Here is a 57671-nt window from a genome sequence, read left to right on the forward strand (position 1 = left end):
CCTGTTTAAAGAATCCTTCTATGATGCATATTGGATCTATAGAGTGCTACAATGGTAAGAACAACTGACAGATCAGGCAGGAGTGACACAATGCCAAAATTAAGAAGACTTATTTTACTGCTCCTTCTAGCAGGGGGTATGTGGTATATATACGGAGATACGTTTGAAGAGGCTGGTATTCAGGGTGTGTATGAAGAGATCAAAACAGACATCAATGAGATCAGAGAAGATCCGGAAGTACGTCGAGCGATCAACGCCATTTCCTTAGAAGTGGAGTCCTTGTTCGACAAGCTCACCGGTGAAGATGAGAACGGGATTGATACCAAAGAACAAACAACGGTAGAGAAACCAGAGCTTAACGCCCCCTCTGATCAATCCTTTTCTGTCTACAACATTGAAATCGGAGACTCCCGGGCTAGTGTCGAAGAACAAGCAGGCAGTCCAAAGAGATCTTCACTCAATGAATACGGCGTGAACTGGGTCACCTATCACGAAAACTATCACAATTTCTTCATGGTAGCCTATAATGACAAGGATCAAGTTGCCGGGCTGTACACGAACCAGGATTTGGTGTCTTCTAAATCTTCCATCACAATTGGAAGCCAACAAGATGCCGTTCGATCCGCAATGCCTGAGCAAGAAACAAGCATCCGAAAAGGGTTGACCCGCTATCAGGTTCAAAATAAAGGCGAATATGATTTATTCAAGATCGATGGAAGCTACGTAACCGTCTTCTACGATCAACACGAAGATAACACAGTAACCGCTGTCCAGATTATTAGTGAAGACTTAGAAGAAGAGAAGAAAGGATTCTTCGGAGAACCAAGCGCTTCTCTTAAAGAAGGATTTGAAGCACAACTTTTTGATTTAACCAATGCCGCGCGAGTCGAACATGGCCTCGGTGTCCTTTCCTTTGACAAAGCTGTTCAAGCAACGGCTCGAGATCACAGTAAAGACATGGCTGTAAATAACTACTTCAGTCACACGAATAAAGAGGGACAATCTCCTTTTGACCGGATGACAGAAGACGGGATTGCCTACAGAACGGCTGGCGAGAACTTGGCTGCAGGCCAATCGAGCAGCATCTTTGCTCATGAGGGATTAATGAATTCGCTTGGCCACCGGGAAAACATCCTGCATCCCGCTTTTGAATCCCTGGCAGTTGGCGTTGCCTTTAACGACGATGCACAACCGTATTATACAGAGAACTTTCTAGCTAAATAATGTAAAAAACAGGGCTGCCCGGAAAAGAGGCAGCCCTGTTTTTTTGATAGGATCTTATTCACTTAATGTTAACGGACGTAACTTCCGCTCGATCTCTTCTCGCTGATGCTCCATAAACGGTGGCAGGGATAAGTTCTGACCTAGAGAATCGACGGACTCATCGACGTCAAACCCTGGTGTGTCTGTTGAGAGCTCAAACAGAATGCCGTTCTGTTCACGGAAATACAATGCCTTAAAGTAAAAGCGATCCACTTTCCCTGAGTTCATTAATCCAGCTCTTTGGATTAACTCTGCCCATTTATCGTACTCTTCTTCATTCGGGATACGGAAGGCCACATGGTGCACCCCACCTCTTCCGATCCGTTCTTTCGGTAAATCTTTGCGCTCTTGGATATGGACCTCTGCTCCAACTCCGCCTTCACCTGTTGAGAACACGTCGACATCCGGCAACCCTTCCCCATCAACAGAAGGGTACGAACCAACATGTTCAAAACCTAAGATATTTGTTAAAACATGAGCTGTCGGCTGCTGGTCACGGACACGTAGAAGAACAGCACCAAGTCCTACAATCCCGTGTTCTACAGGAATATCTGTTTCACTCCAGGCTTCACCTGGCGCTACCCCTTCCTCATTGTCATCTGCGACCAGGATCAACTTTGTTCCTTCGAAATCTTCAAAAGCCAACGTGCTACGGTTCGCCCGCTTCTTAATCTCTTCATGCTCCACTCCGAATTGCTGGAAACGCTCCTTCCAATACTCCAGGGAAGCTGAGCTTTTCACCCTTAGCGAAGTACTTGTAATGCTTGATACTCCTGGATGAGTCTTTGCGAGCATCGGGATATCAAAGAAGGTCAGCTCCGTGCCTGGGTTCCCTTTTGCATCCCCGTAAAATAAGTGATACGAAGTCGTATCGTCCTGATTGACGCCTTTTTTCACAAGGCGCATACCTAAGATTTTCGTGTAAAATTCAAAGTTCTTCTCCGCTTTCCCCGTTAATATCGAAACGTGATGAATACCTAATAAATTCATATTCGAACCACCTTTTTATAGAATAGATTGATTAATTATCTCGAATTCAAGATAATTATATAACAGATTCAGGAAGAGGTCAACAAAATAGAAAAAGCCTGAGGCTCACCTCAGGCTTTTCTCATCTTAATCCGCAATATATTCAACGTACCCATCAAACGGGTAGAATTTACGCTTGAACGTTTCTTTATCTGTCTTCACTTCAAACACATAATAAGTACGATCGTGGCGTTTCTCTGTATACGGATCGTATTTCTCTTCTGTTCCTTCAGCTAAAAACGTTACATCGACGCTTTCAAATCCATAATGAGGATCGCTTAAGTAATCCTCTTTAAGATAGGCACTGGCTTCCTCTTTGCTAACGTCTAGCCCCTTACCACTAAACCTCTCTCTCTGGTAATCATCTAGCAACCAAGTATCCTTTTGTTTGGTAAACGTATAGGTTACAAGACTTCCCATTGAGAGGTCATTTGAAAGCTCTGCCGTTTGAAACACTCGTTCATCCTCTGTATCTTTCATCACTTCAAAATGAAGTTCTGGTGCGATCTGAAACGGAAACATGGATGAATCACATGGATGACACATGGTCTCTTCAAAGTAAGGTTTTAATGTATTTTGAACAAATGAATCAGTAGCAACCTTCTTCAGGTCTTCTTCTATGTTTTTGAAATCACCTGGCTTAAACGCCTCTTCATCCCATCCACTTACAAGCAGATCACGAATCTCAGGGTTAATCGATCTCACGAGCTCTTGGTAAGAAGATGGATCTTGCTTCACCGGCTCAGCAATTGTAAATTTCATCGTAATGCCATCTTTCATCATGACTTTACGGTTTGAAGCAATCTCTCCAACTCGTAACGCATAAGATTCTCCAACTTTATATCCTTCTTGCGGCGGAAGAACCTTTAACATTTGATCATTCACTTTCTCAACAGTCACTTTTACTTTTTCACCACTTTGATCTTTTACAGTGATACTTTCACTTAGTTCATCATATTCAACAGATGTATTAAATGTAATCGTCCACTCTTTATCGGCTGGCACCTCTTTGCCACTGCCTGTCCATTCTTTCTCAGCTGCTGTTGCTACTTGAGTTCCAATTAGCAGAAGAAAGAATGCCGTTATACTAATAAGACTCTTTAGTCCTTTCCACTTCGTCGTTCTCCTCATTCGTACCCCTCCCCAAAATTTAAGCAAGCACAATAAGTGTATGCTTCTATGACTACCAATATGAATACGGTTTAATGAAACCTCTATTGTTCTCTCATAAACTTACTGACAACCGTGAGGCAAAGCCCAAAGGCAAACACGAATAAGAAGCTAACCAATATGACAAGTCCGTCTCCCAAAGTAGGCTCACCATTCCCTTTGAAAAGCGGTATGCCAATAAAGAATGCGAGTAAACCAATGACCATGGCAACAATACCGCCAACTCGCAACTTCTTCTTCATACCCTCACTCCTTTGCCAATTGTTTCTATATAAACCATTTTCCATTTCAGAGCAAGATGAAACCTATTTGTAAACGGAATCGTGGGAAATGAGCGTCTGGCGCCTTGTTCTTACCTGTTAAAAAAATAATCCTCTCTATAAGTTATTAAGACAAATAACAAGGAAGCCGTTATAATAAGGACAAACATCATTGCTATATCAAGAAAATTAGTTGGCACTTCTTTGGAGCCTTAGTTTCTTTATACACTTATAAGGGTAAAGATTTTCTCAGGGGGATTGATAGTGGAGCTTTTACAACAATTAAAAGAAGAACGTTTTACTAAAATAAGTTTCTACAATGAACACAACGAATGGGAGTTCTCTGACCTGGTAGCTTTCACATCTAATGATCAGTTATTAAAATTTATGAGAATCAATCCAGTAAAATTAGAATATTACCCATTTGAGATTAAGCCGCACATCATTTGTTATGATGAAAACCATTCGAGAAAGTTCTTTCTATTTCGTTAGTCATAACATAGTAAGGCTAACTGAGTACGTATCATGATTTAGACTCCTTTTATGAAGGAATTTATAAAAGGAGTCTAATCCTCCCTTATTTCTTAAGAAAGGAAGAAGTGATATTCAAATGACCCTTACCAATAAAGTTGTATTAGTAACAGGAAGTTCAAAAGGATTAGGGAAATGTATAGCCCAGAAGTTTGCTAAGATGGGCGGAAAAGTGATTGTAAATTATGCGAATAACGCTGAAAATGCTAACCGTGTTGTGGAAGAAATTAAGAATGAAGGCGGAGAAGCTATTAAGCTTCAAGCGGATGTAACGGACGAAGCTGACGTACAGAAACTTGTGAGGAATGCTGAGCATGCCTTTTCACAACCCATTGATATACTAGTCAACAACGCGACTGGGCCTCAGCCTGAATTATCCTTAGAAGAAGTGACATGGGAGGATTACCTTGATCAATTGCACTTCTCGGTCAAATCCCCTCTTCTATTAACAAAAGAAGTGATGGGCAGTATGAAGGAGAATCAGTGGGGACGCATTATTAATATTGGCAGTGAAGTCGTCGGATTAGGAAACAGTCATTTTTCGAACTACGTAACGGCCAAATCTTCCGTCATTGGAATGACCCGTTCATGGGCAAATGAACTCGGGGAATACGGGATTACAGTCAATGCTGTTCACCCTGGCTTCACACCTGTTGAACGGCATGGTGAGGTTACAGAAGAAAGCGCCCGTGACTATGTAGACCAGGTACCTATGAAGCGATTAGGGAAACCAGAAGATATTGCAAGCATGGTTGCCTATCTTGCCAGTGAAGAAGCTTCCTTTATTACCGGGCAGAACATGAATGTGAATGGAGGCAATACGTTTGGAAGTTAGGATGAGACGTCCTCTGAATCACGGGCGGTTATCGTGATTCAGAGATTACTATCTCTTTTACTTTATACTTTTTCAACGTACAAATTTTGAAGTCTATTCACCACACTTGTGTGAATCTGTCTCACTCTTTCTCTGGATATCCCAAAAACCTTCCCTACTTCGCTCAAACTTCTACTCCTACCGTCTTCAAATCCGTATATCAAACCCATTATTGTTTGTTCTCTATACGAAAAATTTCTTTTGAGCCGGATTTTCACATCCTCTAATAAACTTTTAGTCATTACACATTCTTCTATATCCAACGAAGACAAATCACAAAAAGTTTCTTGTTGTTCTAAGGAAAAATCACTTAATGATTGGTACTGACTAGTATAATAAAGGTGAAGTTCCCGATTAGGCATCGATTGACGAAACGCGTCTTCAACAGAAGAATACCCCCCATCTTCATACAAACGATTTCCTTTAGCTAATACGGCCAGGGAGTCAGAAGGGATTGTAAAAGGAGATATGTAGAATGCGATTTTCCTTCTTACCACCCTACGAATCCTCCATATAGCATGAGAGGAAAATCTGTAACCTTTTCTGTAATCGAAACTGTCTATCGCATCCATTAGTGCTAGGTTTCCTTCTTGTATTAAATCTTCTAAGCGTAAACAATCATCCGCATAATATCTGACTACAGAAGGAACGAGTGGTAAAAATTTTAGAAAAATTAATTTCTTTATCTCCTCATCACCTTTTTCCACCTGTTTAAATGCTTCAATTTCTGTATCAGTTTCCCAGTCTCGAATTGGACTTTCCCTTCGCAATCTTCTAATGTCCCTTAAATACGTTTGGATGCCTGGCTTATCTTTTGGATATGTATGTTTGTGGGTTGATCCATCAAAATCCGGAAGGCTAGGAAAGATTGTAAAGCTTTTCTTTTCTTCAATAGAAGCTGAGCAATAATTCATTTATTTCCCCCTTTTCCTTGAGCCATTTCGTCTTATTTATAAGGAAGTAAAACTAAATGCACTTCATTAAGTATAGGTATTAAGACTTATATTGTAGCACAAATAACCCCTTTTTTGGTTAAATAAGAATTTTACAACAATGCACTTCCCAGCATATAAAAAAGGAGAGAATATTACATCCTCTCCTTTACCATTTATAAAAATCGCTTCCGAATTTCCTTAGATGGCAGCATACAGCTGTCTTTCTTCCCAAACCACTTATAGCGATTCTTGGCAATCACATCATACACCCGATCTCGTACAAACTTTGGAACAAGGGTGAAGATTCTAAGCCCTTTCCATGCCCCTTTTAAATGCTTGCACACGTTTAATGCGGCTGAAGATTTCGTATAGGCCTGGTTGTCTTCGATTAATATAAAGCTATCTGTATGGGTAGGGATCTGATGTTTATGAAGCAGTTCCTGGCCGATTTCACTTTGTAGAGATGCGAAGGAGAAATATCCTTCTGGATCGCGTTTTATGATGAATTGAACGCTTTGGTCACAGAAGTTACATTCTCCGTCAAATAAGACAATTCCACTCACGCTACCACCTCCTGCTATTAGTGCCATCATAACATATTTAGGAAACTGGTTGAACGACAAGCTAGGAGAATGTTTACGTAGCTTAAAGGAGCGTGGCCGTTAGCGAAAATCCGGCCAGGGGTGGCTGGGGAACGGGGAGACTCCTACAGGAGAAAGAGGTCGACGAGACCCCGCAGGGTGGTTTTCCCGAGGAGGCTCGACAGCTCGCCTGTGGAAAGCGAGTCGTTCCCCAGCCACCCCTAGCATACTTCTAAAGTAACGGCCCCTTTATCAGCACATACAAAAAAGCCCCCTTACCTGTTTGCTAGGTAAGAGGGCCTTCGATTATTCGCTTTTCTCTACAGCGTGGCCGCCGAATTCGTGGCGTAGGGCTGCTACGACTTTTCCTGTGAAGGTGTCCGTTTCTTGAGAACGGTAGCGCATCATTAGAGATAGGGCGATGACGGGTGCTGCTGTTTCGAAGTCTAAGGCAGATTCGACCGTCCATTTGCCTTCTCCAGAGGAGTTCATCACACCGCGGATGTCGTCTAGCTTGGCGTCTTTGCTAAATGCATTTTCCATCAGTTCCATTAACCAACCGCGGATAACAGAGCCGTTGTTAAATACTTTGGCTACTCCTTCATAGTCATAATCGAATGGACTCTTCTCTAGTAAGTCAAATCCTTCACCGATTGCGGCCATCATGCCGTATTCGATTCCGTTGTGAATCATTTTAAGGAAGTGACCTGCTCCTCCTTTACCAGCGAAATGATAGCCATCTGTCACAGCTAGGTCATCAAATAGCGGCTGGATGACAGGGAATACTTCGCTATTTCCGCCGATCATGAAGCATGCTCCGTTACGGGCTCCGGATACGCCACCACTTGTTCCTACGTCAAAGAACTCGATTCCTTTTTCTTGTAGCGTTTCGAAGTGATGAAGCGTCTTCTTGTAGTTTGAGTTTCCTGCGTCAATTAAGATGTCGCCTTTGTCTAGAAGAGGGGTTACTTCCTCGATCACCTGGTCTGTGATTTCACCAGCTGGGACCATCATCCAGATGACACGTGGTCCTTCGTTCAGGCTGCTAACCATGTCTTTGATGGAAGAGAAGCCTTCTCCGCCTTCTCCGCGGAATTTCTCAACAGCTTCCTGGTTCACATCGTAAGCGTGTACCTTATAGTCTTTATCTAGCATATGAGCCCCGATATTGTATCCCATTTTCCCTAGTCCAATTAAACCTATATTCATAATGAATCCTCTTTTCTGTTAATAGTTTTCTTTATACGAATAAGCTAATGATTAGCGCTACAGCAAATCCGGTAAGGCCAATGATTGTTTCCATGACGGTCCAAGATTGTAGCGTTTGCTTCTCTGTTAAACCAAAGTAACGGTTCACAAGCCAGAAACCAGAGTCGTTTACGTGAGACACGACTGTTGCACCTGATGCGATGGCGATTACAAGTAAACCTAGCATTGGTTCGCTTACATCAAACGTTTCAAGTAGCGGCGAAACAAGGCCAGCTGCTGTAATCATGGATACGGTTGCAGAACCTTGTGCGACACGGACAACTGTTGCGGTTACAAAGGCAAAGACAATGAGTGGCATTTGCATCGTTTGCATCGCATCTGCAAGGATATCACCAATACCAGATTGGATCAGCATCTCACCAAACACACCACCAGCACCTGTTACAAGAATAATAATACCAGCTGGTTCAAGGGCTTTCGTTGTAATCTCTTGTACTTGCTCTTTCGTATACCCTTTCTTAATACCGAAGATATAGAATGTCAGTAATGCCGCAATTGTTAATGCTACGAACGGGTGTCCAACAAAGGTTAATACAGCACGCAGTCCATTACCTTCATCTAATATAAGGTCAGCCAGTGTATTAACAAGAATTAATACAAGTGGCAACGTGATAATTCCAACAACACTGAAGAAACTTGGCAGATTCTCCTCATCAAATTCTTTGTCTTTCATTTGTTCTAGCATGTAATCGGGTACGCCGACGTCAATCTTTTTAGAAATGTATTTCGCAAATACTGGTCCTGCCAGAATCATAGATGGAATTCCGGCTAGTACACCAAATAGGATAACCCAACCTAAGTCTGCATCAAGAATCGATGCCACGGAAATTGGTCCTGGTGTCGGTGGGATGAAGCTGTGTGTAACAGCTAAACCAGCAAGAAGTGGAATACCAAAGTATAATAATGATTTCTTCGTTCTCTGAGATAAGCTATAAATAATCGGAATTAGAATAACAAGTGCTACATCAAGGAATACCGGGATCGATACGATAAATCCTGTTAAACCTAGTGCCCAGCTTACGTTTTTCTCTCCGAATTTGTCCATAAGCGTTAAAGCAAGTCGTTCCGCTCCGCCTGATACCCGGAGCATTTCCCCAAACATAGCACCTAGGCCGATAATAACGGCGACATATCCTAAGGTGCCTCCCATTCCTTTTTCAATGGTTGTCAATATGTCAGCTAGCGGCATTTGAACGGCTAGTCCAACTAATATACTGACAGCCAGTAACGCGATAAATGCCTGAAGCTTTGTCTTCATTACTAAGAATAGTAAGGCAAGTACCGCTAAGATTGCAATAATAATCAGTCCTGCTGTTGATTCCATCATACGTAACGCTCCCCTTTGTCTTTCATTCCCATACTTTTTTTATTTCTATAGATTTGCCAGGTCTCGCTGCACTTCCGAAATCGCTTTAAATTCACTCGGAAGTGTTCGTGCCAGTCGTAAATAAACCGGTTTCAACTTGCGATAGATTGTAACGTGCTCTGGAATCGGCACGTGTTTCACTCTTGTGCTGATTACATCTTGTACACTCTCTAAATCATCAATCATATCAAGCGCTTTCATCGTTAACCAGGCTGCCCCCAGACAAGAGCCTTGGTGACTCTCTGGAATCACGATTTCTGTTTCAAAGATGTCCGCCATAATCTGACGCCATAAACTAGATTTGGCGAAGCCACCACCTGCTCGATATTCCGTAGGTTCAACCCCAGCTTCAATTAATGCAATCGCGACGGAGTACATTTGATACATCACACCTTCTAGGGCGCTTCGGATCATATGGTCACGATTATGGTCTAACGTTAAGCCGAAGAATACTCCTTTTGTATCCGCATCCCAAAACGGCGCCCGCTCCCCTGTTAGATAAGGTAAGAATAACAAGCCGTTTGAACCTGGTTTTACGTTTGAAGCCCTGGCCGTCAGTTCTTCATAAGCACTGATGCCTTTTTCTTTTGCCTTTTCATTAAGATCTGGGAAGAGGTTATCTCGAACCCAGCGGAACGAAATCCCGCCATTGTTAATCGGTCCGCCAATGACCCATTTGTCTTCTGTTAACGCATAACAGAAAATGCGTCCCTTCGGATCGACGGTCGGTTTGTCTACAACAGTTCGGATCGCCCCACTTGTTCCGATCGTACACGCTATTGAACCTGGCTTCAGCGCGCCAACACCAATGTTCGCTAGCACCCCATCACTTGCACCGAGTACAAACGGTGTGTCCGGATCAAGGTTTAAAGAAGCAGCCTTCTCTTCAGATAATCCTCTTACAACGTGCGTCGTTGGCACAGGCTCTGGAAGCTTGTCTTCTGTAATGCCGGCCACTTCCAGGGCTTCTTGATCCCAGGCAAGGTTTTCAAGATTGAATAACCCTGTTGCTGATGCCATGGAATAATCGACGATATAGCGGTTAAATAATGTATAGAAAACGTAGTCTTTTAAAGAAATCCATTTATGTGCTTGTTCGAACGTTTCAGGATCATGCTTTTTCATCCACATTAACTTAGGAAGCGGAGACATTGGGTGAAGCGGTGTTCCGGTTCGTAAGTAAATGTCGTGTCCATTTCCTTCTTTTAATTCCTCAACTTCTTCCACACAGCGTTGGTCCGCCCAGGTTAAAGCATTTGTTAAAGGATTTCCGGCTTGGTCAACGGCAAGCAGGCTATGCATCGCCGCACTGAAACCGATTCCAGATACCGTTCCGCCCTTTTGCTGAACTTCTTTCGCCACAGCCGCCAGTGTGTGCATAACGGCTTGGTTAATTTCTTCTGGGTCTTGTTCTTTCCTCACTGGATCCGGAGAATAAAGGGGATATTCCTTCTCCACCTCAGACCAGATTTGTCCATTACGGTCATAAGCCAATGTTTTCGTACTTGTTGTTCCGATATCAATTCCTATTATGATGTCTGTCATCGCTTTTTCCCTCCAAAGAACGTGCTAACAGTGGTAACCGCTTTCAACTCTATCAAAAAAATAGAATCGCAAACACTTTGTGCGAAATATTTTTTCTTGCAACTATGATTATACATGAAATTTTCTTCAGATCAACCGCTTTCATGAAATTTATTTTCTTACATTTCCTTTTACATGAAAAAAATTTTGTTTACACTAGAGAGTAGAAAGAAACGGAGGGGAACGACATGGCTGAAGCTTCTACTCAAGTCATCAACCGAATAAAGTCGTACTATCGTAACATGAGTGATAAAGAGAAACGGATCGCTGACTACATATTGAAAGATCCGAATAAGATTATTCACACGACCATTAACCAGGTCTCAGAGGATCTTGGGGTTGCCGATGCGACGGTCTTTCGGTTTTGTAAGACATTAGGATACAAAGGGTACCAGGCATTAAAGATCTCCCTGGCCTCTGAGATTGTTAGCCCGATTCAGGATATTCATGAGAAGATTACAGAAGAAGATAGTGAAATGGATATCTTACAGAAGGTATTCCAAGCGAATATGAATGCTGTTCAATATACGAAAGACATTCAGCAGGAGGCAACGTTCTCAAAAGCACTTGACTACATTGTGAATGCACGTCAAATTCACTTCTATGGTAACGGGGGGTCAGGGGTAACGGCACTTGATGGGCAGCATAAATTTATGCGAAGTGGTCTTCCGAGCCATGCGTATACAGATACCCACCTGCAATTAATGGCGGCTTCTCAGCTGACGTCTGAAGATGTGGCGTTATTTATTTCTCATACCGGCTCGAATAAGGATATTCTTGAAGTCATTGAAGTGGCAAAGGAAAACGGGGTACCAACAATCGGTATTACCAACTTCGCCAAATCGCCGTTCAGCAAACTTGTGGACGTCTGTCTGTTTACTACTTCTCAAGAAACCGATTATCGTTCAGAGGCCCTTGCTTCAAGAATTGCAGAGCTATCAATTATCGATGCCTTATACGTCAATTACAGCCTGAAGCATCAGGAACAAGCACAACACGCCCAAACGAAGATGCGCGATGCGATATCAAGACGGAGATTATAGACCATAAAAAAACGCTCAGAAAAAAATTCTGAGCGTTTTCTCATGTTCGATTACTTTTCACTTTGAAGAGCTGTCCTATAAGAGAAAACTTCCGCTGTCATAATTCCATGTTTCACAGCAGGATCTTCCTTCATAAATTCTTCTGCCTTATCATCACTCTCTTCTTTAAACACCACAATCCCAAAGCCTTTATCATCTTCTCTATCTGTCTTACCAGCAGTGATGACTTTCCCTTCATGACAGTACTCCTTCAGCCTAACAAAATGTTCACTTATGAGAGCCTCATCCGCTTCCGTCCAATTTTTCTCTTCATGTAAACGAGGAATAAGCTTCAATACGTATATGTATTCCCTCATTTAACCACCCCTCCCCTTTCAATCATTTTCTAATAGATAGCTGTAGAGTTTTTTTCAATTTCTAATTCTTGTCAAGGTGTACTATTTGCTCTATCAGTGGGGTCCACATTATATATTATCGACTCCGCCACAAGTTATGGCAACATTTTGTTTAGTCTAACTCAGGCAAAGGAGGGCCGGGGAAAATGCGAGACTCCCGTGGAAAAACGGGCTTCCGAGATCCCGCAGAGAGCGTAGCGAACGAGGAGCTCGGGAGTTCGTCCACAGGAAAGCGAGTGTTTTCCCCGGCCCTCCTTCCTCTCATCTTTAGTAAACAAAACGTTAAACTTATCCGATAACCTACAACAGCCATCGTCTACTCTCTATAAATAAAAAAGGGATACAAATCCGTTTAGATTTGTATCCCTACCCCTTACCACTCTGCAATACTATTATCTTGATGACGCCATACCGGATTGCGCCAGTTGTGACCTTCTTCTGCCCGTTCTTTTACATACTCTTCGTCAATTTCAATCCCAAGACCCGGTCCTTGCGGGATCTGAACGAAGCCATCTTTATAATCAAATACACTACGGTCTTTAATGTAATCTAGTAGATCATTCTCTTTGTTGTAATGAATACCAAGACTTTGCTCTTGAATGAAGGCATTGTGCGCTGTGGCATCTACCTGAAGGCAAGAAGCAAGGGCGATTGGACCTAATGGACAATGCGGCGCCATAGCGACATCATACGCTTCAGCCATGGAAGCAATTTTCTTCACTTCTGTGATCCCGCCCGCGTGAGAAAGGTCCGGTTGGATAATATCTGCATGCCCTGATTCCAGTAGCGGCTTGAAGTCCCAGCGAGAATACATGCGCTCTCCTGTTGCAATTGGAATGTGGGTATGGCGTGTAATTTCTCTTAACGCTTCATTGTTTTCAGCTAGTACAGGCTCTTCAATGAACATCGGGCGGAATGGTTCAAGTTCCTTAGCGAGCACCTTCGCCATTGGTTTATGCACACGGCCGTGAAAGTCAATGCCTATGCCGACTCCATTTCCGACAGCTTCACGTACCGCTTGAACCCGTTCAACGGCTGCATCGACTTTGTCGTAGGAATCGATATAGTGCATTTCTTCTGTTCCGTTCATTTTAATGGCATGGAATCCAGTGCTGACGGCTTCCTTCGCCGCTTCCCCAACATCAGAAGGACGATCTCCGCCAATCCACGAATACACTTTAATGGAATCACGACACGCTCCTCCTAGCAGTTGATAGACAGGCGCATTGTAGTACTTCCCTTTAATATCCCATAAGGCCTGATCAATACCAGCGAGTGCACTCATTAGAATTGGACCTCCCCGGTAGAAACCAGAACGATACAGCATGTTCCAGTGATCTTCAATACGAAGAGGATCTTTACCCATTAGGTATTCCATCAGCTCCTCTACAGCCGCTTTCACCGTATGAGCTCTTCCTTCAATGACCGGTTCTCCCCAGCCTTTAATCCCTTCATCTGTTTCAATCTTTAGGAATAACCATCTAGGTGGTACTTGGTATAGTTCGTAATTTGTGATTTTCATTGTGATGCCTCCTGTTTGTTCCATTCTTCTATAATCGTTAAAGCACCTTCGAGCGTAGCCCGTTCACTTTCTGATTCATCCGCTTCGAGAATCGGAATCCCTTCAGAAACAACGTTAGGCAGAAGATGCGTAAACACACTTCGAAGGGGGTTAGACCCCCCTACCATGATCCATTCGACCTTCTCCATTTTTTCGATGACTCTTACATCCTCAGAGACAACCGCCCCCGCTAAATAGTTCGCACGCTGATTGGCTGTAGCCTGTCCCTCAAGGTGAAGAAGGCGAATGTGAAAGAGAGATCGAAGCAAGCCCACATCCCGAGCTGCACGGAACCCAGCTTCCAAATAGGACTGATCCACCTCTTCAATTAACGTATCATCAATTGAATTAGCAAGGATCGTTTCTTTCTCTACAGCTCTCATCATTTCTCCTCCAAGAGTTGTGTAGCTATAATTAATCGTTCCCTCTGTTACACCTACATATTTCGTATGAGAACCTGGAAGGATCATAAGACCCGCCCCATCTAACGGTCTCTGCTGAATCAATCCGAGCGTTTCTACTTCCTCTCCCCGCATAACATCTTTCTGATCTAACTCTTCCCCTTCTGTTCGGACACCAGGGATCCACATAAACGGCACATCCCCGAATCCTTCCCACTTTGTGATTACCGTTCCTTTAGCCAACGATTCATTCGTAACGGGAGCTATTAGATGAGGAACTTCATAGATTCCGAGATTCGACGTTAACATGCCCGAAGACACTACAGCGCTTACATCAGAAACAGAGAAATCGTTCTTCTCAAGAAACGCCTTCATCTCTTTTTCTAATTCGTGGATGAAACGCTTCTTTGTTCCTTCTATGGCTACATCCCGTATACCAAGGGAGAGCTTCTTCTCATCGATCAGCTTCCGGTTTTTCCGGATCAGTCGCATGCGTGTATGGGTCGTCCCCCCATCAAGAACCAAGTACACTTCTCCCACCCCTTATATTTCTTTGACTTTCGTGATGATCTTCCTGGCTTGTTCTTCGATTTTGTCGAAATCTTTTTGTTCAATCCAATTTGGATGAACAAGTGAACTTCCTAAACCAACAGAACTCCATCCGTTTGCTAAGTAGTCTTGTATATTCTCATCAGACACTCCGCCAACGGCCATCCCTTGTATAAATGGTAGTGGCCCTTGAATGTCTTTCAAATAGTTTGTTCCAACATGTCGTACCGGAAATACTTTCACCATTTCAGCACCAGCTTCATACGCCTCTAACGCCTCTGTTGGCGTGAAGACACCTGGAATGACAGGAATCCCGTTTCGATTCCCCACTTCTATGGTCTCTTTTCTATAAGTGGGCGCTAATAGAAAATCTGCACCAGCCATAATGGACTGACTTGCCTGGTGTTCATCAAGAACCGTCCCTGCTCCCACCACCATGTCCGGGTGACTCTGTTTAATGGCCTGAATATGTTCAAGCGCCCCCGGGGTGTTTAGAGTAACTTCAATAATTCGTACCCCGCCGTTATATAAAGACGTCGCCACATCCAGAATCGATTCTGGATTCTCTAAGCGAAGAATCGCAACGACTTTTTCTTTCGCAATCTGTTGTAATGTCGACATTGAACCCCTCCGTTCCGTATTAAGGAACACTGTTCCATTATTCGTTGTAAAAAAAAGCCCTTACAAAAAGAGCCTAGCTTATTGGATTGGAAATTGTCAACTATAAATCCTGACCGGTATATCCTAGCTGGCGGGAAATTTCAAGGGCTGAATGACGAACTTCCTGCTTACATCGACCTAATTTCTCTTCTGTCATCCGGTTACTCGCTCCCGCCACACTGACAGCAGCCACCACTTCTCCCCTGTGGTTATAGATCGGTGCAGCAACACAGCGAACCCCTTCTTCATGCTCTTCCCAGTCCAAAGAAAGCTGGTTTTCACGGATACTCCTTACATGCTTAACGAGATCATCCACATCTGTAATGGTATGAGAGGTGTAGGCTTTTAGATCGCTTTTTGCATACATCTTCCGAATCTCTTCTTCTGTTTCATAGGCCAGAAGTAATTTCCCTATCCCTGTACAATACAAAGGCGCGCGCTTCCCGATCGCTGAGTACATGCGGATGGTAGCATACTTCTCCACCTTATCAATATAAACCACTTCCTCATGATCCCGAACTCCAATATGTACCGTCTCCCCCGTTCGTTCTGCAAGAGCATGAATAGAAGAAGAAGCAACTTGCCTAATGTCCAGATCCTCAGCCACACTTTCTCCAAGCTCAAGCAACTTCAAGCCAAGACGATAGTACTCAGAAGTCTCATCCTGTTGAACAAACCCTTGCATCTTTAAAGAAGACAGCAAGCGATGAGCCGTGCTCTTTGACACATCAAGGCGGTGCGAAATTTCTGTCACCCCAAGCCCCGCTGATTCTGATTGCAGTATGGATAATATCTGTAATGCCCGGTTTACGGACTGAATGGTTGTGCCTTCTTGTTTCATCCCAATTCTCCTTATCTTGTTCAACTCGTTCTTTCATTTAAATGTATCATGAATCGAAATGAGGTGCACACTGCTTCCTCGAAGTTTGTGTGCTTGGGCTTGCTCGGGGACAACTCGCTTTCCTGCGGGGAGCTGGGAAGCCTCCTCATTCGCTACGCTCATTCCGGGGTCTTCCCTAGGCTCCTTCCCCCGCGGGAGTCTCGCAGTCCCCGAGCAAGCCCTGGCATTTGGTAGTGAACAGAATGGATCCCATTCTTCTAACACCTATATTTCGCGTTTCTGTTTCTACCAATATAGAAAAGGAGGGCCTGGAAACTGCGAGACTCCCGTGGGCAGAAGAGCCTAGGTGAGACCCCGCAGTCCGGCTTTGCCGGATGAGGAGGCTCACCAGCTCCCCACAGGAAAGCGAGTGGTTTCCAGGCCCTCCTTACTCTCAACCAAAATAACAGAAACTTTTCCGAAACGGATCCTAACTACCTAACTCAAAAGAATAAGTTGCCCTAAGGAAACAAAATGAGTTACAATCAAAATATATAACTTCGGTAAAATCACATATATATAAATAACACATAGTATAGAGCACCTAAAATTTTTTACCCTATTTCTTTACCTGGTGCAACTTTTTATACCTAGATCAAAAGAGGAGCGGTTAGATGGATCAGGCTAAACCGATTAATCAATTTAACATTGGAGACCATGTTGAAATTACATCCATTGCATTAAAAGACGTTATGAGAAGGCGCCTTCTGGACTTAGGATTTGTACCCGGCGCTCGGGTGGAGGTCGTTCAAAAGAGTCCATTAGGAGACCCGATTGCATTTAGAGTGAGCGGAACGCAAATTGCTTTACGGAAAGAAGAAAGTTCTCTTATTTACGGTAAGGGAACCAGAGTTTAAGGAGGTCACAAGATGAGTCATACGATTGCACTCGCAGGAAATCCGAATACAGGGAAAAGTACGCTTTTTAACCTTCTAACCGGGTTGAGACAGCACACCGGAAACTGGCCAGGAAAAACGGTATTGCGCGCTGAAGGAGAGCTTCAAACCGATCGTCATTCTTATAAGATCATTGATTTACCAGGCACTTATTCTCTTTACTCCAATTCATCCGATGAAGAAGTCGCAAGAGACTATATTATTTTTGAAAAGCCTGATATTACGTTGGTGGTTGTGGACGCTACGTCATTGGAGCGAAACTTAAACTTAGCCCTACAAGTGTTAGAGATGACAGACCGGGCTATTGTTTGCGTGAACTTAATTGATGAAGCAAGACGAAAAGGAGTTACGGTTGATAAAGATAAATTATCGAAGTATCTTGGCGTGCCAGTTGTTCTTATTTCAGCACGGGAGAAAATAGGCGTGATTCAATTGCTAAAGACGATTGATCAGATGGCAGAAGGGCTAATTGAAACGAAACCTTACCAAATTCAATACTCTCTAGAAGTCGAATCCCAGATCCAGGAGATGGAACCTAAAATCAAACAGATTTTCGGGAATAGTCTTCCTTCTCGTTGGATTGCCTTACGGATACTAGATCGTGATGAACATCTCTTAGATGCTTTGAAGCGTCATGTTAAACACCCGAACGAACCAAAAGTAGATAGCGAGGTTGCGCAAGGAGGATGTTGTCATGGAGCTTAACACCGATCAAAAGCTAGCAGAGTTAGATGCGATCTTTAACGAACACGCACACCGATCAACAGATGAAGTTCGCGACCACATCGTATCTCGCATCTATAAATCATCGCAAAATGTAACAGATGCTACCGTTGAGAAGTCGGGTAAAAAAATGTCATGGATTGATCAAAATTTGGATAATGTTTTAACGTCTAGAACATTCGGTTTCCCGATTATGTTCCTCATGTTAGGTGTTGTCATCTACTTAACGATTGCTGGGGCTAACATTCCTGGCGTTTATATTGCCGCTCTTTTCGCTCAGGTCGAAGATTGGCTTACCGTTCTCTTTCAGTGGATGAACTCACCAGATTGGTTATACGGCATTGTCGTCGAAGGACTTTACAGAGGAACGTCTTGGGTCGTGAGCGTGATGTTGCCTCCAATGGCGATCTTCTTCCCTTTATTTGCGTTACTTGAGAACTTCGGCTACCTGCCACGGGTCGCCTTCAATATGGACCGCTTCTTTAAGAAAGCTGGCGCCCACGGGAAACAATCTCTTACGATGGCGATGGGCTTTGGCTGTAATGCGGCAGCGGTTATGTCTTCTCGTATCGTTGAATCACCAAGAGAGCGCATGCTTGCGATTTTAACGAACAACTTCGTTCCTTGTAACGGACGCTGGCCTCTATTAATCTTGCTGGCTGGATTGTTTATGGCAGCTGGTTTTTCTGGCGGAATGAACACGTTCGTTTCGGCTGGCGTCGTCGTTGGTATTGTCTTATTCGGGGTTGCTATGACTCTACTTGTTTCCTGGGGCTTATCTAAGACACTATTAAAAGGGGTTCCGACCCACTATACATTAGAACTCCCCCCTTACCGGAAACCGAAAGTATGGAACACCATTGTTCGTGCAACACTTGATAAATCATTATTTGTACTGAAAAGGGCTGTTCTCATTGCGGCTCCTGCCTCCCTCGTGACATGGATTTTAGCCAATATTTTTGTTGGAGATTTAAGCATTCTAGAGCATGTGGCTTTATTCTTAGATCCGTTCGCTCAGGCGATTGGATTAGATGGGTTTATCTTACTTGCCTTCATCCTAGGCTTACCGGCTAACGAAATTGTGCTGCCGATCTTACTCATGAGTTACCTTTCAACAGGTTCCATGGTGGAAGTCACGAATCTAACCGAGTTAAAGCAAATCTTCTTAGATCATGGATGGACCTGGTTAACCGCGTTAAACATGATGCTGTTCTCCTTGCTTCACTACCCATGTGGCACAACTATGATTAACATTTATAAAGAAACGAAAAGCCCGAAATGGACCTTTGTCGCCTTTGCTTTACCGACTGCCATTGCGCTAATTGTTACGTTTATAATTGCACAGGTTGTTCGAGGGTTTGGATTGGTTTAACAGCAAAAAACTCACTTGCCGAATTGGGAAGTGAGTTTTTTATTATTTAAAACCATTCAATAAAAATGGAAAGCACATTGCCCTACCATATCATCTATTTCAGTCGTGCGAAGTAAAAATGTCATTGACTATATGATCAAAAAGGGGTATAAATATATTATACATAACTTATACAAAGGAAGGGAGAGAATGGGTCATGTTTAGGTTAATCAGAAGTATTAATGGTACAAAGCAGGTACTGAAAGACCCTATTACCCAACAGGAGAAGTTGTTTCATCACGTTGAAGATGCCGTTCCTTTAAAGGGCAAGCTGAATAGCGTATTACTTGATGGGGAAAACTTTTGGGATATCGAACCCATCGACGTACCCACGGTTCATACATAAAATAAGCCTTCAGCTGAACAATACACCAACGCCCCCTCCTCACCTTTTTAAAAATATTTTCAAAAAACACGTTTAATATGATTTCACCAAGGGGTACAAGACCAATAGATATTTTCTAAATTTTGGTTAATGACCGGAGGATAAAGGGTGGAAGCAACTTTTATGAATACGATTGAATGTCTGGAACATAAGATTGAAAAGATTAGAGAAAAAATGTATGTGGCTTTTAATAATTCAGTCGAATATAGCGAACTTGTGAAGATCTCTCAGGATTTAGATGAACTTCTCAATCAGCTAGACGACCTAAATAAAAGGAACGCGAACATTTCGAGTCATTAGGATGACTCGATTTTTTATTTACCTTTTCACTTTACTCTTCTTTTAATAGGGTACATATGATAGACGATCTTTAAAACAGGGGATGTTAACATGAAAAGTAGATATATCCTTTCAACACTCATCTTAGGGACGATGATCATTTCAGGATGCAATGACAAAGAACAGACTGAAACGGATTCCACGAACTCAGAAGTAACCCAGTCCGATTCAGAAGAGCAAGATCAAGGTGACACCAATCCGGAACAATCATCCTCAACTAACGAGAATAAAGAAGAGAAAAGCTCAGACGCTGAAAAGGATACTAACACTAGTGAAGGTGCGGATGAATCTACTCAAAAACAGTCGTCAGACCAAGCTAGTCCATCTTCTCTACCTGAGAACGTAAAAATGAAAGAATTCGAAACGAAAGAAGCAGCTTCAGCGTATATCGATGGATACCAAAAGGTGACACAAACGAATTTAGACCTTGGCCATGATATAGAAGCCTTACAAGATGCCGGGGCAGGCCATCAGTACCTATCATGGAATGAAGGAAACTGGTGGATCGGACTCGATTATCCTACAGATTCAACGTATGCCGTAGAGCAAAATTCTGATGAAAAAGAGCTAGCGAAAAAGATTGTTACCTATTTAGACACTCACTATCTTCCTGCACCAAAAGAAATTGGCGCTATACAAGTAAATGGATTTAGGGACTCTTCTCAGACAAAAATACAATGGCAAAATGAGAATGTCGTCTATGAAATCACTTCTAATAAGAATAATCCTTTGGAAACAATTGAAATGGCTGTGGACGCCGGGAAGACGATCAGAGGTGAGTAAAGAGGCAGAATGATTGCCTCTTTTTTTATTAGAAAGATCACCGCATTGTTTGTTAACATTTAGTATAGTTTCTACTGACACATTGAAGCAGCTTGTCTCTTAAAGGAATTCTACTATTATATTGTTGGTCTAGGTAGTGCTTAATACAGAAACAGGGCTACCACGGACATTATAGGAGGAAGAGATACGATGAGGCACTTCACAAAAGTGTTAGTCTTTTCAATGATGACATCTATATAGAGCAGACATAGTAAACCAATCGCATATCTACACCAATAAAATAAAACTGCCATAGTCATAAAAGTAAATCTATCTAAATAGACATTTGCAACTACAAATAAAAGGAATACATTCATCCACATAGGCCATCTAGTATAAAGCTGACGAATACCTATATAGGTTAATGCATTAAGGATGATAAAGATTAAATATGAACGCAGATTAAAAAACATGCCAAACAGCCCTCCTTCAAAATTTGCTTCACCTGAAGGAAACCCACCCGTAACAAGCAATGTCACATGGAATAAACCATGGTTTATGATAAATACGATCGCAGCTCCTAATAAGCTTTTTTTAAAGAGTAACTCCATATTTTCACCGCCGATTAAGATATGAATGATTCAGATAGCATCTAAAGGGTTCAGGATTAGTAGATTCTAAGAAATTAATCACCTACTAAATTACTTTCTGGTTATACAAGAACTCTGCTATCATCACGTTCGCTAATCAATCTCATAAAACCTTTTGGATATAAAAAACAAATCAAAGGGCTCAGAGAAAAAGGAGAGCATTTTATGAAAAATAGAAGAAAACTTTTATACATTAGCCTATTTTTGGTTTTGTTAACTATTTATATGCCCTTAACCAAAAAACCTGGGGCCTTCTACTATGAGCTTGGCTACCCTTTTCATTACATAACCTACCTATCCACTAGCGAGATCCCACAAAATAAACTGCTAATCTTTTGGCCGACTAATTGGCTGAATCTTTCCATAGAAGTTATTCCATTATTCATAAATATGTTGATCATATATTGGGTCCTGCGAATGTTCATTAAACTGTTTAGAAGGATAATCGATGGAACCAACTTTAATGCTTCTTCCAAATAACTCTCCCCCTTTAGGATATGCAGGGGTTTTTACATTGCCATCCCCTTGTGCTAGTCTTATCGCAAACCCACACTTACTAAATTTAGAGGAGGATGTAAGGTGAAGAAGTTGTTTTTCTCTATTGTCCTTATTCTTTTGTTTGGTGGAACCTTTACTTCTGTTACGTTCGCCTCGGGATTCTCTGATGTACATAAAGAAGATCGCTTCTATAAGGAAATTATGTACTTAACGAATGAGTCGATCATTTACGGCTTTCCAAACGGAACCTTCCAACCTGAAGGAGACATCAACCGGGCCCAGGCCGCCATCATGATTGGCAGAGCTTTAGGTTATGATGGAGCCCAGCAGGAGACTGAATTCCCCGATGTCCATGGTAGAGCTAGTGGCTATGTTGCTTCGCTCGCATCAGATGGCATCATTAATGGCTTTCCTGATGGTACTTTCCGTCCGGATGAGGTTATCACTCGTGCTGATATGGCCATCTTTCTAGATCGAGCATTTGTTTCAAGTGAAGTGGATGGCTTAGAATACTTCAAAGATGTAGGCCCCAATATGCAAGCTTATAAGGCCATTGCAAACCTCCGTTCCGTAGGAGTTGCCATGGGGTATCCAGATGCCACTTATCATCCTAATGAGGAATTGAACCGGAAACAATTCACTGCATTTCTCGCACGAATAATTTCTCCAGAGCAATTTGTTTCTGAACGATTAAATGTAAGCGATCTCACTTTAAGTGAGAGGATCGGGCAGATGGTGATTGCAGGGATTGATGGCACTTCCTTAAATCCAGCTGATAAAAGGCTTATTACAGATGACCACGTTGGTGGCTTTATCTTTTATGCCAACAACTTAGAGACACAACAACAAACGATCAACTTCGTGAATGAAGTAAAAGCAGCGAACCAAATCAACAAACTCCCTCTTTTCATCAGTGTCGATCAAGAAGGAGGCCGAGTGGCTAGGCTACCAGGAGTCAAAGCTACGCCGTCTAACGAAACCATCGGTGATCGAAATGATCCAGCATACGCCTATTCCATTGGTCAAACATTGGGACGTCAATTAGATTCGATGGGCTTTAACCTTGATTATGCTCCTGTCCTCGACGTGAACAGCAATCCTGACAATCCGGTAATTGGAGACCGTTCCTATGGCGATCAAGCATCAATTGTAAGCGAGATGGGAATCCAGACGATGAAAGGGATTCAATCCGAGAACATTATTCCAGTAATCAAACACTTCCCAGGTCACGGGGATACATCTGTAGACTCTCATATTGAGTTGCCTACTGTGAATAAAAGTTTATCTCAACTGGAAGAACTAGAACTTGTTCCGTTTAAGAAAGCTATAAATAATGGAGCAGATGTCGTGATGGTGGCACATATCTTAATGAAACAACTGGATTCCACCTACCCTGCTTCCATGTCAGAGACAGTCATTAGCGATATTCTACGGGATCAACTAGATTTCAACGGCGTTGTCATGTCCGATGATATGACAATGGGCGCAATTGCGAATAACTATGGAGTCGGAGAATCGGCAGTTAGAGCCGTTCAAGCCGGAAGCGACATTGTCTTAGTGGCTCATAACGAACAAAATGTCACCGCAGCCATCAAAGCAATTAAAACAGCCGTTAAAGATGGTCGTATTTCAGAAGCAAGAATGAACCGTAGTGTTCAGCGAATTATTGATTTAAAAAACAAGTACCTTCCATAAAGCTTGGTGCTATTCTAACTTCAAGCATATTCGAAAAAAGCACCGATCCGTGCAAAGAAAGAGATGACGTCAGCATCAGGCCGGCCTCATCTCTTTTTTCTTTAAATTATTGGAGGGCTAGTGGCCATTCGGAGGTAGAAGTAAACACTCAGGGAGGAAATTACCACAATATCTATCTTTAACTTGAGGACTCATTGAAATTTTTATTGAGCTCACTAAGTTCTTTAGAAAACATTTTGAGAAATTCGTTGCTTCAGTACCCTCATCTGTATTTAATTCTTTTCTGTAATCATTACGTTTCATTGTTTCCACTTTTTACCCCTTATTTTACCAACAATTGTAAAAGCATTTCATCAATATTGATAAAAATGGAAGACAAGCACTCAGTATGTTCTGACTGCTCTTTTCGCATAAAAAATGCACCTCAAAGGGTGCTATACTTACGATGCATCATCGTCCGCCTGTAACTTAAATATAGTGCTTTACCCTCAACTTCTAAGTTTGTTTAACAGGGGTCAAGCACCTCCTTATCTTTTTTTACGTCTACCTATAATAATAACTGTTGTCAATACAATGATTAATAAAAACATTCCACTGGCCACGGGGCTTTCCCCTCCCTGTTTTATATTCATGTGCATTGAATCATTTTCCAATTCTATTAATTTAACGATTTAAAAAGGATAAAGTTTCAAAATTTTGTTTATTCGTGTAATGGCCATACTGCGTAATGATGGGAAGAGGTTTCTAAAGGAAGCACGGGACGGTTCTGGTGCTTCCTTATTTCGTTCTAGAGCATTTCACCTTCCTATCTCCCATTGAAATTTTCATTGATCTCACTTAGTTCATTAATAAAATCAAACCAGTCGTCGTCATTAAATTTAAATTTAGGATCAAATGGATTCCTGTCTTTAATGTTATTCTGATGCCCTTCTATCTTATGATCCATTAAGATTATTTCATATGTAAGGTCTTCAAACCTTTCCAACTCAGCATTCACTGTATCATCCAACACATTAAAATATTCTAGCAAAACCTTATATTGCTCCTTATACTCTCCGTGTGAAATTTCTGGATTTTTGGTTAGCTTTAATTTCATTTCATTTAATGCATGCATATTTAAATGATCCATTTTTTTTGTTTTGAGAACTAACATTCTTAACTCATTTAATGAGTCCCACATGCTGTTTAAGGACCTATTTAATATCTCTTTAGAATAGTCATCCGGATTATCTGTAGCGTTTATATATTCTAACAATGGCTTGGTATACTTAATTTCATCTACGATGTTACTTACATGTAAGTCCACCTTATAATCCAGGTAGTTCGAATATTGATTACTTCTAATAAAGAAAAACACAGTTAAGATACACAACACTAGAATACCGCTAACCATAAGGAACGTTCTCATCTTGTTTTTCATGCTAACACCCTTAAATTTTTCAAAAAACTCACTACTAACTAACCCGGCTTAGGAGCTCTATAAATTTGGACAAGCTCTCCAAATTTTTCACCCTCCATAATATCAAACGAGATTCCATAAGTAACCTCATCATCTTCTTTCGTTAGGTTCCAAACATTCTTATCTAATTTAATGTTAAACTTCTGCTGAACATCTTTTGCGTTATGTCCCTCGATTATATAAATTGCCTTACCTTCATCGTTTTTTTCCTCTACTTTTTTATCGATTTTGAATAACATAGAATAATTAGTGATTTTTTTCTGAGAGGGATGATCGCTACAACCTGAAATGATAATCAAAAGTAAAACTATGAATAAAAAGTGGTTTCGGAACAAGTCCTCCACCTCCGCTATTTTGTAATCGATTACAGTTACAAAATACACGACAGAACATCATTTGTAAATTATTTTCCATTATTTTCATCTAATTCTCAATTAATTGTAGAGTTACTTTACTGTTTTAGTAAATATACGACACCAAGATAGTAGTGACATGATTTCTATTGGAGATAAGTTTGGTGATTCGCCACAGGAGAATATTAGCCCCAGTGAGGAAGAATAACTAGATTTATTGGCTAAGAGTTAAAGCTTTATAGGGTGGAGAGACAAGTAACTCCCCTTCTATCCCCCATATGGCAGCGCATCTTCTAGAGTCCTAAGCTTTTGCCCTACATTCTCTATACTGAGATCTGAATGCGGGATTTTGGTTTGAACTTGTATTTTGTTCAATACACCTATGTCGGATTCTATAGCTTTCTTTAAATCAGGAGTTAATTTGTATTCATTGTTTTTATATAATTTAAGATTCTCTTGAATTTTCTTTATAAACGTCCTTATATTTTTAGTATCTACATTTCCCTGATAATAAGGAGAGTTGCTTATATACTCCTCATAACGATTAAAATAACTTTCTAAAAAATATGAATGTCTTAAGGCTTCATTATAATATTCTTGTCTTGCGTCTTGGCTTAACACATTCTCATAGACCTTTGTATACCCAAAAAATGTAGCAAAACCTATTTCAATCTCCTTCACACTACTATCTTCAATATACTCTTTATACTCATTAATTTTTGAGCTATAACTATAGTATTGATAAACAATAATAACAACGGCAAGTAAGAGGAAAGCCCCAAGATATGTAACTATCTTTTTATTTCCCGAAATTTTGATCATTGCTAACACTCCTATTTTTTTGTATACACTTGAAGCGTGGGAATCCATTTAAAGAGAAAGAAGCACAGGAACTGCCCCTGTGCTTCAAGGTATTCAAAATCAAGGTTATTCAGAAATACTGGTATAATCACTTCACATCAACTATCAATCATATTCACTTATTTTTTTAAGTTCCAAATCCCCTAATTCAAATTTATCCTTATACCGAGTAAATTCCTTTTTAGATAACGGTCCTACTATTTCTTTGCTCGGTTTAATAATCCAATAATTCTCTACTTTCTTATCAGGGATTTCAACACCATTATTCTTCTCTGGATTTTCTTTAAGTGGGTGTTGAACTGCAATGATATAATTCTTATTCCACCCAAGCTTTATCACTTTAGAAGGTATTGTGTTATTTTCTTCGAATGTACCTTCTTTCGGAACAATCATCATTTCATGGGCACTAGCTTTAAACAATCTAAAATCATTAGGTAGTTCCCTATCAAAGTCCTGCATACCGGGCCCGAACTTTAACTCCCCACTACACCCTGAGAGTAGTAAAGTTACCATTATGGTAGTGGTGACAAGTAATCTAAACCTCATAATAATCTCCTAACAAGCAATACCTTTTAATCATACACATATTACCAGAAATCCGGTTCTTAAGTAAGCCCCACTGCATTCGCTAGAATAAAAAGGAAAATAAAGGTATTATATAGAATTCATTCATTTACAAGCATTTAACTATTACAGTACATATGTAAGGAATATTCTGAAAGTCGGAGGAGCAAAAGGACAATCCTTATGCTCCCGCCCTTTTTAGGCAAGGAGGCCTTTTGTGAAAAAATTATATTTTGTAGCGTTTATAGTGTTTTTATCCATTTTAACAGGATGTGAAGAATCACATGAAGAGAACCAGCCCGTTGTACTAGACTCAACAGAAAACACTAAGGAAGTAACCGAAAAAGAAACGTCCCCTATTAAAAACACAACTATCTCAGAATTCAGTGTGGAAAATCAGCATTTTAAATTCATCCCTTTGCTGGACTCTTATTATAAGTATGCTGATCACATGGAACAAAACCCGTTGGACAGCCGATCAGAAACGTTTTCCTCCAAGGTTTTACAGCCATTTCGTGAGGAAGCTTTCGGGGAGGAAAGAGGCGTTTTTTTAGAATATGAACCACAATTTGAGCCCCCTCGGAATGCTAGTAAAATAAAAGACGATGTTCAAATGCTAGATAAAGAATACGATCATATTTTAAGCTTAGTCAAAGATTCTTTAGAGAAATCTTCTAAAATGTTACCCGTTGGCTCAACAACAAACGTTTATTTAATTCCTTTTAATCCAAACTATCTTAATTTTATGAGGGAGATGGATGGAGCATATGGCCTTGCTAGCTCAAACGTCATTATGTTGTTTATAAACCCTGAGTACCTAAAAGATAACGATGATCACATCAAATATATAACAGCTCATGAATATCAGCACACAGCGCACTATAGCTCAAGCCAACCACAACAACCTGATTTAATCATCTACTCATTAAGGGAAGGGGAAGCAGATACTTTTGCCCAAATGCTATACCCAGAGCAGAAACCAGAATGGACGAAGGAATTGACAGCTCGTGAAGTTGATGCCATATGGGAGTGGGCCATAAAAAATAGACAAACTAATGATCGTAACGTTTTTAATGAATTTGTAGAGACAGGTAACAGTATGATACCAAAGAAGTCCGCTTATAGACTAGGATATGAGATTATGCAGGATTTCATTAGCAGGAATCCAAATGTATCTGTGGAAGATTGGAGTAGTATGGATCCTATTGAGATCATTAACCAAACAAAATATGCGAATAAAGTAAAGAACGAATGATTTTAATGGATGAATCATGGTTTCAGACAATTATTATAATACTTTTGGTCACTATGGCGTGACCATTCTGTGACCAATAATTACTGCTCTTAAGTCTGTTACGAGGAACTTTTGCTAAGTATACTATAAACGAAAATCATGAATAATAATTTGATTTTTAATTTACAAAAAAGAGCCTATTTATAAGGCTCTTTCTTTTTTCTTTCCGAAAGCACGGGGAAGGTTCTACTAAAAACCATACTTACTCTTCCATTTCATAATATCCACGGTCTTCCCCGTAATACTGGTTATATCGTTGCTTAAACTTATAGAAAAGATAAGAACCAATTACCTTTACGATTGCATAGCCCGGAATACCAAGAATCACACCGACAACACCAAATAAATTACCCGCAACCATTAAAACAAGGATGATCGTTAATGGATGAATTTTCATAGTTCTACCCATGATATTCGGAGAAACGAAATTCCCTTCTAAAAATTGGACTGCGATCCATACAATGACTAGCTTTATAAACATAAATGGGGAGCTAACAATGGCAATGATAGCAGCTGGAATAATTGCAATTGTTGGTCCTAAATAGGGTACAACACTTGTGACTGCGGCAATAATGGCTAATGTAAATGCATAATCAAGACCTATGATCAGGTAACCAATGAATAATAGAATGCCAATCACAGTAGCGACAATAATCTGCCCTTGGATATAGGACCCAACTTGAATATCAATATTAGTTAAGATTTGTTTCGTATCATCTCTAAATTTCGGCGGAAATAATTTAATGACAAAACGTTGAAACCTTTTACCATCCTTTAATAAGAAAAATAAGATAAATGGAAAGGTTACAATGGACACAATCGTATTTGTAATCGTACTAGCGACATTCTGTACCCCTTGAAAACCATTAGAAATATAAGTTCCAATTAATTGTGGCAATTCACTTAACCTTTCCATTACCCAGTTATAACCATCATCATAATATGGACCTAAAAATGAACTTTGTACCCATTGAGTCACCGTATCTCCTAGCTGTTTTAGATAATCAGGGAAGGTTTGAACTAAATCTTTGATCTGCGCTTCGATAGATGGAGCAGTTAACAAGATCATTCCAGTTAAAGCACCACTAAAGCCTAGAATAAGAATGATGACTCCCCAAATTCTTTTAATCCTTAACCTCTCGAGCAAATCTACAATTGGATTTAATAAATAGTAGGCTACGAATGCCAGGATTATTGGAGGTACTATAGTAGATAAAATGACCGCTAGTGGATAAAAGATAAATGAAATTTTAGTGTATATATAAATGGTTACTCCAACAAAAAGAAAGAAAGCTACTATGTAAAAAAAGGTCTTACCACCAATTAGTTTCAAAAATCTATTTTCCTCCATCCTTAAATACAGCTCCTTTAAAAGTAATGTGGAAGCGCGGGGACAGTTCTGGTGCTTCCTTATTTCATATAAAAAATCCCCAGAACCAAGAGGCTCCAGGGATTTCGCGTATGATTCTGACTGGGCTCGAACCAGCGACCTCCACCCTGTCAAGGTGGCGCTCTCCCAGCTGAGCTACAGAATCCTGGGACATATGTAATCTTACAACTTGGTAAGACACTTATTATAATACGAAATCTAGCAGGTAAAGTCAACTCCTTTTTCATTATTTATCCAAGGGATAAAGCCTCGCGTACCTCCGCATATGCATAGATTACGAGCTTCTTGTCACATCTTCACACCTTCCTGTTTACACTACTATAAAAGGAGTGAGGGGTATGGAGAAGGAAGTGTTTGGAGCTTGGGTCGTTGCGATCGGGACTACTTTGGCTGCACTTGGAAATACCCCTTCCCTCAAGCTTCCCTCTTCTCTCGCTAAAGATCTCGATGTCACAGGGAATGTTCTTCAAGGAACAGGTAGCGCGATCCTTGCTGATACGGAGGAATCCTTCACGTTAAATAAACTAGGAAACATGATTCAAGCCACAGGGAATTCAACAGTTGTGAGCGGATTGTTGTTCCCTGTACAGAGAGAAACGAGCCTCACTCTCCTTATTAAAGGGAACCTCCTCCAAGCCTTAGGAAGTGGGACGTCCCTTGCTGATGACCTGAACGAAGAACGAGTACTACTTAATCTTTATGCTGTTTACGGAGATCTCCTTCAAATGATCGGGAATAGCCTGCAGGCGATCGCTGAAGGACAGGAGTTAAAAGGGCGAGATGCACAAACGCTTGAAACGACTGGGAACTGGGTTCAAGCGATCGGCTCATATTTCTCCCTCTTGGCCACTCTACCAGAGTCCCCTTAAGCATAAATAAAGAGGAAGGAGCGATTGGTTAAACGGCCCCTTCCTCCTTCTGTTAAGCACTGACCGCCTGATTCGCCTGGCGTTCGTTTCGCGCTGTGCGCAGTCCAATTAACCAAGCCCCTACTTGAATCAAGAGCGCTACCACGACTAGAATTCCATCCCAGAAATAGAGGTTGGTTAACGCATGCTGTGTAATATTCTCATACGCCTGCTGCAACCCGTAAAGGGACGGGAGAATCTGAAAGTAAACGAATAAAAAGGTCGCTACAGCTCCTCCGAACATATAAAGCAACGAAAACCACTTCGCATGCTTCTTCTCATGAGGGGCTAAACGTTGCCACTCGTCTTGACGTTTACTAAGGAAGATCTTCTGTAAGAACACAAGACTATGCTCATGAAGCGCTGATGTGTTCACCCAGTTAATCAGCACGAAGTACATATCCGTTCTTAAGAAGATAACAAACTGACTGATGACCCCAAATAAGAGAAAGAACGTGACCATCTGGGCAAAGGATGCGATAAACGCGATTGGCACGAAAAGTTTTATTAAAAGACAGGTTAAAATCATAACCCCATCCCAAGCCATCCCAGCCAAGTACGGCGTATACCGTTCTTTTTTGGCCCTTGACCAGAGTCCTGACATATCCGTTTCTGCCACAAGGAAGACCATGCGTAAATTTAGCTGAACCTTTGTTTTTACACCTAACCTATTGGCCGCTAGTACATGGGCAAACTCATGAATAATCGTTGTAGCCGATATGGTGATTAAGATCATCATCGCACTGAGACCGACTGATTCAAACAAGAAGACATCTCTAAAGCTCGGGAATAGGGATGGAGAATAAGCAATGAGAAAGATAGCCGCTATGGCAGACAAGGTGTAGAGCACCATAAATGGCTTACTAAAAAGGATGCTACCTGCCTTCTGCAGACCTGGATTTACCTCACGATCTACTTCTTCATTTAATAAAACACCATTTATTTTGAGTATAAGGCCCATTTCAAGGAGCGTTTCAGCAAAATCGAGTACATCGACTTCTTCACCGTATTTCGCCTCCACACTCTCTTTCACTTCTTCAATCGTCTTCTCCCCATCGAACCCTCTTACAACATCTGCCGCTACCTCTGGCACACGAATGAACTCTCCGATGACCGGATCGCCAATTGTGTACTCCTCCCCGTCCTGCTGGATGGATAAGTGGGTACAATCGAGACAATGCTCTTTCACCAGGTTACCCATGGACGACCCTCATTTCCTTCGCGCATTCGATAAGGTCTTCTAAGGTTGAGATCTCCTCGATGTAGTCTTGACTACAAGTAGGGCAATTCGGCACCCTGGTAAATTCAAAATCACTCTGCTTCAGTTCCATCGTTTCTGTATTTAACTGAGAATAGGGCTTTGATAATGCCGCATATCCTGTTAGGTATTTCACCACTTCAGAAGTAAAGAAACCGGTAAGCATCGAAACATGGGGAGCAAAGCCGGTATTCCTCCTTGAGAAAATTTGGTTATACACGGCTCTTAAGCGGCTTTCTTCTGTGTCTTCCTGAGCGAGCCCGTTAATAAGACGACAATCATAACAAGAACCACTAGCAGGGTCGAGCCGCTCCCACATCACGATTTTATTCAGGAATCCCCCTTGATAAAACGGAATTCCTTTTATGTAACAAGCAGCGTTCACCCATCTATTGGCCACGATCGCAGGTGTGTCGATCATGCTTACAACGATGTCACAGCCATCAATGATATCTAACAAATCATGATGGGACGTAATTTCCCGGTTATACATCTTCACTTTCACATCAGGATTGATCTTTTCTACTTTTTCCTGCGCAACTTCTGATTTTAACCGACCTACATCCTCTTCATTAAAGATAAACTGGCGGTTCAAATTGCTGCGTCCGATTGTGTCAAAGTCTACACCCCGAATTTCCCCTACACCGAGACCTGCGAAATAAGCTGTCGTCAGACACCCGCCTCCTAGACCAATAACGGCTACTTTAGCGTCCTTTAAACTACGTTGATAGTCATACTTACTTTTTGACAGATTCGAATAGCTCGAATAATAGTTCAAGTTGGCTTCATATCGCTCAAGTTCAGAATCAAGAAATGAGTTTGGGACTTCAACAGATTCAATAAATCCAAGTCCATCAAGGGCCTCGATCGCCTCATTTACTTCTTCCTCTGTAATCCCTAACCTAGTCGCAACTTCTTCGTTTGTACGACTGCCATCCAAAAGCTCGGTTAGTCGGTAAACCAATCCATCTGGATCATTGATCTCAGTACGCTGCTCATTCATCCCAACTTCTATCGCTTCCTCTAACTGCACCACCGGTCTTAATGTTCTTTTAAAGGCTTCATTCATTCTAACCCCTCCTATTGATAGAAATAGGGCCGTACATTTTCATATACGGCCCTGTGATCGATCTTCCTATTTATTGAACTGGAGCAGAGACCTTCCGCTTCACAAGGCGGGCCTTAGCCACCATATGGAGGTGGAATAACTGTCGGCTTCAGTTGTTCAGTCTTCTTTACTTCGATTTTCATGAAGAACGCCTCCTTTATTTTTTTTGATGCCATTAAGTATATTCTCGAATTAGCCACCGTACGGAGGTGGAACAAGAATAGTTGGTTTAAGCTTCTCAGTCTTTTTCACTTCAATTTTCATGAAGATTACCTCCTTTATAAAGATTGGTCGTGCTAACTACGCGTTAAGGTTTAGCCACCGTATGGAATGAATGTTGGTTTAAGCTTTTCAGTCTTTTTCACTTCGATTTTCATGAAGACAAACCTCCTTTTTAAAAGATTGATAAAGCGAATTACCCTTTCAGATTAGCCGCCGTACGGCATGAATGTTGGTTTAAGTTTTTCAGTCTTTTTGACTTCAATTTTCATGTAGACGTCCTCCTTTATTAAAGATTGGTAAAGCGAATTACCCTTTCAGATTAGCCACCGTATGGCATGAATGTTGGTTTAAGTTTTTCAGTCTTTTTCACTTCGATTTTCATGAGTACTCCTCCTTTCAAGTAGCAACCTCGTATGTAAATCGGTTGTACTTTTGAACTGACTTAATCATACAAAATATTCTAACTTTTTTGAATAGTTTTACTACTATGCCGAATATTACAGATTTTTGCCCCTTAATCCATTCAATATCGCTAGAACCTTTGTCTACAGACAAAGGTTCAGATGCAAAAACCTCGCTTAAATCCAGGCTCTATCCCCCCCTTTTTTCCTCTAAAATAAAAAAGTCTATAACTACTGTTGATCAACAGTAGTTATAGACTCACGTGAATGAAGCTGAGCAACAAAAAAGGGACTGGTTTCATTTCAGAGATCCACCCTGACTATGAACCATGCGTCCCTTTATGCGCTCTATAATTTATAGTTGATTCTTAGCTAAAGGGGGAGACTTTAGCTAACTACCTCTTCGTCATTTAACCCGGCTACGTCAGACTCTTCACCAGCCATATCGAATCCTCCCTGAAAGATCCCAAAACCTAGCGTCAATAGAATAGCTGCTACTACAGTAGTTAACTTTTTCACGATAAGCCCTCCTTGAATAATCTATAAACATCATACATAAATTTTTGATTATTTTGAATAATAAAGAGATAAAACAAAACATTACAAAAACACTCAATAAAATTGCCGGTTTTACGGGAAAGTTTTGCAACGCTTTATAGTTATCCACTTAAATGGACTCCACTACATGGCTTAGACGGAGCTTAACTGAATTTCTTTCTTCATATAAGAAGCAGCTAATTTATATTTCCTATTCTTATAATAATAATCACCAAGCCGTTCATAGAGTCCTTTTAATTTAAAGTGGTAGTCGCGTTTTTCTAATTCTTTTATTAAGTCATTCATGCAGCGTTCAAAATCTTCAAATCTTCCCTCTTTCTCAAAGATAAAGGCTTCTAATTCTTTTAAAAAGTACTGATCCTGTTCAGACTGGCAATGCTCGCGTGCGTGATCAAGAACGAGTTTAGCTTCTTCAATCTTATCACGGTCTATTAAACTTCCGATTAAGGAACGGTAGGGAAGAACGATATTGTGCAGGTCTCCACTCTCTATTTTAGTCTCTATCGACTTCCTGAAATAATAGATGGCCGCCCCGTAATCACCCAGTTGTTTATTAATCAGTCCACAATTATGATGAATGCGGCTTTTTAACTTCTCATTGTTCGTGATGGAAACAATCTTCTCCCCCTTAAGGAGATACTCCATTGCCGTTTCACACTCATCCATCTCCCAATGCATAGCCCCGATCATGTTGTACGTTTCGCCTAACCGATCCCATTCGAGCTTTTTTTGGAACACATCAAGGCATTCTTTCGCTGCATCAATCGCTTTATAATACTCTCTGTTGTGCTTATGCAACAAGGAGATATTGTAGAAGAATAGGCCTTTTTCTAATTCATCATGAGTTTGCGCTACGAGCCTGTTGTAGTGTTTTAAGCTTTTTTGTAAATGATTATGTTGAAAATGATAAAAGCCGTAATAGTAATCATAGAACGACAAAAGCACCGCATCGTCTATCTTCTCATCTTCTTTTACATAAAGATTAACTAATAGCTGAATCGAAGACAATTCATCTGAATTGCCTCCTGTTTTCATTAGATGGGCTCCTTTAATAAGTGCATATAGCAATTCAGTATACATGCCCTTAACGACTTGCTTCTCTAAAGATTCCAAACGATCTAACAGATTCCCTACTCTAGGGGCATCACCAATAATGACCGCACCTTTCAGTTCTACTATCAGATCAATTATCGTCTGATCTTTCTGATCGTAATTAAACAAGTAGTCCTCCTCCACCCCAAGCCGTTCTGCAAAGAGCACAAGAATATCCTTCGACGGAACGTACTTACCTGACTCAATATTGCTAAGGTGAGTAGCTGAAACAACTCCAACACTAAGTTCACTCTGTGATAAACCACGTAATTGCCTTACGTATTTAATTCTTCTCCCAATGTTCACCCAGATTCCTCCATACCATAGTGGACTAGTTGTATGTGATCAACGAAGATGCAGAAAATTGAAAAAATATTTCCTTAGTATTAGTTTATCAAACATTTCATCATCCTGAATCAGGAAGGAAGACCCCATTTTGAATAGGAAATTATACCTAGGAGCAGTACTTGAAAATATACGAACGTCTAATATGAAAGATTGGACTTCCTTTTTATTGACATCTTCCATACAACAGCGTAATATAATAACCAACAAAAATTTCGAAAATTAACTCTTCTTATCAAGAGAGGTGGAGGGACTGGCCCTTTGAAACCTCGGCAACGGGTTCTGATGTGAATACCGTGCCAATTCCAAACAAGATGAGAGAGCGGGACACCCTTACAACCCCTCTTCTCGTCAATCAGACAAGTAGAGGGGTTTTTTCAATCATTCCTTCATATATATAGAAGGAATTTAGACGCTTTTTTCTTAATTCCGAGTAACTAGGGTTGTTTAATCTGATATACTATTACAAAGAGGAGCTGAGTCAGGTGAGATACGGATATTGGTTACCGATCTTTGGCGGCTGGTTGCGTAATGTGGAGCATGAGAGTATGCCTCCTACATTCGATTATGCGAAAAAGGTCGTGCAACAAGGCGAACAATTAGGGTTTGATTCAACGCTTATTGCAGAGTTGTATTTAAATGATATTAAAGGAACCGATCAGGATTCCTTAGAAGCTTGGACGACTGCAGCAGCTTTGGCTGCTGTGACAGAGAAAACGGAGATTATGGCAGCGGTCCGGCCAAACTTTCACAATGCAGCCATCACGGCTAAGATGGCCGCCAATATTGACAGGATCTCAGGTGGCCGATTCACACTAAACGTCGTTTCCGCCTGGTGGGAGGAAGAAGCCAAACAGTACGGAGGCTCCTTTACCGCTCATGATGAGCGATATGACCGAACCGATGAATTCTTAACGGTTTTAAAATCCCTTTGGACTGAAGAAGAACCCGTCAGCTATAACGGCAACTTCTATTCTATCGAGAACACGCACCTTCATCCAAAGCCTATCCAAAAGCCTTATCCGAAACTATATGCAGGTGGGGAGAGCAACAGAGGAAAACAAACCATCGTAAATCACTGCGACGCCTACGTCATGCACGGCGGCACCGTAGATGAAATAAAAACAAAGATTAACGATATGAAAGAACGGCGATCTTTAAGCGGGCATGAACCGCTCCAATCGTTTGGAATGGCCGCTTACGTCATTTGCAGAGATACAGAAGAAGAAGCGCTTGAAGAATTAAATCGAATCACAAACGTGAAAGACTCAGGGGCCTATGCAGGCTACCAGGATTTCACGAGTAAGTCGCAGCTTGAGCAACAAGTAGACCTGCAAGATTACTCGGTCTCTAACCGAGGACTACGCCCGAAGCTCATCGGCACGCCAGAAACGATCGCTGAGCGCATCCTTCAATATGAACAAGCTGGGCTCGACCTTCTCCTTCTTCAATGCTCCCCGCAGCTAGAAGAAATGGAGCGCTTCAGTCGTGATGTTATGCCACTCGTAGAAGAGAAACGCACACACTTCAAGGAGGTACCACAATGACAAAGATTTACGTCTTACACGAAAATGATGAATGGACAGATCATTTAACGAACCGCTTAGAAGAACTAGAATTGCCTTTTGAATTATGGCATTTAGATCAGGGAACGATTGATCTCTCAAAGGAACCACCAGAAGGCATCTTTTACAATAGAATGAGCGCATCCTCTCACACTCGGGATCACCGCTTCGCACCGGAGTTTACAGAAGCTGTTCTGGCCTGGCTCGAACGCCACGATCGTACGGTTGTAAATGGAAGCCGTGCTTTGCGACTTGAGCTCAGCAAAGTAAATCAGTATATGGCGTTAAACCAAGAAGGGATTACGACACCGAAGACCATCACAGCTGTCGGGAAAGATCAAATTATTGAAGCAGCCAAACAGCTGGACTTGGCACCCTTTATTACAAAGCATAATCGTGCCGGCAAAGGGCAAGGCGTTCAGCTGTTCCATTCTATTGAAGCTCTTCAGGAATATGTGTACGGGGATTCATTTGAAGAACCTGTCGACGGCATTACGCTTGTACAGCAATATATCGAAGCTCCTAAACCTTATATCGTTCGTCACGAATTCGTCGGAGGAAAATTCCTTTATGCAGTAAAAGTTGATACGTCTGAAGGCTTTGAATTGTGCCCGGCTGATGCGTGCACGATTGACGATCTCTATTGCCCAACCGGATCTGAAGAAACAGGTGGCGCAAAGTTTGAAATTCTTGAAGGGTATAGTGATCCCATTATCCAATCATACGAGTCCTTCCTTCTTTCAAACAACATTAAAGTAGCTGGCATTGAAGCCATACAAGATCATAACGGCAATCTTTATACGTATGACGTGAACACGAACACCAACTACAATAGTGATGCAGAAGCAGTGTCAGGAGTATACGGAATGCTTCAGCTTGCCACGTATTTAGGGGATCGCCTTAAAGAACGCTATCCCACTGCCGTATCCTCTTCCTAAGCAAAGCCTTTTCTGGCTTTGCTTTTTTTATGTCGGGAGGGTTTGGGTATACTACGAGGTAAACCACAGTTGGAGGGATCGATAATGCCAAAGCGTGCTGTATTTTTAGACCGAGACGGAGTCATCAACGAAGTTCTGACAGACCGTGTAAAATTCGTGAATAAACGGGAGGATCTTCATTTCCTTCCCCGGGTGCCAGAAGCTATTAAAATGCTGAACGATTCAGGCCTCTTTGATTTAATTGCGGTCATTACGAATCAAGGAGGAGTGGGCTTAGGCTATATGAAGGAAAAAGAGCTTCAGGACATTCATGAGTATATGGTGAATGAATTAAAGAAGCTCGGAGCTGAAATTGACGAAGTGTGCTATTGCCCCCACAAACCAAAAGAAGGTTGTGCGTGCAGAAAGCCTGGCAGTAAAATGATTGAAGATGTCGCAAAAGAACACGGCATCGACCTGTCCGCTTCATATATGGTAGGGGACCGGGAACCTGATATTGAAGCAGGCCAGAACGTCGGCACGAAAACTGTCTTCCTCGGCGAAGAATACGGAGTCGCAAACGCCACCTTCCCCACCCTATACGACGCAGCCCACTGGATCATCCAAGACGCCAAACAATCGTAGGAAGCGAAATGCTTTAGCATACTAAAGGGTGTCTGACACCCTGCACTTCTGTACTGCAATAAAGTGTAACTTCCCTCCTTCCTTCTTCGTCTACTCTTGTAACGGGGATAATAAAGGGGGATGTTTATGAAGATACGGGTATTTCTTACGTTGTTGCTAGGTGTTCTTGTCCTCTCTGCTTGTCAGAATGAGGCCTTCAAGGGTGTGAATGCGACATCGATTAAAGCGTATGAGAACAAAATAGGATCAGAAGAAGGGGAATTACAGTTTACGATCACAGATCAGGAGACCATTGATCGTCTTTTAACGGATTTGCGCCGCAGTCGTACTCAGGATGTATCGAATGCAGATATGAAGATGCCGGACCTTCACCTCGACTTCACAAGGAACGACCGTGTCGTTTTAACCGTTGGCTATTATACAGAACCGATGGATGGCGCCCGGTACCTTTACCAGAACAAGCTTTATAACGTGACCACTGAGCTCCCGTAATACAAAAAAGGTAGTCAGCCTAAGACTGACTACCTTTTTTCGGGAGGTTGTGAACACGTTCGAGATACGGCCTGACCCGTTGCCCCTCTGTGGAGATCGTAAACCCTAGCTCCTCAGCCACCTCTTCTGAAGTTTCTTCAAACAAGTCACACATTCTAAATAACCCCTGCCACATGTTTTCATAGTCCCCGTCTGGATAAGTGTGGACAAGCTGAGTCCACTCATCCTTCTCTAAGTATTTCTGAAGGTCTTTTCCACCTTTTCCGGCCCCCACAAGAAAGTTCGTCCGAATGCCAACTTTATAGGACAACATGCGGATCAGCATATCCCGGACAGGCTCTTCCATTAGGTACTTAGAAAGCGTCAGCTCTTCTCTCCACAACCCTTTAGCCACATAGGTGCTCACCCACCAGAACTCATTGACGCATCTGTCAAAGTCCTGTTGGGTGGGCTTTTGAATCAGAAAGGGGTCGCTGACGGTATCAACGGAACGCTGAATACGGTTATCTTTATCTAACAGGATCTTACGGTAGTCCTTATTTTGCAGATGAGAATCAAGATGGTCCAGGGAAACTAGAGACAAATCAATCCGGTTCCCATCCTCAAACAGCATCAAATAAGCAAACCGCTTCCACTTTCCGTCTCGCGGAGGACCATCGTTCAAGTCAGGCATTTGCATGATGATCCGCTCTCCGAAAACGTCAATCCAGGAAGGATCATGCAAGAACGGCTCGAGTTCTTCCACGTAGTAGACAATGTCATAATCCTGAAACCGGTCCTCTTCTGCCCATGGGTTCGCCCTTGAACCGTTTAACTCAACCAGTCGAATGGCCTCATCTTCTTCGGCACGTCCTAAGATGAGAGCCATCATTTCCTCATAACTCCTCATCGAGTCCCCTCCGTTAACTGCTTTTGTAACATTTTAAGGACAAAGATTTCCCGCTTGAGCCACCGCGCCTCTTGAGCCCCTCTTTCTGATTCATTTTGTCTGAGCGCATCTTCAATCTTCACCCACTGAGGATCGTATTCTTCATCTTGCTCATAATCCTCTAACTGTTGCGGAACCTTTTTCTCATGGATGAGTTCACACCTATAGTAGTCAGAAACCATTTCAAATAACTGGTCGGTCTTTTTATGATCGACGTTACTCTCAACGACCGCCCCAACTTTCTCATGCACCGCGCATCCAGTATAACCGGTTTCTTCAGCCACTTCCCGGATAACCCCTTCATCATCTCGCTCACCTGATTGAACCCCGCCACCTGGAAAAGCATAAATATCTTGATTCGTCTTAATCAGTAAGATTTTATCCTCCTTCAAGATCACGGCTCGTACAGCTTTCCTGCGACGCACAGGGTAGTGTTTCTCATGTGCCTCTTCTTCCCGGTATTCCTTATAAAACATCCTAGTCCCCCTTTATTCTTTTACTCCTTCTCCCCCAGCACAAATCCTTCAAACAGCCTGCCACCAAAAGGCTGCAGCACGTCCTCTGTCAGCTGAATAACGCTCTCTTTATCCCCATATGTATAAAAACGGTCAAACGCATCGATGAAACGAGTCGCAAATTGAGGATCATAGTCTTTCAAAGAGCGAATCATCCACTTAGAAGATCCAATCCATTTTCTGTTCGTCCGGAGCACAAATTCACTAAGCTTATCCGCTAGCGTCCACGATACACACATGGCATCCGTCCTGTCCTGACTTCCTATGAAATCATCCAGCGTATCCGTGAGGAAATAACGCTTCGTTCGAATCGTTTCTTCTGTCCACTTCTCCGGTCCAAGATTTAAAAGATAATCTGCTTCTGCTTTGATCGGCATTACCACATCCCATCCTTTTATGATAACCCCTTCCGCCACCATTCGGGGCAAAGACGGACGCGCTCGTTCTACATCTCTTTCAAAAAATGATTGATAGGAACTCAAGCTGTATACAAATACTTCAACAGGCCATTCATAAGCGATGAGAGATTCTCGGTACGAAGCTAGCCGCGTATCATCAAAAATAATAATATCTAAATCCGACTTCTCCGTTTCCTCCCCTCGAACCGTACTTCCAGCCAACAACGCAGCCTTACACTTTGGATAAAATGCATCTACAAACAAACCAGCCGCTTTCTCTGGCGATAATCGATCCATCCTCATGTTACCCATCTCCTATACTCTTGATATGTCAATCTATCAGATGCTCTCTTGGTGCTTGCCAAACGGAGAAGCTCTTATCCTCTCATTTTAGCATATATATCCAATTATTCCCCTTCTAAAATATACTTCGGAGAAAAGAAGTACCTTCCCTAAAATAAAAAAAGCACTTTCGCTTCTCTTTCGCGAAAGTGCCGAGTGCCTTATTTATACAACGCCATGTATTCGTCCTGGAGCATTCCCATAATAAACAGGTCGTGCCATTTTCCATTTCGGAAAAATGCTTCTCGTAATTGCCCCTCTACTTTAAAGCCCATACGCTCATACATCCCCTTCGCCTTCTCATTAAAGGAGAAGACTTTCAGGCTGATACGGTGCAGGTTCAGTTCCATAAAGACGAAATTAAGGAATAGCAGAAGGGCTTCTTTTCCATACCCATTTCCCCAATACTCTTTCTCTCCAATTAACAAGAGAAACTCAGCGTTTTGCTGTTGGTTATTCTCGCGAACGAGCGTGATACTCCCGATTTCCTTATCGCTTTCTTTCTCCACAATGATATAGCTACGGGAATCTTTCATTCTCTCATAGAACTTTTCCACATCTTCCATACTATAGAGATCAATCGACGTGCTCATATTCGTGTGAACAGTCGTATCATTTTGCCAGCGATGAAGGATTTCCATGTCATCTTTCTCAAGCTTTCTGAATCGTATTCGTTCCGTTTCAAATATCACGGTCCCCACACTCCTTTTTTTGACGGTTTACGTTCTGATCTTAACATAATATTCCACAGGGGATGGAGCAATAAGGGTTGTACCAATGATGAGGATCGATTGAAAGGAGGTTTTCATAAACAAAAGCACTTAGAGTTCTTTAACTCTAAGTGCTTTCCTACGGATGTTTATTGAACCGGAAGTATCCCGCCTGCAGCGTCATATCGAGCATAGAACTCTTGCAGGAATTGATTCGTAATCTGTGCATCGTGGATAAATAACATGTTCTCATCATTAATGTCATTCCCATTTGTGCTCCAGTTCGTGGAACCAATAATAGCTGTTGGATCACTTTCTGAGTGAGTAGGATCAATAAGCATCGTCTTACTGTGAAGCTTACGATCTTCATTATCCTCGTAAACTGGGGCTGCATGATTCCAGCGCACATTAGGATTATTGGTTGATGTTTGAGAAGCTGTACGACCTGTCATTTCAATGGAAGCAGACCACCATTGATTCCAAAATCCTTCGTCATACACCCCTTTTACATCAAAACCAGTTAATGACCCCTCTAAGTCATTATAACTCCCTTCCCATTTATTCTTCAGTTCATTTACAAGCGTTTGATCAGACCATGCGAATATAGTGAAATATGCCCCATAGTCCGCTTCATTCTTCACAACGTCAGCCATGTGGCCTACCGCATCATCTCCTGCAGAGAAATAAACTTCTACTTCTCTTCCACCAACGGTAACGGTATGCGGGGTATTGTCTGTCTTTCTTCCATGATAGTTTGAGTTAGCCGGATCGGGTACCATACCAGATGCACCCCACATTTCATCAAACTCTGTTTTATAAATCGCAGCTAATTCACTCGAATGAAGTTCTACAACGTGCTGGGTATTGCCACCTAAAACACCATTCTTTCGATTATCTTCTGTTCCATACAAACCTGTAACGGTAAAATTCCAACTTCCAGTAAATACCCACTCCCCATCAATAACAGCAAATTTATTGTGCATTTGATTTCCGGGCGAATAGAAACTGCCAGGGGCCTTCTCTTCCCCACCAGCTAAATTATAGCCTGACAACGTTCCTGAACCCACCTCAACGGTTACATCTTTCATACCAACTGGAGTACTTGTTAACCCAAACTCTTCACGAAGCACAGGGTCTTCAACAGCTAGCATAATGGAATCGGAGAAAACCTCCACATCATCGTTGGTTCCTACTATTCCGTCTTCGCCGCGGACAAGTTGTTCTAGGTAAAGGCGCATGGTTTGATAACGCTCTGTATAATGGGGATCACTTCCATCTTTCGCATCAGCAATCACTCGAACATTTACACCTTGAGCCGCTTTTCGGACTAGTGCGTCAATGACTCCAGGAAGATTTATCTCATACGTAGCCATGTCAATTGATTCTGTCGCCCCTTCAATACGCTGTATCAATCGGTCTTCCAGGTTCACATTGTAATTAGCAGTATTTTGACTTGTCGCATACTTCCCATAAGCACATTTGTTAAAGTATACATTGATCGCGCCAACCTCATTCGATACCTGATTGATGTGCTCCTTTGAATCACACAGCAGTTCTTCACCTTGCACAGAAGGGGTCCCATATCCTCCACTATATGTATCCGTTGCGTCCGCCCAACTCGCTTGATCCGTTCCATTGCCTTGAAGCTTCGCTCGCTCCATGGTGGATTTAGACGAATTGTCACCTGCGTACCATTTGTCTACAGAATCGATCAGTACACCTGATGAATTCCGAAGCTCGAGCACCTCACCACTATTGCTTAGCGAGCCTGCATAAATCATATCTGCCGCTACCTCTGTAACGGTGGTATCATCTGTTCGCTCTAAGATAAACGATCCATCACCAGAAATTGTTCCTGATAACGAGATACTTGGCGAACCATCGCGAGCTTCCAACGTCCAACCTTCTAGAGACACGTTAGCACTTGTGTTATTAGATAGCTCTATCCATTCATCATTGTAGCTACTCGTTGTTCCCATCCAAGCAATCTCACTAATGACCACATCTTTTTCGGTAACCGCATCTACCTGCTTTACAGGCACAAATGTGAGCACTAATGAGCAAATCATAACGATTCGAATAATCCCCGATTTCTTCAAGTCCCTTCACTCCTTCTAAGTTGTATAACCACAACGTAAAAGTACCATATCTCTCGAGAGCTCACTTCCAATTTTACCGTTTCTTAACACAAAACCAGTCTTTAGGAGGGGTGTGTGTAAAAAAAATCAAAATTCCTGAGACTAATGGTTGTTCCAACGCACACATACCTTTAGTCAGCTAGAGAAGACTAATGGGCAAAGGAGTGATCCAGATGTCACAACAAGATATCGTGAAAACTTTAAACACCTTCTTAAAAGGCCAGTACATGGGTGTACACGCTTATGAACATTACATCCAGAAACTCGACGAACCTCATATCAAAAAGGAGTTCCAGCGCATTCAACAAGAACATAAACAGCATGCTCAGCAAGTCGCTGAAAGGATTCAGGACCTAAACGGAACCCCGGTAGATGATGAAGGGCTGATTGGTTCTGTTCAGGGATTCATCGGAAAGTTCATGATGCCAGACGAAACGGATAAGATTATTGATAGTGCAGCGCGCGCCGAAAGTTATTATGCAGTCGAGCTTTCAGAGGAGATTGTAAAAGGCGATGTAGATCCTCAAACGAAGCAACTCATTGACCAAATTATTGATGAAGATAGAAGTCATGTTGAGTCGCTTCATCGTTTACTTTAAGAAGCAAGAAAAGGATCAATCCATGTGGTTTGATCCTTTTTATTTTGGCTTTGAACCTGGTCGCCTTCTCACTTTTATGTTTAGATTTTGCATTTTATGGGATTAGTTATAGGAGCCCTAATCGAGAGTACATACCACTTTTAATGAAAAGGAGACGATGTGTATGAAAGAAAAACAACCTTTAAAAAACCCTATATTTATTATTTCAGCCCTCACAATTTCCATCCTTGTCATCATTGGGGCGATCATTCCAGACAAATTTGGCAGCGTGGCAGAGAGCTTGTTTCTGTTTACCACGACCAAATTCGGATGGTTTTATCTCTTGTCTGTCTTTCTGTTTGTTCTCTTCCTGGTTGGCTTAGCGATCAGTAAATACGGAAAGATCCGACTCGGACCCCAAGATTCAAGACCCGAATACCCCTTTTTCACGTGGATTGGGATGCTTTTCTCAGCAGGATTCGGGGCCGGCTTAGTCTTTTGGGGTGTAGCCGAACCCATGAGCCACTTCTTCACCCCACCATTTGAAGATTTAAATGCCCAAACAGAAGAAACCGCCCGTATTGCCATGGGGTACTCTTTCTTCCACTGGGGCATCAGTCAATGGTCGGTCTTTACCATAATTGGGTTACTGATTGCCTTTTTGCAATTTAGAAAAGATAATGACGGCTTAATCTCAACAGCCGTGGAACCTGTACTCGGAAGTCGTAAAGGGACTAAAACAACCATCGATTCTCTCGCAGTCATTGCAACGGTTATGGGAATCGCTACTTCTCTTGGGCTCGGAATTTTGCAAATGAACGGTGGTCTTAAATCCGTTTTCAACATCCCAAACAGCACCACCGTTCAACTAGCCATCACCGGAGTATTGGTTATCATTTACTTAACCTCTTCGAGTACCGGCTTAAATAAAGGAATTAAGTGGCTTAGTAATCTGAACCTAGGATTATGCTTAGGGCTCTTACTATTTGTCTTTATCGCTGGTCCTACCGTTTTCATATTAAATACATTTACACTCGGTATCGGGGATTACATTAACAATTTCGTTAAGTACAGTTTTCGCCTGACCCCGTACCAAGGAGGAACGTGGGTAAGGGACTGGACGATCTTTTACTGGGCCTGGGTTATTGCTTGGTCTCCATTTGTAGGGGCGTTTGTCGCCCGAGTATCACGAGGACGTACGATACGTGAGTTTATCTTTGGCGTTATGGTTGTCCCACCGCTTATTGCTTGCCTGTGGATTGCCGCATTCGGCGGAACCGCTTTACACCTAGACTTAATGGAGGGGACAAAAATTGCAGAAGCTGTCGATCAAGATGTAACGGTTGCGCTATTTGAAACATACCAACATCTGCCGTTCACAAACATCTTGTCGATTCTATCGATTTTGTTAATCTTTACATTTTTAGTTACATCTGCAGACTCAGCTACCTATATTCTAGGCAGCATGACGACAAACGGAAGCTTGAAACCGCCCCTTCTCGTTAAGATTGTATGGGGACTTCTGATGGCCGCAATCTCAGCCGTACTGCTAGTTGCCGGAGGATTAAACGCTTTGCAGACGGCTTCCTTGATATCCGCTCTTCCGTTTACCGTGATTATCTTTATCTTCGTGTATGCGTTTCTGAAGATGATCCGGAAAGAAACACTCCCGCAGAACAAGAAGAGTCAGCAAGACCAGACGAAGAGTATGTAGGGTTTTGGGGGTGAGGCGTTCTGACGCTTGTCTTGCTGGTTCTGACGCTCGGGGCGGGCGTTCTGACGCTTTCCTGGCTGGTTCTGATGCTCTGCGCTGGCGTTCTGCCGCTTTTCCGACTGGTTCTGACGCTTAGGACCAGTGTTCTGACGCTTTCCTGGCTGGTTCTGATGCTCTGGTGGGGCGTTCTGACGCTTTTCCGACTGGTTCTGACGCTCAGGTCGAGTGTTCTGACGCTTTCCCAGCTGGTCCCGACGCTCTGGTGGGGCGTTCTGACGCTTTTCCGACTGGTTCTGACGGTCAGGTCGAGTGTTCTGACGCTTTCCCAGCTGGTCCCGACGCTAGGAGCAAGCGTTCTGACACTTTCCCGACTGGTTCTGACGCTCGAGGCGGGCGTCCTGATGCTTTCCACGCTGGTCCCGACACTTTCGCCCTGCCACCCGCTTGCTCGCATCACTTTTCACTCATACCAAAACACTAAAAAAGGGAGAGATCAGTATTCTGATCTCTCCCTTTATACATCTATTATTCTATTACGCACGACTTTTTTGTGTCACCGGCTGGCCTACTAACTCTCGTTTAAACAAGAATTGAGCAGCTAAGATTCCGCCGAACAAAACAAGTCCGATCGTATCTGAATAGACGCCTGGATAAATAAGAGACAAACCGCCTGCGACAGCAAGAACTCTCTCAACCCAGTATACTTTACGGTACCAGTATCCAATCATACCTGCACCGATTGCGATCATACCTGCTAGCGCGGTAAACAGGATCCAGATCAGACCCCAGAATGTCGCATCGATCATTAATAACTCAGGCTGTAAGACGAACATATACGGAATGATAAAGGCTGCAATGGCAAGTTTGGCTGCATTGAGTCCAGTCCGTATCGGTTCTCCTCCAGAAACCCCGGATGCCGCGAATGCTGCAAGGGCAACAGGAGGTGTTATGTCTGCGATAATACCAAAGTAGAACACAAACAAGTGAGCCGGAAGTTCCATTACCCCTAGTGCTATAATGGCAGGTGCTGCGATTGTAGAGGTAATTACGTAGTTCGCCGTTGTCGGTGAACCCATACCAAGAATGATCGCTGCTACCATTGTGAAGAATAAGGTTAATAGAATCTGTTCATTTGCAAGCGCTACTAAGCTGTTTGCTAATTTAAGGCCAAGACCTGTCTTCGTTACAACCCCTACAATCATACCTGCAGCTGCTGTAGCCGCAACAACGCCAAGGGCTGTACGCGCACCCTGAACCAGGGCATCAATTGTGTCAGCAAAGTTTCCATCGAAGAAGTAACTCACGACAATGGTCGTAAGCGTTCCTGCAATCAGGCCACCAACGAACCAGCCGTCTGCAAGACCACCATTTACAACGGCTTTATAAATGATATAGGCTACTCCTCCAACACCAAACGCGACCGGGTAGATTTTACGGAATTTCTCTTCCCGTAAAAGTCCGACCAGAATCGTTGTGAAGATGCCATAAAGAGCTGATAGGATAATGCTTAAGCCAGAAGCTAAGAAGAATACAATCGCTACAATTGGAAGTAGAAGATATAGTTTCTTCAGAACTTCTTTTTTATCTGGAATTTCATCATCATCCAGACCACGAAGGCCAATTCGTTTGGCTTCGAAATGGGTCATAATCCAAATTCCTGTGAAATAAAGAATCGCTGGAATCGCTGCTGCTTTTGCAATCGACCAGTAATCAATTCCGATAAACTCAATCATTAGGAAGGCAGCTGCACCCATGATTGGAGGCATAAGCTGTCCACCTGTAGAAGCAGCTGCTTCAACGGCGCCTGAGAACTCTTTGCGGTACCCGAGACGCTTCATCATTGGAATCGTGAATGAACCGGATGTTACAACGTTCGCTACAGAACTTCCGCTAATCGTACCTTGAAGGGCACTCGAGAAGATCGCTACCTTCGCAGGACCTCCTGTACGCTTACCTGCTAAAGCGACTGCAAGGTCATTGAAGTATTGACCTACGCCTGTCTTCACAAGGAAGGAACCGAATAATAGGAATAAGAAGATGAAAGTGGATGATACCGCAAGCGGCGTTCCAAAAATACCTTCTGTTGTAAAGAACATCGTTTGAACAATTGTATCCACGTCCAAACCGCGGTGAATAAGGAAATCAGGCATCTGACGTCCCCAATACGCGTAAGCAAGGAACAAGCCTGCGATAACCGTAATCGGTATTCCAACAGCGCGTCTTGTCGCTTCTAGGACAAGCAAAATCGCAAGGATTCCGACATAGAAATCCACCTGCGTCATTTCCCCAGCGCGAGCAACGATTTGATCATAGTTCAGCGGCCAATAAGCACCGATTCCTACACTTAATAAAGCTAAAACATAATCATACCAGCCGAGCTTTCCTCGTTCTAAGTTCTTCTTCCTTGCAGGGAATAACAGGAAAATCAGCATTAACGCAAATCCTAAGTGGATGGAACGGTGCATTTGAGCTGGTATTTGATAGATGACAGTAAAATAGATTTGATAGAGAGAAAAAGCTAATAAGCTGAAAAATACGATTTTTCCTACAATTCCTGATAAATCACGGACGCTTGATTCTACATCGTATTTCTTTACAAGTGCGTCCTGGTCTTCTTGCGAGAGTGTATGATCTTGGTTGTTTTTATCACTCACTCATCTTCACTCCTTTCCACATCTGCCACATACTAACGTCTCGAGCTTCAATCTTAATACTCGTCCCAGCCCCTACATATTCCTTTAACAAATAGGACTCGCCATCATACACAATTCTGTGCTTCGATCGTACTTGACCAACAGATAAATTAATGAAAGGCAAGGGTTTCGTACTCGGCCCTTTTGTGATGATATATTTCTCGTCTTTCATCTCGAATGTATCGTCACCGTAGGCGTTTGAAGGCATACCGATAGCAGTATCTTCATAAATAAGCTTTTTTGGTTTAATTGAATTGTCTTTTTGAACCTCAAATTCTTCAATAACCTCTGAGAGGTGAACCGAATGAATGTAATTGATTTGAAAGTGACGCTGATGATGTATCGGAAGATAAGCTAACTCCTCTCCCGATCTTATATGTTGGAAGGTGATAACCGTGCGGTTTGGATAAAAGATAAGAACGGCAAGAGCCGTAACCGCGATGAGGGAAATGGCAACTACGAGTTGGGTTCGTCGATTTTTCATGTTGATCCCTTCTTTTCATGAAGAAAGATAGACCGAACAATCCGGTCTATCTTTTCTCCATAGTGACTTAGTTGATTACTTGCTAACACCTTTTTCATCAAAGTACTTCTGAGCACCTGGATGAACGTCGATTCCAACACCATCTAGAGCACTATCTGCAGTGATAAACTCACCTTTAGCATGAGAGATTGCGTCTGTATTTTCGAATAATGCTTTTGTTAAGTCATAAACAAGATCTTCGCTTAGATCTTTAGAAGCAACAAGCATCGCCTGAACCGCTACAGTTGTAACAGGCTCATCTACTTTGCTGTATGTTTCTGCTTTGATTTCGTCTTTAGCATAATAAGGATATTCCTTAATTAGCTCATCAATCTTATCGTCTGCAATTGGTACAATCTTAACGTCTGTCGTTGCTGCTAAGCTTTCTACCGCACCAGTAGGTGTTCCGGAAGTGATGAATGCAGCATCAATGGATCCATCCTGGATTCCACTAGTAGACTCACCAAATGCAAGGTCACGTTTCTTGATATCGTCTAGAGTAATGCCATGAATATCAAGAATGTTTTCAGCGTTTGCTGCTGTACCAGAACCTAGGGCTCCAATAGAAACGGTTTTCCCTTTCAGATCTTCAATAGATTCAATTCCAGAATCTTTAGTTGTTACAATCTGAATCGTTTCTGGATAAAGCGTTCCAATCGCTTGAACATTATCAACTTGATTGTCTTCAAACATTAACTTACCTTCAGCCGCATAGGCCGCAATATCTGTTTGGACAAATGCAAGTTCTGCTTCCCCTTTAGATAGGGATTTCATGTTCTCTACAGAAGCACCAGCAGATTGAGCTGAAACTTCTACGCCATCAACGTTCTCATTCATAACCTGAGCGAACGTACCACCTAGTGGGTAGTATGTACCCGTTGTCCCACCAGTTAATAGAGAGATAAACTTCTTACCGTCATCTCCACCATCGCTACCTTCGTCTCCAGAATTGTTGTCAGCACTTCCGCCACCGCAAGCTGCGAGCATCATAGAAAGCGCTAACATAAGGATGAAGGCTAAATAACTTCTTTTCTTTGTCATTTTTATTTACCCCCTAAAAATGATTCTATTTTGCTAAGTGTATTTTAGCAGGATTCAAATGAAAAGACAATGATTAATTTTTTGACAATAATTTTAGAATTCATTCGGAACCTTAACGTTGTAAGTGAACTTTCCTTACATCATTATAGCATTTATTTTTCTTATTTCGAAGTCGTGTCATCTCACCTGAACAAAATAGTCCTTAAGACTCACGCCCCTCCTCTTATCCACTTTTTTCTTACAATTGTGATACACTAACTTTATAGCGCGTTTATCCTTCATTCTATAAGGGTACCGAAGAGGATAGTTTCCTCTTTCCATGAATATAGGAGGTGTAAAATTGGGCAGAAAAGGAACCATGACCGACCACACCATAGATAGCCACTATCTAGACGAGACATTAACGTTAAAGATCTTTAAACCAGAAACGTTCTCTCCATTATATAAATACCACATTTGCATCATGCAAGATGGAGATGATTACATGCAGCTTGGGCGAATCGCCACCCTCAGCGATCGCTTCCATAGTGATCAAACGATTGAGAATACTATTTTCGTTGGGATTCATTACAACGATAAGTATGATCGTCGCGAAAAGTATCACCCAGAAGGTAAGAAATTCACAGCTTATATGAAGTTTCTAGCGAATGAAGTCGTTCCCTTGCTAGATGAAGAACTTCCTACATATCATATGGGTGGAAGTCGCGCACTTATGGGGGACTCCCTTGGCGGCACGATGGCACTTATGACGGCACTTAAATATCCGAATACATTCGGTAAAGTGATTATGCAGTCTCCTTATGTAGATGAAACAGTACTAGAGGAAGCAAAAACCAGCAGCGCCCTCTCATCCATGGTTATTTATCACACCATCGGAAATGAGGAGACTGAGGTTTCCACTACAGACGGCAAGATTCAGGATTTCTTAACCCCGAACCGCAAGCTTCAGGAGATCTTAGAAGAAAAATGCCAGCAGTACACCTACCACGAGTTAGACGGGGAACATACGTGGAAATATTGGCAAAAAGATTTAAAACGAGCACTTCCTGCCATGTTTGGAAGCGAAAATCCTTAACTCATTAAAGCTGAATTTCAGAAAATTTGATATAATGGTTTACACGAGTATTCTAATCAAGATGACACCATTCATCTTCTTTAAGAAATTATAAAATAGGAGGTTCAATCATGAAGTACGGTATTGCTTTATTTCCATCAAAGCAGATTCAAGACATTGCGAACTCTTACAGAAAACGATACGACCCACATTACGCTTTAATTCCACCACATGTAACATTAAAGGAAGCCTTTGAAGCAGACGAAGACAGAATTGAAGAAGTCGTACAAGAACTTTCTACTGTAGCGAAAGACACCCAGCCATTCACCCTTATGATCAACAAGCTAAGTACTTTCTCCCCAGTAACGAACACGATTTACATGAAAGTAGAGCCGGCAGAGGGATTAATGGAACTACATCAAAAGCTTCATCGTAGTGACATTCCAAATGGTCAAACATTCTCTTTTGTCCCCCATATTACGATCGCTCAGAAGCTTTCAGATGATGAGCACTCAGATGTATATGGGAGCTTACGGATGATTAGTCATGAATTTGAAGAGACCATTGATCGCTTCCAACTCTTATACCAGCTTGAGAATGGATCATGGACCGTTTATGAAACGTTCCGCCTTGGGAAAGGGTAATCGCTACATGAATATTGAACACGTTACAACTAAACAGCAATTAGAAGACGCTTATTCCGTGCGAAAAAAGGTTTTCGTCGAAGAACAGAACGTATCCATAGAAGAAGAGATGGACGAATTTGATGAGGTTGCCACTCACTTTGCAGGCTATGCGGAGGGGGCTCCTGTTTCTGCTAGCCGCTTACGCTTTGTCGAGGAGTACGCCAAACTCGAGCGCATCTGTATATTGAAAACCTTTCGCGGCGAAGGGTACGGCAAACAAATGATCCTTCACATGGAAGAGTACGCGAAAGAAAAAGGCTACAAAAAGAGTAAGCTGAACGCCCAAATCCAAGCCCTCGGATTCTATGAATCTCTTGGATACAAAGTCGTTTCGGAAGAATTTATGGATGCCGGGATTCCCCACGTCACAATGATTAAAGAACTATAACATGTACACAAAAAGCTCGGAAGCACTAGCTCCCGAGCTTTTATTATGCCTTGATCCTCATAACATAGGCCCCACCATTTGATAAGCTACGACGCCAATGACTAAGAGTGCCGTTATGGTAAGCAGGAACTTCCCCACTTTCACAAGCAATCCAATGAAGAAAGAGACAACAAACCCGCCAATCGCAATCGTTAGCAACATATCTTCATCCATCACTCTATTGCCCGTCCACGCATAAAGACCGAGCGCCCCCAAACTAATGATGAAAAGAATTTTCGATAACAATAGGAACACCCCATTTTCTACATCTTTCGACCTTATGGTACCCTTAACAGACTTTCTTGTATACCCCACTCTCCTTTTGGCAATGCTTATGAAAGGAATCAAGAAAGGATGAGGGGAGATTGGTTTACAGTTCCATATTAGTCGAGACCATCGTTGGATTTTTATGCTTATTCGTCCTAACTAAGGTACTAGGAAAATCCCAAATCACCCAGATTACAGCGTTTGACTTTATAGCCGCGCTTGTCCTTGGAGAACTTGTCGGAAATGCTCTTTACGATCAAGAGGTCGGCGTTTTTCAAGTTCTGTTTGCTGTTCTTTGCTGGGGGATTTTAATCTATGTAACAGAATGGATCACAGAGAAGTACAAAGGGTCACGCGCTTTACTCGAAGGGCGACCTACTATCATTATATATGAAGGAAAAATTCAAAAAGAACTCTTAAAAAAAGGTAAGCTTGATATCAATCAACTGCAGCATTTGCTACGAGCGAAAGATGTTTTCTCGATTCAAGAGGTAGAATATGCCATCCTTGAAACAGACGGCACCGTATCCGTCCTAAAGAAGTCACTCGATCAATCACCGAACCGACGTGACTTGAACTTAAAACCTGAACGGGTCTATTTACCACGCACCCTTGTAAGTGATGGGGAGATTTTGTGGGATAATCTTAAGGAAGCAGACCTTACAGAAGAGTGGCTCAATCACCAGCTCAAGCAGCAGAACATTCACTCCCCTAAAGAGCTAATGTATGCTGAATATAAAGAAGGAGAAGCCTTGTATGTCGTGCCATACTAAGCTTCTCCTTCTTTTATATAAAACACCCAACGGTAGTCATGAATCTTATATCCAACTTGTTCTTGTTTCAACAATGCGATTATGTACGCTGTAACAGCTGTCCGAAATAACAACCATTGGGATAGTTGATCGACCTTGATCTGATACATCGTACACATATGCGCCACCACATCTTCATGGGAGACAAGTTCCTCCTCTTCAATGTAAGCGCGGAGCATATGGATCAGTTCATGATAATAAGCGATGTTGGCATCCACCGTGTCATGAAAGTCCTCTTCATATTCTCCATGCCCTGGCAACGCTCCTTTCACTTGAATCCCTTTAAGCTTGTACAACGATTGAATAGCAAGATGCGCATCCGTTAAGAAAGGGATTTTATGCTTATGCAGCTGCTCCTCACTAAAGTAAGCATCTCCAGCGTATAAGCAATCCTGAATTTTTAGGCCAAGCTGATAGTAGCTGTGTCCAGGCAACAAATACGTGGTGAAATTAAATCCATCCCGTTCATACGCCCCTTCTTGCAACACTTCATCCACAAAAATGGAATTGCCCTCTAAAAATTTATTGCGGAGCTCTGGCAACGGATCGTTCCCTCCAAATAAGTACAAAGGTTCAATAGAAGGATTCCGTAAAATCGCCTCTTCGTAGTAAGGGGCAAACGTATACACTGTCCGGTCCTGCTGCAAATACGACCCACCACCATAATGGTCTGAATGAGCGTGGGTAATAAAGAGGTGGGTGACCGGCAACCCTTCCCCGTCTAGCTTCTTTAACACTTTCTTCATCGTCTGGGAGTCGATCCCTGCATCAACGATCATGCCCGACTCCTCTTGATGAATATATCCAATATTGACTGGTCCGCTAAAGTAATAGCAGTTTGAATTGATTTGAATCAGCTTCATGCTCTCGACTCCTTCGGCATTTTCTAAATACTTTCGTTAAAATGCCGCCCAATTCCTGTCACCTCAGAGTAAATTTTATGCTGCGCTCTCCCAGCATGAACAGATTGAGGTGCATACAAATCCGTCTTCTGCTGTTCTTTTACTTGTTCACTATAATATTGATAATCTTTTCGATCTTCTTCTCTTGGTTCAGGATTATCCAACTGTTGTTCTAAATCTAGCTTAAATGGTCGCTCAATTGGAAATGGATCACGCTTCGTGCGTTCAACTCTCTCACGATAATCGCTATATTGGTAGTGCGGTATTGGCAAAATGTATCCCATATACAATCACTCCTTTTTAGATCCTTACCTTACATTACCCGCTTTCCTGGATGAATATGCCTGTTGTTCTTCTAGGAGTATGCAGAATTGGGCTGAGTTTCCGTTTGCTGTGCTTGAGAATAAGGTGAGCCATATTAGGAGAAACGGAAACGCGAGATTTATGATTGTTAGGTTCTCGGAAGCGGTTGTGCACGGTCCGTTCACCACTTAATGCCAGGGCAGGCTTGGGGACTGCGAGACTCCCGCGGGGTAAGGAGCCTAGGGGAGACCCCACAGAGAGCGATAGCGAACGAGGAGGCTTCCCAGCTCCCCGCAGGAAAGCGAGTAGTCCCCAAGCCTGCCCTAACACTCTTCCGGTAACGGACCTTCCACATAAAAAAAGGCTCCTATGCAGGAACCTAACCTTCCATCTTTTTCTCTAAGTCCTTCATGGCTTTTTCGATCTGGCCGATGCCTTCCTGGAATGACTTATGCCATTCATCATGAGACTTATGGAAAGACTGAAACTCCTGATCAAATTTCGCTTTCTTCTTCTCAGGAAATTGAAACCACGACTCCTTTAAATCCATATGTTTATGAAGATCGTGGAACGGTTTCATCCAAGTTGGTTCAAAGATTCGAATTCGAGGCATTTATTTAGACTTCTTCTTTCCGCAACCGCAGCCTTTCTTTTTCTTTGGCGATGCTGGTTTTGGTCTAATTGAGGCATTCTGTGAAGCTGTTTTTTTAATTTTCAACTTCTCCACCACCCTTTCCACATAAACTATGCCCTCGTCTTATCGTATGAAAGAAGAGGCCTATCCGTATGGGTAGGTACCTCTGCCTAATCAAAAAATTTAAATAAAATAGCAGCGCCTCCGCTAATCGCAAATACAATCCATAACGGAATAAGAACTGGCAGGTACAGAAACGTTCCATAAACGAGCGCTGACACCCATACTCCTGTACACCAATGGCAACTCAATAATTCTCCAATAAATTTCTGCAACCCTCTCCCTTTTGCTTCGATGAAAATTTCTGTTTCACCCTCTCCATTCACCTGTTCGATTTCTTTGTGAAAGGGTCTCCTCAACCATTCTGTAATCGTGTCATAGACAAGTAGTCTCGTAATCCGAAAGCTAGCTAAGACTAGAATTATAAGTTCGATCCAGGTTAGTCCCACTCGTATCACATCCTTTAATGGAGTATATGATGATGGACTTGTCCAATTGAATCCAAAATAAAACCTCCATTGTCTTTCTAAAGACAATGGAGGTTTCCTTCATTAGATCCAGGAGAATGGAGGGCGACGATCTTCGCCTTCTTCTTCCTCATGAACCTCTTCTACTTCCTCCTCAACTTCTACATGCTCTTCTTCCGTTACATCTTCCACTTGCGCACGGCGAGGGCCGAAGAACGGGTCAAAGTTTCCTCCTTCATGGCGATCGCGACGATGAGGACGTTGTGGCTCGATGACCACGTTTTCTGCTTTAATGATCACTTCATCTACATGGATGACTTTTTTTCGTTTCTCTGACACAGTAGGTCCACTCCTTCATAAATCTTTACTCGCTAGTATCCTATGTAAGAAGAATGGGGTGTGTTTGGGCTCTTGCCCTCTTTCCTAAGAAAAGCGCCCTGGATTTTTTCATCAAGCCTTTCAGAAAAATACGGGCTTCTGCCCACACACATGGAGGCTCCCGACATATTCTATTAAAGACAATAAGTCAAAACGTCCAGAAAGGGGAAATGACACATGGGTTGTGGAAACAGAGTTGAGTCAGCTTCTGAAGGTTGTGTATGTGACATCCTGAAGGAAATCGTTGACGCACAAAACGATGTAACAGATGATTGCAATTCCAGCTGTGAAGAGTCAATTAACGAATTAATGGGGGACCGTGGTACAAATAAAGATACGGTACCTGTCATCCTTTACTGCAAAGATTGCAAACCATTCAAAGGCTTCGGCGCTCGCCGTAACGAAATCGATAAGATTCGCGAAAGCTTCATCTTCCGCGTAAAAGAGGTAGACGAAGATTGCGAATGTGCACTTCTTGAACTACTTGTTACTCCTCAGTCTTCTGAAGAGTGCCACATCAAATCACCAAGCGATCAGGACACAAGTAACCTTCGCGCAACTGGCATCTGCATCACAGTAGACCTTAACTGCTTCTGCCATATCACTTGCCTACCAGCAATCAACGCAAGAGCTTAGTAAATAAAAGCATAAGCCTCTAATCAGCAACATACAGAATCCTGCAAGTTGACAGGGCTGTAGCTACATGTCTACCAGAAAAGTCAGGTTCCCATAAAGGAGCCTGGCTTTTTGTATACATAAGGTGAAATGCGGAAATCTATATCCCCTATAAAAAAAAGAGCTGCAGGAACAGCAGCTCTAAAACCCTCTCAACACAATATCCTGAATCTGATCAAACGACACTTCTACCTTAAATGGGCGTTGAAGAATCTTCATGTAGACAATTCCATCTTCATATTCCTCAATCCATCCTTTGTATCGCTCCTCTTCTGTAATAACTT

Annotated in this window: 64 protein-coding genes, 1 tRNA gene and 1 riboswitch (1 of these 66 running past the window's edge); of the genes, 25 read left to right on the forward strand and 40 right to left on the reverse strand. The window is 42.2% G+C overall.

What is annotated here, in order from left to right; all coding sequences use genetic code 11:
* The first annotated feature begins 90 nt into the window (after positions 1-90).
* On the forward strand, positions 91-1224 hold the full coding sequence (locus LQ226_RS12650) for a CAP domain-containing protein (RefSeq protein WP_231418302.1): 1134 nt from the start codon (positions 91-93) through the stop codon (positions 1222-1224).
* Positions 1225-1278: 54 nt separating this feature from the next.
* Here LQ226_RS12650 and LQ226_RS12655 read toward each other — a convergent pair whose 3' ends face one another.
* The 3 genes from LQ226_RS12655 to LQ226_RS12665 all read right to left on the reverse strand — a co-directional run bounded on the left by LQ226_RS12655 (position 1279) and on the right by LQ226_RS12665 (position 3704).
* The gene (locus tag LQ226_RS12655) at positions 1279-2253 is read right to left on the reverse strand and encodes a ring-cleaving dioxygenase (protein ID WP_231418303.1); all 975 of its coding nucleotides are present in this window, start codon (positions 2251-2253) and stop codon (positions 1279-1281) included.
* Positions 2254-2379: 126 nt separating this feature from the next.
* On the reverse strand, positions 2380-3423 hold the full coding sequence (locus tag LQ226_RS12660; RefSeq protein WP_231418304.1) for a hypothetical protein: 1044 nt from the start codon (positions 3421-3423) through the stop codon (positions 2380-2382).
* 83 nt (positions 3424-3506) lie between these two features.
* Positions 3507-3704 carry a hypothetical protein gene (locus LQ226_RS12665; RefSeq protein WP_231418306.1) on the reverse strand — a complete coding sequence of 66 codons (198 nt, stop codon included), beginning with the start codon at positions 3702-3704 and terminating at the stop codon, positions 3507-3509.
* A 282-nt stretch (positions 3705-3986) separates the two neighbouring features.
* Here LQ226_RS12665 and LQ226_RS12670 point away from each other — a divergent pair, with 282 nt between their 5' ends.
* On the forward strand, positions 3987-4214 hold the full coding sequence (locus LQ226_RS12670; protein WP_231418307.1) for a hypothetical protein: 228 nt from the start codon (positions 3987-3989) through the stop codon (positions 4212-4214).
* Between the two features lie 118 nt (positions 4215-4332).
* Positions 4333-5088 (forward strand): SDR family NAD(P)-dependent oxidoreductase, encoded by a 756-nt coding sequence (locus LQ226_RS12675; protein WP_231418308.1) that lies wholly within the window; start codon positions 4333-4335, stop codon positions 5086-5088.
* Positions 5089-5150: 62 nt separating this feature from the next.
* Here the strand turns inward: LQ226_RS12675 and LQ226_RS12680 are convergent, their stop codons facing one another.
* The 5 genes from LQ226_RS12680 to gntK all read right to left on the reverse strand — a co-directional run bounded on the left by LQ226_RS12680 (position 5151) and on the right by gntK (position 10823).
* Positions 5151-6041: a sigma-70 family RNA polymerase sigma factor gene (locus LQ226_RS12680; protein WP_231418310.1), complete on the reverse strand. Its 891-nt coding sequence runs from the start codon at positions 6039-6041 to the stop codon at positions 5151-5153.
* 194 nt (positions 6042-6235) lie between these two features.
* Positions 6236-6625 (reverse strand): thiol-disulfide oxidoreductase DCC family protein, encoded by a 390-nt coding sequence (locus LQ226_RS12685; RefSeq protein ID WP_231418312.1) that lies wholly within the window; start codon positions 6623-6625, stop codon positions 6236-6238.
* A gap of 324 nt (positions 6626-6949) precedes the next feature.
* Positions 6950-7852, reverse strand: coding sequence for a phosphogluconate dehydrogenase (NAD(+)-dependent, decarboxylating) (gene gnd / locus LQ226_RS12690; protein WP_231418314.1), 903 nt, complete (start codon positions 7850-7852; stop codon positions 6950-6952).
* A 31-nt stretch (positions 7853-7883) separates the two neighbouring features.
* Positions 7884-9236, reverse strand: coding sequence for a GntP family permease (locus LQ226_RS12695; protein ID WP_231418448.1), 1353 nt, complete (start codon positions 9234-9236; stop codon positions 7884-7886).
* Positions 9237-9284: 48 nt separating this feature from the next.
* Positions 9285-10823 (reverse strand): gluconokinase, encoded by a 1539-nt coding sequence (gene gntK / locus LQ226_RS12700; protein WP_231418315.1) that lies wholly within the window; start codon positions 10821-10823, stop codon positions 9285-9287.
* Between the two features lie 227 nt (positions 10824-11050).
* On the opposite strand from gntK, the gene LQ226_RS12705 reads away from it, so the two are divergent.
* Positions 11051-11905: a MurR/RpiR family transcriptional regulator gene (locus tag LQ226_RS12705; RefSeq protein ID WP_231418317.1), complete on the forward strand. Its 855-nt coding sequence runs from the start codon at positions 11051-11053 to the stop codon at positions 11903-11905.
* Between the two features lie 50 nt (positions 11906-11955).
* Here the strand turns inward: LQ226_RS12705 and LQ226_RS12710 are convergent, their stop codons facing one another.
* From LQ226_RS12710 to LQ226_RS12730, 5 genes are all read right to left on the reverse strand, one after another.
* A complete protein-coding gene (locus LQ226_RS12710) occupies positions 11956-12261 on the reverse strand; it encodes a YciI family protein (protein ID WP_231418318.1) in 306 nt (101 codons plus the stop codon).
* A gap of 412 nt (positions 12262-12673) precedes the next feature.
* Entirely contained in the window at positions 12674-13822 is a 1149-nt protein-coding gene (gene dgoD / locus LQ226_RS12715; protein ID WP_231418320.1) for a galactonate dehydratase, read from the reverse strand.
* Positions 13819-14793 (reverse strand): 2-dehydro-3-deoxygalactonokinase, encoded by a 975-nt coding sequence (locus LQ226_RS12720; protein ID WP_231418321.1) that lies wholly within the window; start codon positions 14791-14793, stop codon positions 13819-13821. The genes dgoD and LQ226_RS12720 overlap by 4 nt, the downstream gene beginning before the upstream one ends.
* A gap of 12 nt (positions 14794-14805) precedes the next feature.
* Entirely contained in the window at positions 14806-15432 is a 627-nt protein-coding gene (locus tag LQ226_RS12725) for a bifunctional 4-hydroxy-2-oxoglutarate aldolase/2-dehydro-3-deoxy-phosphogluconate aldolase (protein WP_231418323.1), read from the reverse strand.
* A gap of 100 nt (positions 15433-15532) precedes the next feature.
* Positions 15533-16312: an IclR family transcriptional regulator gene (locus tag LQ226_RS12730; RefSeq protein ID WP_231418324.1), complete on the reverse strand. Its 780-nt coding sequence runs from the start codon at positions 16310-16312 to the stop codon at positions 15533-15535.
* A gap of 653 nt (positions 16313-16965) precedes the next feature.
* Between LQ226_RS12730 and LQ226_RS12735 the strand changes: the two genes are divergently transcribed.
* The 6 genes from LQ226_RS12735 (at position 16966) to LQ226_RS12760 (ending at position 20888) form a co-directional block, all read left to right on the forward strand.
* Positions 16966-17208 carry a FeoA family protein gene (locus LQ226_RS12735; protein WP_231418326.1) on the forward strand — a complete coding sequence of 81 codons (243 nt, stop codon included), beginning with the start codon at positions 16966-16968 and terminating at the stop codon, positions 17206-17208.
* A gap of 12 nt (positions 17209-17220) precedes the next feature.
* Positions 17221-17952: a FeoB small GTPase domain-containing protein gene (locus LQ226_RS12740; RefSeq protein ID WP_231418327.1), complete on the forward strand. Its 732-nt coding sequence runs from the start codon at positions 17221-17223 to the stop codon at positions 17950-17952.
* Complete coding sequence (locus LQ226_RS12745) at positions 17942-19342, forward strand: nucleoside recognition domain-containing protein (protein ID WP_231418328.1); 1401 nt, start codon at positions 17942-17944, stop codon at positions 19340-19342. The genes LQ226_RS12740 and LQ226_RS12745 overlap by 11 nt, the downstream gene beginning before the upstream one ends.
* A gap of 196 nt (positions 19343-19538) precedes the next feature.
* Entirely contained in the window at positions 19539-19727 is a 189-nt protein-coding gene (locus LQ226_RS12750; RefSeq protein WP_231418329.1) for a hypothetical protein, read from the forward strand.
* Positions 19728-19874: 147 nt separating this feature from the next.
* Positions 19875-20066 carry an aspartyl-phosphate phosphatase Spo0E family protein gene (locus LQ226_RS12755; RefSeq protein WP_231418330.1) on the forward strand — a complete coding sequence of 64 codons (192 nt, stop codon included), beginning with the start codon at positions 19875-19877 and terminating at the stop codon, positions 20064-20066.
* A 90-nt stretch (positions 20067-20156) separates the two neighbouring features.
* Complete coding sequence (locus tag LQ226_RS12760; protein WP_231418331.1) at positions 20157-20888, forward strand: hypothetical protein; 732 nt, start codon at positions 20157-20159, stop codon at positions 20886-20888.
* A 140-nt stretch (positions 20889-21028) separates the two neighbouring features.
* Here the strand turns inward: LQ226_RS12760 and LQ226_RS12765 are convergent, their stop codons facing one another.
* Together LQ226_RS12765 and LQ226_RS12770 are read right to left on the reverse strand one after the other, a co-directional pair.
* Positions 21029-21478 carry a hypothetical protein gene (locus tag LQ226_RS12765; protein WP_231418332.1) on the reverse strand — a complete coding sequence of 150 codons (450 nt, stop codon included), beginning with the start codon at positions 21476-21478 and terminating at the stop codon, positions 21029-21031.
* Positions 21479-21807: 329 nt separating this feature from the next.
* On the reverse strand, positions 21808-21993 hold the full coding sequence (locus tag LQ226_RS12770; RefSeq protein ID WP_231418333.1) for a hypothetical protein: 186 nt from the start codon (positions 21991-21993) through the stop codon (positions 21808-21810).
* Positions 21994-22096: 103 nt separating this feature from the next.
* Between LQ226_RS12770 and nagZ the strand changes: the two genes are divergently transcribed.
* Positions 22097-23710, forward strand: coding sequence for a beta-N-acetylhexosaminidase (gene nagZ / locus LQ226_RS12775; RefSeq protein WP_231418335.1), 1614 nt, complete (start codon positions 22097-22099; stop codon positions 23708-23710).
* A gap of 805 nt (positions 23711-24515) precedes the next feature.
* Here nagZ and LQ226_RS12780 read toward each other — a convergent pair.
* The 4 genes from LQ226_RS12780 to LQ226_RS12795 all read right to left on the reverse strand — a co-directional run bounded on the left by LQ226_RS12780 (position 24516) and on the right by LQ226_RS12795 (position 26929).
* The gene (locus tag LQ226_RS12780) at positions 24516-25016 is read right to left on the reverse strand and encodes a hypothetical protein (RefSeq protein WP_231418337.1); all 501 of its coding nucleotides are present in this window, start codon (positions 25014-25016) and stop codon (positions 24516-24518) included.
* Positions 25017-25168: 152 nt separating this feature from the next.
* Positions 25169-25552, reverse strand: coding sequence for a hypothetical protein (locus tag LQ226_RS12785; protein WP_231418338.1), 384 nt, complete (start codon positions 25550-25552; stop codon positions 25169-25171).
* Between the two features lie 237 nt (positions 25553-25789).
* Positions 25790-26344, reverse strand: a complete 555-nt coding sequence (locus LQ226_RS12790; protein WP_231418341.1) for a hypothetical protein — start codon at positions 26342-26344, stop codon at positions 25790-25792.
* Between the two features lie 144 nt (positions 26345-26488).
* Positions 26489-26929 (reverse strand): DUF3997 domain-containing protein, encoded by a 441-nt coding sequence (locus tag LQ226_RS12795; protein WP_231418343.1) that lies wholly within the window; start codon positions 26927-26929, stop codon positions 26489-26491.
* Positions 26930-27164: 235 nt separating this feature from the next.
* Between LQ226_RS12795 and LQ226_RS21195 the strand changes: the two genes are divergently transcribed.
* On the forward strand, positions 27165-28202 hold the full coding sequence (locus LQ226_RS21195) for a DUF2268 domain-containing putative Zn-dependent protease (protein ID WP_231418345.1): 1038 nt from the start codon (positions 27165-27167) through the stop codon (positions 28200-28202).
* Positions 28203-28443: 241 nt separating this feature from the next.
* Here LQ226_RS21195 and LQ226_RS12805 read toward each other — a convergent pair whose 3' ends face one another.
* Together LQ226_RS12805 and LQ226_RS12810 are read right to left on the reverse strand one after the other, a co-directional pair.
* Complete coding sequence (locus LQ226_RS12805) at positions 28444-29592, reverse strand: AI-2E family transporter (RefSeq protein WP_231418346.1); 1149 nt, start codon at positions 29590-29592, stop codon at positions 28444-28446.
* A gap of 111 nt (positions 29593-29703) precedes the next feature.
* Positions 29704-29776, reverse strand: a tRNA-Val gene (locus LQ226_RS12810).
* A gap of 193 nt (positions 29777-29969) precedes the next feature.
* On the opposite strand from LQ226_RS12810, the gene LQ226_RS12815 reads away from it, so the two are divergent.
* Positions 29970-30500, forward strand: a complete 531-nt coding sequence (locus LQ226_RS12815) for a DUF6944 family repetitive protein (RefSeq protein ID WP_231418347.1) — start codon at positions 29970-29972, stop codon at positions 30498-30500.
* A gap of 52 nt (positions 30501-30552) precedes the next feature.
* Here LQ226_RS12815 and LQ226_RS12820 read toward each other — a convergent pair whose 3' ends face one another.
* The 4 genes from LQ226_RS12820 to LQ226_RS12830 all read right to left on the reverse strand — a co-directional run bounded on the left by LQ226_RS12820 (position 30553) and on the right by LQ226_RS12830 (position 35484).
* Complete coding sequence (locus LQ226_RS12820; RefSeq protein ID WP_231418348.1) at positions 30553-31740, reverse strand: PqqD family protein; 1188 nt, start codon at positions 31738-31740, stop codon at positions 30553-30555.
* The gene (locus tag LQ226_RS12825; protein ID WP_231418350.1) at positions 31733-32866 is read right to left on the reverse strand and encodes a ThiF family adenylyltransferase; all 1134 of its coding nucleotides are present in this window, start codon (positions 32864-32866) and stop codon (positions 31733-31735) included. The genes LQ226_RS12820 and LQ226_RS12825 overlap by 8 nt, the downstream gene beginning before the upstream one ends.
* Before the next feature lie 1049 nt (positions 32867-33915).
* A complete protein-coding gene (locus LQ226_RS21000; protein WP_255688580.1) occupies positions 33916-34047 on the reverse strand; it encodes a hypothetical protein in 132 nt (43 codons plus the stop codon).
* Positions 34048-34218: 171 nt separating this feature from the next.
* Positions 34219-35484: a helix-turn-helix transcriptional regulator gene (locus LQ226_RS12830; RefSeq protein WP_231418351.1), complete on the reverse strand. Its 1266-nt coding sequence runs from the start codon at positions 35482-35484 to the stop codon at positions 34219-34221.
* A 268-nt stretch (positions 35485-35752) separates the two neighbouring features.
* Positions 35753-35844: riboswitch (SAM riboswitch) on the forward strand.
* Positions 35845-36008: 164 nt separating this feature from the next.
* Here LQ226_RS12830 and LQ226_RS12835 point away from each other — a divergent pair.
* From LQ226_RS12835 to LQ226_RS12850, 4 genes are all read left to right on the forward strand, one after another.
* A complete protein-coding gene (locus LQ226_RS12835; protein ID WP_231418352.1) occupies positions 36009-37070 on the forward strand; it encodes an LLM class flavin-dependent oxidoreductase in 1062 nt (353 codons plus the stop codon).
* Positions 37067-38026: an ATP-grasp domain-containing protein gene (locus tag LQ226_RS12840; RefSeq protein ID WP_231418353.1), complete on the forward strand. Its 960-nt coding sequence runs from the start codon at positions 37067-37069 to the stop codon at positions 38024-38026. The genes LQ226_RS12835 and LQ226_RS12840 overlap by 4 nt, the downstream gene beginning before the upstream one ends.
* Before the next feature lie 84 nt (positions 38027-38110).
* Complete coding sequence (locus tag LQ226_RS12845) at positions 38111-38650, forward strand: D-glycero-alpha-D-manno-heptose-1,7-bisphosphate 7-phosphatase (RefSeq protein ID WP_231418354.1); 540 nt, start codon at positions 38111-38113, stop codon at positions 38648-38650.
* A gap of 126 nt (positions 38651-38776) precedes the next feature.
* Positions 38777-39142, forward strand: a complete 366-nt coding sequence (locus LQ226_RS12850; protein WP_231418355.1) for a hypothetical protein — start codon at positions 38777-38779, stop codon at positions 39140-39142.
* A gap of 19 nt (positions 39143-39161) precedes the next feature.
* Here the strand turns inward: LQ226_RS12850 and LQ226_RS12855 are convergent, their stop codons facing one another.
* The 5 genes from LQ226_RS12855 to LQ226_RS12875 all read right to left on the reverse strand — a co-directional run bounded on the left by LQ226_RS12855 (position 39162) and on the right by LQ226_RS12875 (position 44134).
* Positions 39162-40031 (reverse strand): aminoglycoside 6-adenylyltransferase, encoded by an 870-nt coding sequence (locus LQ226_RS12855; protein WP_231418357.1) that lies wholly within the window; start codon positions 40029-40031, stop codon positions 39162-39164.
* Positions 40028-40546: an NUDIX hydrolase gene (locus LQ226_RS12860; protein WP_231418358.1), complete on the reverse strand. Its 519-nt coding sequence runs from the start codon at positions 40544-40546 to the stop codon at positions 40028-40030. The genes LQ226_RS12855 and LQ226_RS12860 overlap by 4 nt, the downstream gene beginning before the upstream one ends.
* Before the next feature lie 20 nt (positions 40547-40566).
* Positions 40567-41286 (reverse strand): nucleotidyltransferase domain-containing protein, encoded by a 720-nt coding sequence (locus LQ226_RS12865; RefSeq protein ID WP_354665927.1) that lies wholly within the window; start codon positions 41284-41286, stop codon positions 40567-40569.
* A 200-nt stretch (positions 41287-41486) separates the two neighbouring features.
* Positions 41487-42017 (reverse strand): GNAT family N-acetyltransferase, encoded by a 531-nt coding sequence (locus LQ226_RS12870; protein WP_231418359.1) that lies wholly within the window; start codon positions 42015-42017, stop codon positions 41487-41489.
* Positions 42018-42184: 167 nt separating this feature from the next.
* A complete protein-coding gene (locus tag LQ226_RS12875; RefSeq protein ID WP_231418361.1) occupies positions 42185-44134 on the reverse strand; it encodes a phospholipase D-like domain-containing protein in 1950 nt (649 codons plus the stop codon).
* Positions 44135-44346: 212 nt separating this feature from the next.
* Between LQ226_RS12875 and LQ226_RS12880 the strand changes: the two genes are divergently transcribed.
* From LQ226_RS12880 to LQ226_RS21005, 3 genes are all read left to right on the forward strand, one after another.
* Complete coding sequence (locus LQ226_RS12880) at positions 44347-44772, forward strand: ferritin-like domain-containing protein (RefSeq protein WP_231418362.1); 426 nt, start codon at positions 44347-44349, stop codon at positions 44770-44772.
* 163 nt (positions 44773-44935) lie between these two features.
* On the forward strand, positions 44936-46465 hold the full coding sequence (locus LQ226_RS12885) for a BCCT family transporter (protein ID WP_231418364.1): 1530 nt from the start codon (positions 44936-44938) through the stop codon (positions 46463-46465).
* Positions 46466-46475: 10 nt separating this feature from the next.
* Positions 46476-46601 carry a hypothetical protein gene (locus LQ226_RS21005; RefSeq protein ID WP_255688582.1) on the forward strand — a complete coding sequence of 42 codons (126 nt, stop codon included), beginning with the start codon at positions 46476-46478 and terminating at the stop codon, positions 46599-46601.
* Between the two features lie 397 nt (positions 46602-46998).
* Here LQ226_RS21005 and LQ226_RS12890 read toward each other — a convergent pair whose 3' ends face one another.
* From LQ226_RS12890 to LQ226_RS12900, 3 genes are all read right to left on the reverse strand, one after another.
* Positions 46999-49119, reverse strand: coding sequence for a TRAP transporter permease (locus LQ226_RS12890; RefSeq protein WP_231418365.1), 2121 nt, complete (start codon positions 49117-49119; stop codon positions 46999-47001).
* Positions 49112-49642 carry a DUF1850 domain-containing protein gene (locus LQ226_RS12895; protein WP_231418367.1) on the reverse strand — a complete coding sequence of 177 codons (531 nt, stop codon included), beginning with the start codon at positions 49640-49642 and terminating at the stop codon, positions 49112-49114. The genes LQ226_RS12890 and LQ226_RS12895 overlap by 8 nt, the downstream gene beginning before the upstream one ends.
* A gap of 75 nt (positions 49643-49717) precedes the next feature.
* Entirely contained in the window at positions 49718-50722 is a 1005-nt protein-coding gene (locus LQ226_RS12900; RefSeq protein WP_231418369.1) for a TAXI family TRAP transporter solute-binding subunit, read from the reverse strand.
* A 340-nt stretch (positions 50723-51062) separates the two neighbouring features.
* On the opposite strand from LQ226_RS12900, the gene LQ226_RS12905 reads away from it, so the two are divergent.
* The 3 genes from LQ226_RS12905 (at position 51063) to LQ226_RS12915 (ending at position 52850) form a co-directional block, all read left to right on the forward strand.
* On the forward strand, positions 51063-51797 hold the full coding sequence (locus LQ226_RS12905) for an alpha/beta hydrolase (protein WP_231418371.1): 735 nt from the start codon (positions 51063-51065) through the stop codon (positions 51795-51797).
* A 110-nt stretch (positions 51798-51907) separates the two neighbouring features.
* The gene (locus LQ226_RS12910; RefSeq protein ID WP_231418373.1) at positions 51908-52420 is read left to right on the forward strand and encodes a YjcG family protein; all 513 of its coding nucleotides are present in this window, start codon (positions 51908-51910) and stop codon (positions 52418-52420) included.
* A gap of 7 nt (positions 52421-52427) precedes the next feature.
* A complete protein-coding gene (locus LQ226_RS12915; protein ID WP_231418374.1) occupies positions 52428-52850 on the forward strand; it encodes a GNAT family N-acetyltransferase in 423 nt (140 codons plus the stop codon).
* Positions 52851-52907: 57 nt separating this feature from the next.
* On the opposite strand, the gene LQ226_RS12920 is transcribed toward LQ226_RS12915, so the two are convergent.
* Positions 52908-53204: a hypothetical protein gene (locus LQ226_RS12920; protein ID WP_231418375.1), complete on the reverse strand. Its 297-nt coding sequence runs from the start codon at positions 53202-53204 to the stop codon at positions 52908-52910.
* A 50-nt stretch (positions 53205-53254) separates the two neighbouring features.
* Here LQ226_RS12920 and LQ226_RS12925 point away from each other — a divergent pair, with 50 nt between their 5' ends.
* Positions 53255-53929, forward strand: a complete 675-nt coding sequence (locus LQ226_RS12925; protein WP_231418376.1) for a YetF domain-containing protein — start codon at positions 53255-53257, stop codon at positions 53927-53929.
* Here the strand turns inward: LQ226_RS12925 and LQ226_RS12930 are convergent.
* The 5 genes from LQ226_RS12930 to LQ226_RS12950 form a co-directional block, all read right to left on the reverse strand.
* Positions 53926-54831 carry an MBL fold metallo-hydrolase gene (locus tag LQ226_RS12930; protein ID WP_231418377.1) on the reverse strand — a complete coding sequence of 302 codons (906 nt, stop codon included), beginning with the start codon at positions 54829-54831 and terminating at the stop codon, positions 53926-53928. The two genes, LQ226_RS12925 and LQ226_RS12930, sit on opposite strands and share 4 nt — an antisense overlap.
* A 23-nt stretch (positions 54832-54854) precedes the next feature.
* A complete protein-coding gene (locus tag LQ226_RS12935; RefSeq protein WP_231418378.1) occupies positions 54855-55154 on the reverse strand; it encodes a hypothetical protein in 300 nt (99 codons plus the stop codon).
* Positions 55155-55552: 398 nt separating this feature from the next.
* Positions 55553-55786 (reverse strand): hypothetical protein, encoded by a 234-nt coding sequence (locus LQ226_RS12940; RefSeq protein WP_231418379.1) that lies wholly within the window; start codon positions 55784-55786, stop codon positions 55553-55555.
* A gap of 191 nt (positions 55787-55977) precedes the next feature.
* Positions 55978-56316, reverse strand: coding sequence for a DUF1360 domain-containing protein (locus tag LQ226_RS12945; protein ID WP_231418380.1), 339 nt, complete (start codon positions 56314-56316; stop codon positions 55978-55980).
* A gap of 102 nt (positions 56317-56418) precedes the next feature.
* Positions 56419-56673 carry a hypothetical protein gene (locus LQ226_RS12950; RefSeq protein WP_231418381.1) on the reverse strand — a complete coding sequence of 85 codons (255 nt, stop codon included), beginning with the start codon at positions 56671-56673 and terminating at the stop codon, positions 56419-56421.
* A 216-nt stretch (positions 56674-56889) separates the two neighbouring features.
* Here LQ226_RS12950 and LQ226_RS12955 point away from each other — a divergent pair, with 216 nt between their 5' ends.
* Positions 56890-57348 carry a CotY/CotZ family spore coat protein gene (locus LQ226_RS12955; protein ID WP_231418382.1) on the forward strand — a complete coding sequence of 153 codons (459 nt, stop codon included), beginning with the start codon at positions 56890-56892 and terminating at the stop codon, positions 57346-57348.
* Positions 57349-57528: 180 nt separating this feature from the next.
* Here the strand turns inward: LQ226_RS12955 and LQ226_RS12960 are convergent, their stop codons facing one another.
* Positions 57529-57671: the final stretch of a CotO family spore coat protein gene (locus LQ226_RS12960; protein ID WP_231418383.1), read on the reverse strand. 643 nt of this gene lie beyond the right edge of the window; 143 of the gene's 786 nt are visible here — the last part of the coding sequence; its start codon lies off the right edge, out of view; its stop codon occupies positions 57529-57531.

It is taken from the genome of Pontibacillus sp. HN14 (assembly GCF_021129245.1).
Taxonomy (GTDB): domain Bacteria; phylum Bacillota; class Bacilli; order Bacillales; family BH030062; genus Pontibacillus.

What these genes read in the sequence shown, in the direction of transcription:
- LQ226_RS12650 (WP_231418302.1), top strand. Translation starts at nt 91, where the DNA reads ATGCCAAAATTAAGAAGACTTATTTTACTGCTCCTTCTAGCAGGGGGT.
- LQ226_RS12655 (WP_231418303.1), bottom strand. Translation starts at nt 2,253, where the DNA reads ATGAATTTATTAGGTATTCATCACGTTTCGATATTAACGGGGAAAGCG.
- LQ226_RS12660 (WP_231418304.1), bottom strand. Translation starts at nt 3,423, where the DNA reads ATGAGGAGAACGACGAAGTGGAAAGGACTAAAGAGTCTTATTAGTATA.
- LQ226_RS12665 (WP_231418306.1), bottom strand. Translation starts at nt 3,704, where the DNA reads ATGAAGAAGAAGTTGCGAGTTGGCGGTATTGTTGCCATGGTCATTGGT.
- LQ226_RS12675 (WP_231418308.1), top strand. Translation starts at nt 4,333, where the DNA reads ATGACCCTTACCAATAAAGTTGTATTAGTAACAGGAAGTTCAAAAGGA.
- LQ226_RS12680 (WP_231418310.1), bottom strand. Translation starts at nt 6,041, where the DNA reads ATGAATTATTGCTCAGCTTCTATTGAAGAAAAGAAAAGCTTTACAATC.
- gnd (WP_231418314.1), bottom strand. Translation starts at nt 7,852, where the DNA reads ATGAATATAGGTTTAATTGGACTAGGGAAAATGGGATACAATATCGGG.
- LQ226_RS12695 (WP_231418448.1), bottom strand. Translation starts at nt 9,236, where the DNA reads ATGGAATCAACAGCAGGACTGATTATTATTGCAATCTTAGCGGTACTT.
- gntK (WP_231418315.1), bottom strand. Translation starts at nt 10,823, where the DNA reads ATGACAGACATCATAATAGGAATTGATATCGGAACAACAAGTACGAAA.
- LQ226_RS12705 (WP_231418317.1), top strand. Translation starts at nt 11,051, where the DNA reads ATGGCTGAAGCTTCTACTCAAGTCATCAACCGAATAAAGTCGTACTAT.
- LQ226_RS12710 (WP_231418318.1), bottom strand. Translation starts at nt 12,261, where the DNA reads ATGAGGGAATACATATACGTATTGAAGCTTATTCCTCGTTTACATGAA.
- dgoD (WP_231418320.1), bottom strand. Translation starts at nt 13,822, where the DNA reads ATGAAAATCACAAATTACGAACTATACCAAGTACCACCTAGATGGTTA.
- LQ226_RS12725 (WP_231418323.1), bottom strand. Translation starts at nt 15,432, where the DNA reads ATGTCGACATTACAACAGATTGCGAAAGAAAAAGTCGTTGCGATTCTT.
- LQ226_RS12730 (WP_231418324.1), bottom strand. Translation starts at nt 16,312, where the DNA reads ATGAAACAAGAAGGCACAACCATTCAGTCCGTAAACCGGGCATTACAG.
- LQ226_RS12735 (WP_231418326.1), top strand. Translation starts at nt 16,966, where the DNA reads ATGGATCAGGCTAAACCGATTAATCAATTTAACATTGGAGACCATGTT.
- LQ226_RS12740 (WP_231418327.1), top strand. Translation starts at nt 17,221, where the DNA reads ATGAGTCATACGATTGCACTCGCAGGAAATCCGAATACAGGGAAAAGT.
- LQ226_RS12745 (WP_231418328.1), top strand. Translation starts at nt 17,942, where the DNA reads ATGGAGCTTAACACCGATCAAAAGCTAGCAGAGTTAGATGCGATCTTT.
- LQ226_RS12750 (WP_231418329.1), top strand. Translation starts at nt 19,539, where the DNA reads ATGTTTAGGTTAATCAGAAGTATTAATGGTACAAAGCAGGTACTGAAA.
- LQ226_RS12760 (WP_231418331.1), top strand. Translation starts at nt 20,157, where the DNA reads ATGAAAAGTAGATATATCCTTTCAACACTCATCTTAGGGACGATGATC.
- LQ226_RS12765 (WP_231418332.1), bottom strand. Translation starts at nt 21,478, where the DNA reads ATGGAGTTACTCTTTAAAAAAAGCTTATTAGGAGCTGCGATCGTATTT.
- LQ226_RS12790 (WP_231418341.1), bottom strand. Translation starts at nt 26,344, where the DNA reads ATGATCAAAATTTCGGGAAATAAAAAGATAGTTACATATCTTGGGGCT.
- LQ226_RS12795 (WP_231418343.1), bottom strand. Translation starts at nt 26,929, where the DNA reads ATGAGGTTTAGATTACTTGTCACCACTACCATAATGGTAACTTTACTA.
- LQ226_RS12805 (WP_231418346.1), bottom strand. Translation starts at nt 29,592, where the DNA reads ATGGAGGAAAATAGATTTTTGAAACTAATTGGTGGTAAGACCTTTTTT.
- LQ226_RS12815 (WP_231418347.1), top strand. Translation starts at nt 29,970, where the DNA reads ATGGAGAAGGAAGTGTTTGGAGCTTGGGTCGTTGCGATCGGGACTACT.
- LQ226_RS12820 (WP_231418348.1), bottom strand. Translation starts at nt 31,740, where the DNA reads ATGGGTAACCTGGTGAAAGAGCATTGTCTCGATTGTACCCACTTATCC.
- LQ226_RS12825 (WP_231418350.1), bottom strand. Translation starts at nt 32,866, where the DNA reads ATGAATGAAGCCTTTAAAAGAACATTAAGACCGGTGGTGCAGTTAGAG.
- LQ226_RS12840 (WP_231418353.1), top strand. Translation starts at nt 37,067, where the DNA reads ATGACAAAGATTTACGTCTTACACGAAAATGATGAATGGACAGATCAT.
- LQ226_RS12845 (WP_231418354.1), top strand. Translation starts at nt 38,111, where the DNA reads ATGCCAAAGCGTGCTGTATTTTTAGACCGAGACGGAGTCATCAACGAA.
- LQ226_RS12850 (WP_231418355.1), top strand. Translation starts at nt 38,777, where the DNA reads ATGAAGATACGGGTATTTCTTACGTTGTTGCTAGGTGTTCTTGTCCTC.
- LQ226_RS12855 (WP_231418357.1), bottom strand. Translation starts at nt 40,031, where the DNA reads ATGAGGAGTTATGAGGAAATGATGGCTCTCATCTTAGGACGTGCCGAA.
- LQ226_RS12860 (WP_231418358.1), bottom strand. Translation starts at nt 40,546, where the DNA reads ATGTTTTATAAGGAATACCGGGAAGAAGAGGCACATGAGAAACACTAC.
- LQ226_RS12865 (WP_354665927.1), bottom strand. Translation starts at nt 41,286, where the DNA reads ATGAGGATGGATCGATTATCGCCAGAGAAAGCGGCTGGTTTGTTTGTA.
- LQ226_RS12880 (WP_231418362.1), top strand. Translation starts at nt 44,347, where the DNA reads ATGTCACAACAAGATATCGTGAAAACTTTAAACACCTTCTTAAAAGGC.
- LQ226_RS12885 (WP_231418364.1), top strand. Translation starts at nt 44,936, where the DNA reads ATGAAAGAAAAACAACCTTTAAAAAACCCTATATTTATTATTTCAGCC.
- LQ226_RS12895 (WP_231418367.1), bottom strand. Translation starts at nt 49,642, where the DNA reads ATGAAAAATCGACGAACCCAACTCGTAGTTGCCATTTCCCTCATCGCG.
- LQ226_RS12900 (WP_231418369.1), bottom strand. Translation starts at nt 50,722, where the DNA reads ATGACAAAGAAAAGAAGTTATTTAGCCTTCATCCTTATGTTAGCGCTT.
- LQ226_RS12910 (WP_231418373.1), top strand. Translation starts at nt 51,908, where the DNA reads ATGAAGTACGGTATTGCTTTATTTCCATCAAAGCAGATTCAAGACATT.
- LQ226_RS12915 (WP_231418374.1), top strand. Translation starts at nt 52,428, where the DNA reads ATGAATATTGAACACGTTACAACTAAACAGCAATTAGAAGACGCTTAT.
- LQ226_RS12930 (WP_231418377.1), bottom strand. Translation starts at nt 54,831, where the DNA reads ATGAAGCTGATTCAAATCAATTCAAACTGCTATTACTTTAGCGGACCA.
- LQ226_RS12935 (WP_231418378.1), bottom strand. Translation starts at nt 55,154, where the DNA reads ATGGGATACATTTTGCCAATACCGCACTACCAATATAGCGATTATCGT.
- LQ226_RS12940 (WP_231418379.1), bottom strand. Translation starts at nt 55,786, where the DNA reads ATGCCTCGAATTCGAATCTTTGAACCAACTTGGATGAAACCGTTCCAC.
- LQ226_RS12955 (WP_231418382.1), top strand. Translation starts at nt 56,890, where the DNA reads ATGGGTTGTGGAAACAGAGTTGAGTCAGCTTCTGAAGGTTGTGTATGT.